Here is a 55,824-nt window from a genome sequence, read left to right as displayed (position 1 = left end):
GCCCTGCAGCCGAGGTCAGCAGGACACCGATCAGGCCGGTCTCGACCCAGACCTGCAGGAAGGCGTTATGGGGATGGCCGACATCGAGCAGCACGCGGTGCGGCTCGGAGACCGCAGCCGCGGCGGGATGCGTGCGCAAGGCTGCCGAGGTCCCGAAGCCGAAGCCGGTCAGCGGGCGCGCCCTGATCGCCTCGTCGAAGCTGAGCCAGATGTCGACGCGGTCGCGCGCATGGGCGCGGGCAAGCTGCTCGTAGACGCCAGCCGGCAGAACGCGGTCGGCAAGCGGGCCGAGCACAGGTGCGACCGCCATCATGGCGACGAAGGCGAGCGCCAAGCCGGCCAGCGCCAGACGCGGCAAGGCCAGCGCGATGAGCCAGGTTGCCGCCATCAGCATCAGCCCGAACTTGGCCGCGCCGCTCTCGCCGGCCATGATCGCGGCGGTGACGAAGACGGCCACGAGTCCGGCAAGCGCCCGGCTGCCGCGCCCTGCCCCGGGGACAGTCCAAAGGCCGTAGAGCGCCGGGGCCAGCAGGAGCAGACAGGTCAGGAGCGGCCGGTTGAAGATATAGAGCTGGCTCCGAAGCCCCAGAGCGTCGCGCAAGCCCGGCCCGAGGCGCAATTCGCCCAGGACCAGGATGCCGGTCAGTGCCAGCGACCAGCCCAGCGCTCGCCTGGCGCGTGCGGGCGCCGTCTGCGGCCAGCACAGGGCGACGATAAAGCCTGACGCCAGCGACAGGACCAGCTCGCCATACATGGCAAGCCCGGCGCGCGGGAGATGGCTCCACAGCAGCGTCACCAGGGCCCAGGCCAGGAAGCCGAGGAGCGCCAAGGCCAGCGGCTGCAGCAGGAGAGCGCGCGCCTGCATCAGCCGGGCCGGCAGCCGGCCGGCCAAAGCATTGGCAGCAAGCACCGCCAGCGCCGCAAGCGAGAGCAGCAACGGTGCGGAGCGATTGGCCGCCCACATCACCGGCGGGAGCATGATCAGAAGTGCGCTGGCTATATTCAGGGCCAAGGCAGCCTGACGCGGCAGCGCGGGCTCTTCCGGCGCGGGCTCTCGCGATGTCGGGGACAGGGTCGATCGGCTCATCGGCAAGCGATTACGCGATCATGGCTGGCCCGCCTAGAGCATTGCGCGAAAAAGTGCAGGCCGGTTTCTCGCATGAGGAGTGATCTAAGCTTCTAGAATCCGTCACGTTTTTCGCATCCGGGGCGATTCTGTCCGGACGCGCCGCGCTCCGGGCTTTGCAGCACCAATTCGACACCGATGGATGCTGCGGCGACAGGCCAATCCTCAAGCCCACACGCGATGATTAATGACAATAGATTATGCAATCACCTGCAATTGACGCTGGAAGCGTCAAAGTGTCACTGCGGAGCGTTCAAGATAAAATCTGCGGGAAACCCGCGAGCGGAGGAAACCCATGCTGAGATCCATTCTGAAGCGCAGCACCGTGACTGCCGTGGCCTTGGCTGGCCTGTCGACGGCCGCTTTCGCTCAGCTCGAACTGAAGATCATGGCTCCCGCCGCGCCCGGCGGCGGCTGGGACGGCACGGCACGTTCGATGCAGCAGGCAATGATGGCCTCGGGTATCGCCAAGAGCGTGCAGGTGACCAATGTCAACGGCGCCGGCGGCACGATCGGCCTCGCCCAGTTCGTCAACGGCTCGAAGGGCGACGGCTCGCAATTGATGGTCAACGGCTTCGTCATGGTCGGCGCCATCCTGCTGAACAAGTCGCCGGTGAACCTGTCGCAGGTCACGCCGATCGCGCGGATCACCGCCGAGGCCGAAGTCATCGTCGTGCCGACGGATTCGCCGATCAAGAACGCCAAGGACCTCGCAGACCGCGTCAAGGCCGATCCGGCCAAGGTGACCTGGGCCGGCGGTTCGGCCGGCGGCGTCGACCACATCATGGCGGCGCTCTTCGCCGGCGCGGTCGGCGCCGATGCGACCAAGATCAACTACATTCCGTTCTCGGGCGGCGGCGAGGCGCTTGCCGCCATGCTCGGTGGGCGCGTCACCGCCGGCATCTCCGGCTATGGCGAGTTCGAGGGACAGATCAAGGCCGGCAAGCTGCGCGTAATCGGCGTCAGCTCCGGCACGCGCCTGCCGAATGCGCCGGATGCGCCGACCCTGAAGGAAGGCGGCGTCAATCTCGAAGTGCTGAACTGGCGCTCCGTGGTCGCGCCTGCCGGCATCACGCCCGAGCAGCGCAAGGTTCTCTCCGACGCTGTCGAGAAGATGACCAAGAGCAAGGAATGGGCCGAGATCCTCAAGGCGCGCGGCTGGGACGACGCCTATCTCGGCGGCGCCGCATTCGAGACCTTCCTGAAGGACGAAGACGCTCGCGTCAGCAAGGTGCTCAAGGATGTCGGCCTGGTCAAGTAAAGCCAGCCTCTCGAAACGATTTGACGGAGGGGCCGCGCGAGCGGCCCCTCCCTTTACGAACGAACGTCGGATCAACCGGCGATACGGCACGGCAGGAGGGTCGAAATGAACCAGGATGTCACCACGGGCCGGGCCGACCGGCCCGCCCTTGTCGTCGCGCTGCTGCTGCTCGTCGCGGCTGCCGTCGTCGCCCGCGACGCCTATTCGCAGACCATCACCTCGAATTACGGCATAGGCCCCAACGCGATGCCCTATGTGGTCAGCGTCGTGCTGGGCGTGCTGGGTCTGGCGCATCTTTTCGTCGCCTTCCGCGGCGGCTTGCCCAAGCCGGAAGCGGTCGATCGCAACGCTATTCTCTGGCTGACGGGCGGGCTGATCGGCCTGATCGCCTGTATCGGGCTCGGCGGCGGCTTCATCATCGCCACCGCGATCGTGTTCTCCTTCACCGCCCGCTCCTTCGGACGCCAGGCGCTGGCGATCGACTTCGGCATCGGCATCGTGCTGGGCCTGGCGATCTTCCTGATGTTTTCGAAGCTGCTGCAGCTGACGCTGCCGTCCGGCCCCCTCGAACACTTGCTCTGAGGAGGGCGCGACGATGGATACCTTCAACGCCCTGATGCACGGCTTCACCGTCGCGCTCGAACCCACCAAGCTGCTCTTTGCCCTGGTCGGCGTGTTTCTCGGCACCGCCGTCGGCGTGCTGCCGGGCATCGGGCCGGCCCTGACGGTCGCGCTGCTCCTGCCCGTCACCTTCAAGCTCGACCCTGCCGGCTCGCTGATCATGTTCGCCGGCATCTATTACGGCGGCATGTATGGCGGCTCGACCACGGCGATCCTGATCAATGCGCCGGGCGAAAGCGCCTCGCTCGCAACCGCGCTCGAAGGCTCGAAGATGGCCAAGGCTGGGCGCGGCGGGCCAGCGCTTGCCACCTCGGCGATCGGCTCCTTCGTCGCGGGCACGATCGCGACGCTGGGGCTGGCGTTTCTCGCGCCCTGGCTCGTCGAGATCGCGGTGAAGTTCGGACCCTGGGACTATTTCGGCCTGATGATCCTGGCCTTCGTCACAGTCTCCGCAACCTTCGGCGATTCGCCCCTACGCGGGCTGACGAGCCTGGCTGCGGGCGTGACGCTCGGGCTGATCGGCATCGACCGTTTGACCGGCCAGGCGCGCCTGACCTTCGGTGTGCCCGAACTGCTCGACGGGGTCGAGGTGACGACGCTGGCGGTCGGCCTCTTCGCGGTCGGCGAGGCGCTCTATGTCGCCTCCAAGCGCTTCCGCGACCCCGAAGAGATCGTACCGATCAAGGGCTCGCTCTGGATGACGAAGGAAGACTGGAAGCGCTCCTGGGCGCCCTGGCTGCGCGGCACCGCCTTCGGCTTCCCGATCGGCGCGCTGCCGGCGGGCGGCGCGGAAGTGCCGACCTTCCTGAGCTATTCGACCGAGCGGAAGCTCTGCAAATATCCCGGCGAATTCGGCAATGGCGCAATCGAAGGCGTGGCGGGGCCGGAGGCGGCCAACAACGCCTCGGCCGCGGGCACGCTCGTGCCGTTGCTGACGCTGGGCCTGCCGACCTCGGCGACGGCGGCGATCATGCTGGCGGGCTTCCAGCAATATGGCCTGAACCCGGGCCCGCTGCTCTTCGCCGAGCGGCCGGACCTGGTCTGGGGGCTGATCGCCTCGCTCTTCATCGCCAACACCATGCTGGTGATCATCAACCTGCCGCTGATCGGGCTCTGGGTCCGCCTGCTGGCGATCCCGCAGCCCTGGCTCTATGCCGGCATCCTCGTCTTCGCGGCGATGGGCACGCTCGCGGTCAAGGCCTCGGTGGTCGAGCTCTCGATGCTGTTCGTCTTCGGCTTCCTCGGCTTCCTGATGCGCCGCTACGACTATCCGGTCGCGCCGATGGTGGTGGGGCTGATCCTGGGGCCGATGGCGGAAGCGCAACTCAGGCGCGCCTTGCAGATCAGCCTCGGCGATCCGATGATCCTGCTGGAGAATCCCGGCTCCGCCATCCTGCTCGGCCTGGCCTTCATCGGCCTGGTCGCGCCCTTCGTGATGAGCGGGCTGAACAGGTTCAAGGCCTCGGAGGACTGACGGCGCGCGTTTGCGTCTTGCTTCGGACCACAGCGTCATCCTGGGCGCCCCGCAGGGCGTCTCGGGATCCATCGTAGAGCGTCATTCTCGGGCTTGCGCCCCGAGAACCTCATGACCAGAGCGCTCTGGTTTACGAGATGGTCGGGGCAAGCTCGACCATGATGCGCTTCGGATTCCGGGCCTCCGCGGAGCTTATCCTTGGGCTGATCGAAGATCGGACCCCAGTGCTACGCCCAGGATGACGGCGCAGGTTCCAACCTGCGCGAGGACGCCGAGGCTCCGAACAAAAAGAAACCCGCCTGCGGTCTCCGCAGGCGGGTTTCTTGATGTCGGAAGCAGGCCTTTGGCCTTACATCTGGTGGCCGCGCTTGCGCATTTCCTGGGTGAAGCGGTCGAACAGGAAATTGCTGGTGTTGATGCTCCAGGGCTCCAGCACCACGTAAATCTCGTCGATCGCGCTGGTGCGTGCCGCGTTGTAGCGCTGGCCGACCGGCGATTTGAAGAAGGTGACGACCTCCTTGAGATCGGCTTCGTTGATCTTCCGGGCGAAGATCTCCGAGGCCGTGACCATGATCTCGGCCCGCTTGGCGTCCGCCTCCGGCTTCAGCGCGTCGATGACGGCGTCCATGTCCTTCTTGAGCTCGGGGCGGGTCGTGCCGACGAGTTGCTTCGTGCGCGTGCTGAACTCGGTGTAGATCGACTCCAGCGATGCCGAGATGCCGGTGAGCTCGGCGGCTTCGCGCGCCAGTTGGAGGTGGCTGGGCGTGATGGGCGCCAGAGCCGCCGTCTGCGCGAAAGCCGGCGCCGACAGGATCAAGGCGAGCCCAAGAGCCGCGCTGGCGAGAGAGTGACGGATCATGCAGTGGTCCTTCGTCATGCGGCCGGACAACGGCCCGGTGCGCCGTCGGCCACGGCGGGCCGTTTCGGGTTCGGGCGATCATTAGAGCATTGCGCGAAAAAGTGGATACCGGTTTTTCGCAAGAGCAATGCTCTCAACTCCTGGAATCGATCACGTTCTTCGCATTCGGACGGAAATGTCCGAATGCGACGTGATCTAGCGTGGTTTGCACCGATTGGGAATCACCCGGTCGCACCGAGCAGGCGCAAGCCGTCGGCCCCCGCAAGGATGGCGCCCGTGGCCAGGCCGATGAAGAGCCCGTGCTCGACGACGCCGGGAACCTGGCCGAGCGCCAGCGCCAGAGCCTCGGGCTGAGCGATCGCGCCCAGATGAGCGTCCAGGATGTAGTTGCCGTTGTCGGTGACCACAGTTGTGCCATCGGGCCGCTTGCGCAGCACGAGCTCTCCGGCAGAGCCGCAGCCGGCGATGGCCGCAGCCACGGCGCGGCGCGTCGCCGCCAGCCCGAAGGGCACGACCTCGATCGGCAGCGGAAAGCGCCCGAGCCGCTCAACCAGCTTGCTGTCATCGGCGATGACGATCATCCGGGCCGAGGCCGCTGCGACGATCTTCTCACGCAGATGCGCCGCGCCACCGCCCTTGATCAGGCGCAATTGCGGATCGATCTCGTCGGCCCCGTCGACCGTGAGATCGAGTTCCGGCGTCTCGTCCAGCGTCGACATCGGAATGGCGAGCGCAAGCGCCTGCGCCTGCGTCGCCTCCGAGGTCGCGACGCAGATCACCTCGAGCCCCGCAGCGACGCGCTGGCCGAGCAGGTCGACGAAATGCTTCGCCGTCGAGCCCGTGCCCAGGCCGAGCCGCATGCCGGGGCGCACGAGCTCGAGCGCCCGTGCCGCCGCCAGCTTCTTCAGGTCATCGGCAGTCAAACGCCCAGCCCACCCATCAGCATGTATTTGATCTCGACGAACTCATCCATGCCATGGAGCGAGCCCTCGCGGCCGAGCCCGGATTCCTTGACGCCGCCGAAGGGGGCGACCTCGGTGCCGAGCATGGCCGAGTTGATGCCGACCATGCCGTATTCCAGCTCCTCGGCGACGCGGAAGGCGCGGCCGAGATCCCTGGAATAGAAATAGGCGGCCAGGCCAAACGGCGTATCGTTCGCCATCGCCACGACCTCATCCTCGGTCTTGAAGCGATAAACCGGGGCGACCGGGCCGAACGTCTCCTCATTGGTCACCAGCATCTTGGTGGTGACGCCCGAAAGCACGGTCGGCTCGTAGAAGGTGCGGCCAAGCGCATGGCGCTTGCCACCGACGACGACCTTGGCGCCATGGGCGACGGCGTCGGCGACGTGGCGCTCGACCTTCTCGACCGCGCGCTCATTGATCAGCGGACCCTGCACGACGCCGACCTCGACGCCGTTGCCGACCTTCATCTTGGCGACCTCGCCGGCGAATTTCGCGACGAACTCGTCATGGACGCCGTCCTGGACGAAGAGGCGGTTGGTGCAGACGCAGGTCTGGCCCATGTTGCGGTATTTGGCGGCGATCGCGCCCTGCACGGCGGCGTCGATATCGGCATCGTCGAAGACGATGAAGGGTGCATTGCCGCCCAGTTCCAGCCCGACCTTCTTCACCGTCGAGGCGGCCTGCTGCATCAGGAGCTTGCCGACAGGCGTCGAGCCGGTGAAGCCGATGAAGCGCACGGCGGGGTGCGAGGTCATGACGCCGCCGATCTCCTTGGCATCGCCGGTGACGATGTTGAGCACGCCGGCGGGAATGCCGGCACGCTGCGCCAGCTCCGCCAAGGCGAGTGCGGTCAGCGGCGTATCGGGCGCGGGCTTGACCACGAAGGTGCAGCCTGCGGCAAGGCCAGGCGAGCATTTGCGCGTGATCATCGCGGCCGGGAAGTTCCAGGGCGTGATCGCGGCGCAGACGCCAACGGGCTGCTTCTGGATGATGATGCGCGAATTCGGGAAGGGCGAGGGAATGGTCTCGCCATAGATGCGCTTGGCCTCTTCCGCATAGAATTCGACGAAGGAGGCGGCATAGGCGACCTCGCCGCGGGCTTCCGTGATCGGCTTGCCCTGCTCGGCGGTCATGATCTGGGCGAGGTCTTCCTGGTTCGCCATGATCAGCTCGAACCATTTGCGCAGGATGACGGAACGCTCCTTGGCGGTCTTCTTGGCCCAGGGTTTGAAGGCGCGCGAGGCGGCCTCGACGGCAGCCGTCGTCTCGGTCGCGCCAAAGCGCGGCACCTTGGCCAGCACCACGCCCGTCGCCGGGTTGTCGACCGCGTCGACGCCCTCGCCGATCCAGGCGCCATCGACATAGCACTGCGACTTCAGGAGCGACGGGTCGTTGAGCTTGAGCATGACAAATCTCGAGGGAAGATCACGGGAGCCGTTGGTTTAGCATGGCGCGACGGCACATGCCGACGGTCAATGCCGCATGGCGCCGATATCATCGGCTCAATACAGGCCGGAAAATAGCGGGTTATTTCGCCTGGGACAGATGACTTAGCCTGGGGCGGTTATTTCGCCTGGGGGGTGCAGACCACCTTGTCGTCGAAGACGTAGCAGATGCTCATCTCGCCGGTGCGGATGTTGACGCGGAAGATGCCGCCCTCGCGCTCGTGCCGCGACGGCACGAGCTGGTAGTCGCTGGGCGCCTGCGGCCCGGCCCCCTCGCCCGCCGCAAAGCAGATCGTCATGCCGACGCCGCCTTCCTTGAGCTGGAACTGGCAGGCCCCGACCTCGCCTGTCGCCTTGTCGATACGGTAGACGCGGTTGAGATCGGTCTGCGGCGCCGGCGCGAATTCGAAGGGGGCGGCGACAGCCGGGCCGACCGCCGCGATGCACAGGCTCGAGGCCGCCACGAGGCGCACCAGCTTTTCCAGGGAGTTCGACACCGCAGCATTCCTTCCAGCGAATCGGCGAGACGATATCACCATCGATGCAGCTTTTGCCGACAGAGCGGCAGCAGTGCGGCGCGCAGCCTTTCCGAAGCAGCCCTAAGCGGGCTAAGAGGCTTTACACCCCCCCGCGCTAGCTCGCGCCCGGAGAGGCTTACCATGAGAGAGACTTGCCCATGAGTCTGCCCGCCATCGTCGTGTTCGATCTCGACGGCACGCTCGCCGAGACCGCGCCCGACATCATGCGCACGCTCAACCTCATTCTGGTGCGCGAGGGCCTGCCTGCCCTGCCGCTCGATCGCGCCCGCGAGCTGGTCGGCGCCGGCGCCCGGGCCCTGATCGAGCGCGGCTTCCGTGTTTCCGGCCGTCCGCTCGCTGAGGCGACGCTGGAGCGCCTGTTCGAGGATTTCCTGCTGATCTATGCGCAGGACGCGGCCTCCAGCAGCCATCTCTTCGACGGTGTGCTGGACGCGATGGATACGCTTGCCTCTGAGGGCTATGCGCTTGCAGTCTGCACCAACAAGCCGATCCTGCATACGCGGTTGATCCTCGACCATTTCGGCATCACCGGGCGTTTCGCCGCCATCGCCGGGCGCGACAGCTTTCCCTTCCACAAGCCCGATCCACGCCATCTGACCCTGACGATCGAGGCAGCCGGGGCCGATCCGGCGCGCGCCGTGATGATCGGCGATTCGCGCACCGACATCGCCACGGCAAAGGCCGCCGGCATTCCCTGCATCTGCGTGCCCTTCGGCTATACCGACGTCGCCATCGAGACGCTGGCGCCCGATCTCGTGATCCAGCATTTCGACGCCCTGCCCGACGCCGTGCGCCAGGTCTTCGGCCAGCAAGCGCTTGGCCGCGTGCCCATGCATTCTTGACGCCATGCATTCGTAACGCCAGGCATTCTTGACGCCGAGCATTCTTGACGCCACTCATTCTTGACGCCACCGCCCGCGCCGACTAGGAGAAGCGCCGGTGCGGGCGACTAGCTCAGCGGTAGAGCACTCCCTTCACACGGGAGTGGTCACAGGTTCGATCCCTGTGTCGCCCACCATTTTCCTTCAGTCATTCCGGACACGCCCCCGACCGCCGCCAAGGCGTCACCAGTGGTGGTTCGTGACCGGCGCGTTGGCCTAGCCCCGCTGGGCCGTGCGGGCGCCGGGCGGAGGCCATCGCCAGCCCCTGGCAGATGCCTGACAGGCGCGCAGGAGGTAGGGTCTCCCACCTTCAAGGAGATTCGCCTGTGCCTATGCCTGCCCCATCACTCGCCTGGTCCCATCTCGCCGGCCGCGAGGTTTCGACATCGTCCGAGGAATGGCGGCTCGAATGCGAGGTCGCCTATCTGCTCAGCCTGCCGCTGCCTGCGCGCAACGCGATGCTGGACGGCGTGACCGGCTCGACCGATCGCGATGCGCGCGGCATCAAGGGCATTCGCGGCGAGGCGGCGGTCGTAGCGCTGCGGGCGCAGATCCAGCGGCTGGCTGAGATCAGGAAAAGGGGCTGAACGAAAAGGCCCGGCTCGCCGAAGCGAAACCGGGCATGCCGGCATCCCTCCGGAGCCATTTCCGATCCGATTGGATCGTTCAATAGCCCCAGGCCCTTGCTTTGACGCGTTGTCTTCACGCGAACCGCTGTCCCCTTCGCTCGAAAACGCCTTGAAGGGCATCAACGGCAAGCGCCTCACCTATCGGCGGACTGGTGAAGCCGTGTTCGCTTAAGCAGAAAGCGACGCGAATCCTACGCGAACGTGCGCTAGGAAAAACACGAGTCTGAACAAAGCTTTAAGGGCGCTTGACCTAGCGTTCGATTCCTGCGGGAATAGAAAGGCGTGCCGAATCGGCACGCGGAAAGACCGGGGCCTAGGAACCCCGGCTTTCCTTCAACCGCAGGGCCTGGAAAGGTTGCGGCGAGTCATTTGGTGTGACGGGTTACAATTTGCTCGTTCAAGACTCGCTGTCAAGTTTTTCGGGTTCTTTTTTTAAGGAACTTTGAAAATGGCACTTTTCACCGTGAGCTACGATCTCCGAAAAAAATCTGAGTTCGACTACCAAAAACTGTGGGACGAATTTGGCAGGCTCGACTCTGTCAAATTTCAGGAGTCAGAATATTTTCTGTCTTCCGACAACACAGCGACAGAGGTGAAGGACCATTTCGCGGGGCTCATACACGCCGACGATTTGCTGATGGTCATAAAGTTTGAAAAACGGCCGAGCTTCCACAAAGCGCTGAAAGGCACAACTGCGTGGATTGAAGCTCACTTCCCGTAATCGACGGCGCGGTTATCGTCCGCGCCAAACGGGATTCCATCAATCTTGATGGCGAGTCCGAGAGCTCTTGCCATCAAGTGCAACATTTTCTTCTCAGGTTCATCGCGGCCCCTCTTCTCAGCCTTGCCGTCATGCGGCTTCGGCGGCGTCGCCAGCATCCGCTTCAACACCTCATCGCGGCGCTTTTCGTCATCGGGATCGCTCATGACATCACAAACCACATTTCATTTCACACCAGATGGCTATTCCCCAAATCTAGCCCTAGCAACGGGGTACGTCATGATGGAATGGGCTATGATTGAGGAAAGTGTGACCGGTCTACTACGCAGCTTCCTTAATCTGAGCAGCGACGACCCCTCCCAATTCCCATATGTCTTTGAGCGACAAGCTCCCAAATTAACCGAATATGTTAAGGCGCTCTATGCCAACTATCCAGCCGAGTTCGCGGAATACGAACGGCTCCTAAGCGAAGTTCTGGCCGTAAAGGCCAAAAGAGATTGCATCGCGCACGGCATCCCAGGAAAGTTCACACGTTTCAACAAGACCAAAGAGGTGCTTTGGCTCCCAAACTGGCTGCGGCTCGATAAGCAGCCTGAATACGTTCCGGCAACCTACCTTTCAATCCGGCAACTCGCAGAGCGGGCCGGCCGCCTCAAACAAGAATGGTATTGGGCGGCAAGGACAATAGGTTCAGTTCTTTTTGTGGCCCATCAGGCAAAGCGCGTTGCGTCAGGGCTTGATGCAGCTCCGCAACCACCGATCGATAGCTTGCTGTTAAATCCGCTTCGGAATCCCAAGCCCGTAAAGCAGCCACAGCCCGCTGGATCTGCCCTTCGGTGGGCTCCTGATGACGCGCTCTGGCAAAGCGCATCGCTTCCAGAAGCCCCAAAAGGCGCTGTTCTCCAAGTTGTTCGGGCTGAAATCCTTGGGCCAATAGAGATTGGCGCCGCGCCTGAACCATCTCGGGCGTAACCTCGATATCGCGTAGCTCGGTACCGGCCTGTCGCCCCGATTGGCGAGGCTTATCGGATGAGCGCGGGAACCGCATCGCTGCGAAGCCGAAACAGGTTGATCTGGCTTCGCAGGAACCTGACCTCGGCGGGCCCCCTGATGGCAGTGATGCTGCGGTGGCTCCCCCTGCGCCCGAAACCGGTCAGGATATCCTCCAGGCAAGCGGGCGAAAGCGAGCAGAGAAACTCCACTTCGCGCTCGTGGCGAAATTCCTCAGATACGCTCGAGATCAGTTCACCGGTCAAAACAGATGTGATCGATTCTGATCCTGCGGGAACAAGGCGAGTTCTATTGGAAAACATGATGACGCTCCTGATGGGCAACCTTTCCAGCTCGATTACGTTCCCCGGAGCGCGAAATCAGGCTCCGCTAGGGGAGAGCCTGGGGCCCCGGCCCGATCTCAGACCAGCCGTCCTGGGCGCGCTGAATGGCGCCCTGGCTCGTGCGCGCCCAGGGCGCCCTCGCGGCGCGCCCAAAACGGCGAGCCGGAACGCGCCGAGGCGGCGGATGGGAAGCGTGGGACATCTGGAAGCCCGGGCGGGGAGCGGACAGGCAGAGCGCCGCAGCGAAGGCGCAAACCGGCCGCACCGAGGACAGCGCCGTCGCCGGATTTTGATCTGAATCAAGGAGATTGCGTCAAGAGCGCCTTATCGAACCGGGCAATGGGGCGCAGTTCGAAACTATCATTTGCGTTGCGGCGTTCGCAGCTCAGGCGGGCGAAAGCGCCGCGCCCGAAGCTGCGCCTGGTGATCACCGACGCAGACCCTGTGAGCGGCATAGATACCGCGGCGCCCACCATGCCTCCGCAAGCCTTGACCCCGGTGGCCGACGGGCCAATGGCGAGCCGGGAGATTTCGCCTTTGCCCGTCTGCCTGCCCCCCAGCGTTCCCTGCGCCTCGGCCGGCGACAGCGCGGCCCACGACGTCACCGACAGCGCCTGAACGCGGCGGATTTCTGCAAGAACCTGCCGAAAACCCTGCGGGAGAGCGGCCGCCACATGCTCATCATCGGCCTGGACCTGCCTTGAACGAGCTCTCCACAGCACCGGCCCTGCAGCACGGCAATCCGCGTGCGCTCCATTGCATCTTCGCCCCGCCTTGACAAACACAGCCCATAAGCTGCGGTGAAATGGGCGGCTCTTAAGCGAAACGGCGGTTTGGAATAATCGCTGCGCTCGATCTTATAGGCGAACGCAACCTGCTGTGACCCACCTCCCCGATCCATCGTTATACCAAGCACGCAGCCGCAAGCGACGCTTCACAATCAGGAGCGGGATCTTCGTGGCGATCGCGTGAGGCGCGATCGCCAGCATCGCTATGATGTGGGCTCGCCGTCTTTCTCGGATGCCCTACCCTTCGATATGATCACGAACCATTCTTATGATGAGAAATCCGCATCCGGCTAAAAATAACGCCCAGGCAAAACCATAGGATGGGCTGCTATAGGTCATCACGCCTGGCCCAAAAAAGCCCGCTCTAATTGTCTCGAATGCATGAGGGAACGGAACATAGAGTAGAGCTTCACGCGATGAATCAGGAAGCCAGCTCAACATAAAAAAACACCCCGAGAAAGGAAGCATTAGGTATTGAAATGCTGGAATAAACTTCTCTACGACTTCATTTGCCTCGGTGATTCCAGCCATTAGCGCCCCACCCCCAAAACCAAGCGCTCCCATGATCAGCCACCCCAGGATAACCCTAGACCAATCATAAACATCTGGCAGAATTCCAAATGTATTAAGTACAATATATACAAACAGCGCAGCGCCTGATGTGCTAAAAAACTCGATAAACAGTCGCGCAAGAATAACGTCATATTGCGATATCATGCGGTAATTCATAAGAAATTTACTAGACCTCATCACATGACCCATCGAATTTGTCATGTGCCTCCAGAGAGTAAGTGGCATGTATCCAGTGAAGACGACCGCCGTAAGCTGTACACCGTGTTCCACGCCACCTTTCGTAAGCGACCATATCGCCATAACTCCGACGCATAGCAGCATTGGCTCAATGAATGTCCACAAGAAACCGATATTTCCTCGACCGTATCGCCCCATAATGTGCCGCAGTATAAGCGCATTGTAGACGCGATCCTTCTCTTCGAGTGCTCGACGAAGAGTTGAAGGTTCAATCACGTGGCTGCTCCGAAACTTCGACGCCGTTGGAGGCGCGGCCAATAGTATACAACGTCAGCGCCGAACCATGTTCGCATTGACACGAAGCCGCAACGGGCGGCATGCGCCCTAAGCCTGGCAAAAAAGCCGACGGTCATATAGTGCGCATGCACCTTATTATACTCTTCCGATTCAACGCGTTCGATCGTAGCTCTTTCTTTGCCAAAGTCCTCAAACTCTCAACGGCCAAAGGCGCGAGAAACAAATGATATCCCGGCGCTCAAAGTTTTCGAGCATCCTCGGCTCGACCTTAATTTTTGCCGGGCGCAACTCTCAAGGGAAGGCTGACACCGCGCGGGACGCGGGGGATTGGCGTCGAGCCGCATTTTTCTACGCGCGCGCCGCTGATGAGCAACCCAAGCGCGCTGCTTCGTTTTGGGTACAAGCTGGAAACTGCGCCAAGGAATCCCATCAGTTTGCCAAGGCATTGGAGTTCTATAGCTACGCTGAACAAGCTCTTCATTTAACCCCAGAAGCGCATCGCAGCGAAGCGTGGCGGAATGAGCGCGCGGACCTATTTGTGCAGTTCGGCCACTTGCTCAAGCTGTCGGGGAACTTTAGTGCGTGCGCTAATGCCTACCGCGGTGCTGCAGAGATGGGGAGTCCAGACGGCCCCCGAGAGCTTCAGGCATTGGGTCATCTCAACGCCGCCGTGGTGAAATTTAGCCAAGCTACCGAAGGCGATGTCTCGGCAGTGTCCCTGCTCGCCGTCTGCTCATGCGAACTGCGCCCGCTCGATGCAGAGACTTTGCGAGAGGCTGCACGCGCTCTCAGCGAACGTCCAGCCAACAACGATCTGGCATGCTCGTTCGCTGGCCTCGCGTATCTTTCTGACCGCTCCGCCCACGCAGTGAAGAACCACTTGGATTTCGTTGCGCGGTATGGGCTGCGAGGCGTTGTCGCTTCCACCGCGGCCGGGCCAGGAAAGGAACGAGCTCCAAACGCACGGAAGCTCGTTCGAAATGCTGCGCTCCAGTTGGCAAATGAGACGGCAAACGAGATCTCCGTCGCCTTCGAACCGCAGCACGGCGCTGTGCAGCAGCTATCATTGAATCAAGGCCTGCTCTCTAACGAGGCCGAAAAAGAGGCCCTTGCGCGCGCCCTGACATTGAGTATCGAGGCCGTGTTTGCCACTGCGTGGGCGCATCCCGACGATTTCTCGTTACGCTTGAACGTTGCCTTTGACCGGATGGAAGCTGCATCCAAACCGCTAGACTCACTGGTGGTCTTTTGTGAAACTAGGACCGCGAAGGCCTTGCGAGCAGTCGCAATTCGCGCGCTCAATAATGCGGTACAAGCGTGGCTTGCGACGCATAAACTTGGCGCTGGCATGGCCGCTCTGGACCGCTTGGCAGTTGGTGTGCGCTTCGAATATGGCGACGCGCTACGACGGCGACGCACAGAGCTGGGCTCAGGCCTCAAGCTGTTTTCTGAGATCGATTCTCTGCTCTACGGCGCAACCAAAGACCCTGGCGGCCGGGATCGCGCCACTGCCGTGCTTCTTGCGGCGATTTCTGACAGCCTTACGTTGGAAGAAGCGGTGGATCTGCTGCAAATCGATACGTTTGGTCCTATCTCCGTAAAAGCGGCGATCGCGGTCGCTCACCAAAACGCATGCACGCCGCATGAGAGCATCTATCTCGCCCAGAAGCTAAAGGAGCACGGCCGTCTCGCCGAATCTTTGATGATCCTCGACGCGTTCGATGAAAAATATGCCCCAATGCCACTGCTCATTGAGAAGGCGTTGATCTCCAAATCTCTCGGAAAGTTTCGGGTCGCCGCGGAGTTACTTGAATCGTGCTATAGGACCGAACCTACCGAATTCGTCCGCAACGAACTGGCTATGCTCTTGCCGGAGGTCGAGTCGATCCCTTCGATCCTGCATCGCTATGCAGGTGACGCGGCATTCTTCCAGTTGGCACATCGACATGCCGCTTTCAACATCGCATCGATGCAGCACCATCGAGCAACCCAGGATGCTGGCAGCGCGCCGTTGGTGCCCGAACTCATACCTAAGGTAGCCGATCAGCGCTCCTACGAACTGGCGATCGAAGTGCTGGGCTTAGGCGGCGGCACGCAAGAAACACAATATGGGCGCCTCCGGGTTCTGCGGCCCGTCGATTTCGCGCGCGTTCGCACGTCATCACGCATTGGGTACGAGACCATGCGGGTGCGCCTCAATGGCCGGACCATCGCGGAGTGCGCCGGCTCGGCATTGACCCAAGGGTTCGAACAGTCGCCGTATGTCCACCAGATCTTCAATGCCTGGTTCGAAGTTGGCCCGCTTCAGCCTGGCCCGCACTCCTTGCAACTCCATTTCCAAGAGAGCAACGGCGGTTACGCCGGGCACGATCTCACGGTCTGGGTGGACGAAAGGGACTGGAAACGGCTTAGCCTGACCTCTTCGGCGATCGTGCTTCCGTCGCCATCTGACGACATGATCGAAACTCGAATAGCGAGCCTGCCATCTCAGCGCTTTGACGCTGATCGAACCTATTTCGATGGAGAATTGTCACGCATTCTGGTGGTACGCGCCGACCAACTTGGGGACACCGTTTTATCATTTCCTGCAGTGGCTGCACTTAGGCGACACTTCCCCGCCTCGCGCGTTGACGCCCTGGTGTCCCCTGGCCAGTTTGAATTAGCGCGCGGTTCTGGGCTGTTTGACGCGGTGTTCTCCGTAGCGTTCCCATACAATCAGGCCACGCGTCATCGCGTTTTAAGTGTTCAGGATCAGCATCAATTGGGCGAAATGTTGTCGGGCCGCAACTATGACCTGGCGATAGATCTAGCTCCAGGCTCGTTGACTAGACCGCTGCTTAAGCTCGCCAAGGCCCGTTATACCGCCGGCTTCAAGCCGGACGAATTTCCTTGGCTCGACATCGCCTTCGATCTGCGGGTGCGCGACGCCGGCAACCGTCACGAGGCGGTTTCTCACGCGCGTGCGCCAGAGGCGCTGATCGCAGCCATCGCTGTTGCAGCGCTAGGGCGTGCTACACAGCTACCGAAGACCCCGCTGGATTCTCATTTCCGCGAACAACTTGGCCTGAAAGCGGGTCAGCGTTACGCCGTCTTTCATAGCGGGGCACGAACTTTAAGCCGGAAATGGCCGCTCGATCGCTATCTTGAAGTTGCACGCCGCACCATTCAAGCGCACCATATTCCTGTTGTGCTTCTACTTGACGACCCAAGCGAGCTACCCGAGAAGCCCGCCGACCTTTCGCACGATCTGATCGTGCTGCGGGGGCACCCTACCTTCGCGCAGTTTGATGGTCTCTTGTCGAATTGCGCTGTCTTCCTGGGCAATGACAGCGGCCCAAAGCACCTTGCCGCGCTACGCGGAGCGCCGGTGGTCAGTATCCACATGGGAGCGGTCAACTGGCGCGAGTGGGGGCAAGACGGCATCGGAGTGGTGGTTACCCGCGACACCCCATGTTACGGCTGCGGCATCGAACTCGCCGAGGAATGCGGCAAAGGCCTTCCGTGCCTAACCGATATCCGCCCCGCCGAAGTGGCCAACGCCATTACAGACCTTCTCTCGAAACACCCCTCTGCTCTGCGGGAAAGCCAATGACCGTTTCAAGTTGCAAGTGCAAAATCTGCGGCTCGATCTCGAATTTGAAATTTGGCCTGCCATCGTCGAAAAAGAGCGGCCATCCAATTCCTGAGGCCCCGGATGACGCCTTTTTCTTCGAGTGCACGAGCTGCGGTTTCCTCTTTACGACGGCGTTGGACAGCGACGACCACACCGAGATTTACGACGAAGAATACTGGACTCTCCAAGACCCCGATCTGTATGGCCGCGTGGGTGAAACTCTTCGCTTGGTCATGCTCGCCAATGAGCTCGTCGGCAAAAAGACTGAGGATCTTGAGATTCTCGACTTTGGCTGCGGTGGAGGCGCCTTCATCGAAGTTTGCCACCGGAACCTGCAAATGAACGTCTGGGGGACAGACATCATCCAACCAAAGTTCGGAAAAGACTGGTTCCTTCCGTCACTCGATGGCCGATCATTCGATGTCATCGTGGCGTGCGAGGTCATTGAACACCTACCTGACCCTCTGGGTTCTTTGGAGCACATGAAGAGGCATCTCAAGCCCGGAGGCGTGATCGCATTTCAGACCGCCTACTGGGACTCCAATTGCCTCGACAGAACTTGGTGGTATCTGGGACCGGGGAACGGCCATATCTCTCACTATGCTGCGGCCACGTTCGACTTCCTCACTCGGCACCTTGGCGTGAGCCGGCGCCGGATCTATCGGGACTATCCCGGCTTGCAGGCTTGGCAGTTCACTTGAGACGCACGAGCTATCAAAGGGCGACAGGCGTGACGCGTAAGACGTTCTATCTGCATATTCCGAAGACTGGCGGGCAATCCTTGGCGCAGCGGATAGCTGCACTTTATCCGCTAGGCCGGAGCGAGACACTCACAACCGATTACGGCGACGGAGATTCCGAGAAGCTTCGCAGTGCGTTTGGCAGATTTGATTTCATCGAATCGCACGCGAAGGGCGGCGTTCTTGCGGACTTTTCCGATATCGGAATAATGGCATCGATCAGAAACCCGATCGATCAGATCATCTCGCATTACAGGCATCTATTTCAGCCGAATATGCGGCTTTGGCAGAGAGCCGTGAGAGCTCTTGAGCCCGGAGCCTTATTTGACACGTTTTCAGATTTCTTCGCGAATTTTCAATCACGCTGTATCGTCGAGGCGTTCTACGATTATGAATCTCTTTCTCGTGAAATCGGGCCTATTGAAGCGCTGATGCGCTACCTTCCCTCTTGCCTTGAAAGAATAAACTGGTTCGTCCCAAGCGAAAAGATCGATGAATTCCCGGAACTTTGGGCTCTTGAAAACAAAATTCCCATGTTCCCGAGAAAATTAATTAGAGTAAATACCTCCCAGAACGATGGGATCGATAAGAACAAGATTCGACATGCGATAATGTCAAGACCGAATATGTACGATTTTGATATGATTGTATACAATCATTTCCTTAGAAAATACTCAGAATTTCGCGATAGAATCATTTTAAAACCCAACACCGGCGCAATAAATGATTCGTTTCTAGCCTACAACTCAGATAATGAGCATGTTTGGCTTGCCGAGAACTGGTACGTGCCAGAACCAAAGGCGATCACCGGAGGGGAATACTCTTGGTGGGCAGGGCCACAGGCGCGAAGCAAATTGCATTGCAGATTGAAAGAACTAGGTGGAACTCTCAAATTTAAAGCAAGAGTGTTCGCCGGCATATCGCCTCAAGACGTTATATTTCGTGACGAACAACGCGCCTCCCTACCAGTTAAGCTCGACATGATGAACGATCAAATCGAATACTCTATCGACGTCGAGCATCTTGTAGGCGACATCAAAATCATTATCGATGTACCATATTGTTATGCTCCAATCCAATTAACTCTGACGGATGATAGTTGTGTTCGAAGATCGATCTTGACATCGAACTGGCGAATTACACGGTAGGTGCTGAAGAGATAGTGAGAAAGATTTTCTTTGAGTATACAAAATGGGTTTCGTCACAAGATTATAGGCCCTACATCTCAGAAATGTGTGATACGCCAAGCGCATAGTAGAAATTGAAATTTTTCTAGCACAACTCAAATTATCCAATGCTGAATTTCAGTTTCTATTCTGTTTTCGGCGAACAATTTTGGCCGCGAGATTTTGTAGTAAACATCAAGGACGCGGGTGCGGAAACAGTATTCTCGCAGTACTTAAGCAACATTCGCACGATCGCAGAACGGGTGGAAACTCAAAGGAAGATCGCTCGACAGCATGATAAGTTGATCGATCAGGATGACCACCTCGCGAGCCTCAAGATCGCGGACTAACCGGCTTCGGAGCTGGATATGCATGAGACAATTTATGGTATTTATCCTAGATTTTGATCATCGGATTCTCAGGAATAAGCAGAAAATCGCAGAGCGACGATGTGTTGGCCCGAAGAATGCTACCTGCAGTGCGTTCGTGTTATATCTATCGCCGTTCTCAATTTGTCTAAGACTGCTTGATCCCCTGCTTGTGCTGATGATAATTCTAGGCAGAAGACTACTGATCTGCTCGTACGCGTTCCGTCGCGGTTAAATCAAAAAAATCCGCCTGCCCCAGGGGACGGGCGGGCTGAGCTACAGCCTGGGCATAAACCGAAGGCTCAGGAGCTCTCCTATCCTGCAGGAGCAGGCTCTATCTGGGCCATGGGATGATGGCCCCGAGCTTTGACGCAATGAACCCGCCGACGCCGGCCATCAGCACGATGATCCAGCGCACGCCTCGCGCCTGCATCAGGAGGTCATGCATGGCCGCGACCTTGTCGGCCATGTCGGCCACCTGCTCCGTCAAGTGCTTTACATCGCGCTCCAGAGCGATGACCCGGTCTCTGGTGTCCGTCATGTCGCTCACGATCGCCTCCAGCACCCGGCCGCCACACCGCGTTCAAAATGAATGTCGATGCGGCGTGTATCGACAGGCGTCGCACCGCGCACCGACAGCAGGCTGTCGGTGATGACGCCGCAGGGCCTATCGACCGGCGCCGTCGTCTGGCAGGCAGAAGCCGCGAGCGCGGTCCCAAGCGCCCATGCAATTCTCAACCGTGCGGCTCGCATCATCGGCGCGCTTCCTTGCCTTGTCGTTGGAGTGTTGGATTGCAGAGCGGGCAGCATCGCCGCCTGCCTCGAAACGGCTCCAGCCGTAGAGGCCGAGAGCGAGCCCGAGCGCCGCCACGGCCCAGGCCTGCCAAGGCACGCGGCGCAGCGCCGCCAGTGCGGCGAGCGCCGCCGTCACGCCGGCACCGCGAGATCGAGCGCGTCAGCCTGGGCTGCCGCCCGGCGCTGGGCGACGAAGCGATAGCCGAGGCCGCCGATCGTGATGACCGCGCCCGCGACAACGAGCGCGGCGACGATGTTGCCGATAATCGTGCTGTTGCCGGCCAGGGGGCTAAGCGCATCCTGTGCCTGCTGCAGCACACCGCCGAGGCCGCCAGTCGCCATGCCGCCGCCGATCGCCGCATCTCCGCCCGCCATGGCCGGCAGCGGCCGGGCCTGATCGAGCGTCGCCTTGGCGCTGCCGCCCGCGGCATGCACCGGCGCCGGCCCGACGCTGCCCGAAGCCCAGGCCCAGCCGATGGTGCGTACGCCGGAGACCCGCGCCGTCCAGCCCTTGCCGAAGGTCGGCCAGATGCTCAGCGCCTTGAGGAACGCCATGCGGCGCTGGCAGATGGCGGCGATCAGCGCGTCATGATCGGGATGCGTGGCGACGGCCGCCAGCGTCGCCTCGCCGAGCGCGCCATCGACCTTCACGCCGCCGAGCGCGCGCTGCAGCCACTTCACCGATTGCGCCGGCCCGGAATTCACCGCCCCGTCGAAGACGACATAATCGACGCCGGCCGGCAGATCGTCAGCGCGCACGGCATCCCAATATTGCGCGCGATAGATCTCGTCGCGCTCGGCCGACTCCATCAGATAGACGTCGCGCTTCGGCCTGCCCTTGCGGGCGCGATAGCCGTCATAGACGCGCTGGATCACGCCCTGATTGGTTCGGCCGCCCGGATCCTTGGGATGATCGACCTTGCCGCCCTCATGGACGAGGACGACCTTCAGGGCCTTGGCGAAGGTGAAGCTGGACATACGACTCTCCGGCATGGGTTATGTGAAGGGTTTGAAGAGATTCAGCCCTGCCCGGCAGGGCGACACGCCACCGCGGCCCGCAGCGCTAGAATCGTGTCGAGCGTCAGCGCGCCGGTGGCGGCAAGGCCGTGACCGCGCTGGAAGGTCTGGAGCAGGATCCGGATATCGGCATCGATCACGCCGCTCCGCACCAGCGCATAGCCAAGCGCCGCCAACGCCGCCTGCACGGCGAGCGTGTCCATGAGGATCCATTATTAGGAGACGGCGTCGGCTGGGCGGGCGAATGGCCCGGGCGTCCGAAGCTCTAGTTCGCTAGATTGTTTCTCAAGATAACGTTATGTAACGGATACTACCTAGTCGTGAATGTGGACGCTAGAAGCCAAATATTAGGTCTGGGGAATTAAATGTGGAATCCGCTTAAGTGGCGTCGCGCCACTGAACATCGAATTGCCGCACTTGAAGAACGTCTCGCCAAGCAGATAGAGCCCGGCTTAAAATTTACCGGAGCCAGCGTTGCTGAAACTGCAGAGCGGCTCACCGCTGCCGAACTGCGGTTCATAGAGGAAATCACTGCCGCCGAGCAGCGGCTCTCAGATAACCTTACGGCAGCCGAGCAGCGGTTCTCAGGCAACGACATCGAGGCGCGGCTTACCGATCTTAGGCGGATTGTGAACCCACACAGTCAGCCGAACATCAACGCCTTGTGGGACGTGGCGAAGGACATCACACCCGCGCATTTGATACTAAAATCACTTGGTCAGGATCTCGCCGAGCGCCTGCGCTCGGCGCTTCCGGTCAGGACGGGACTGCAGCCGCAGCACATCGGAATAAAAAGCAAGGCGACAACACAGGCCGATCTCGAATCGGAATGGGCCGCGTACTGGTTGTCGGAATACAAGATACCTCTCATTTTCCACCGTAAGCTCTGGGAAATTTGCTTTTTAAACCAAGCACTATACGCGCACGGAATGATGAAGCCGGGCCGCCGCGGGCTTGGCTTCGGCTGCGGCGTCGAGAGCTTCCCGTCCTATTTCGCATCGAGGGGTGTGCATGTCGTCGCCACCGACGCGCCACCGGATCACGCTCAGACGGCCGGATGGACGAAAGGCTCACAATACGCCAGCAACCTCGATTCGATGCACAAGCCCGAGCTCGTCTCCCGCGATGAATTCAACAAGCGCGTGACCCACCAGTTTGTCGATATGAACACGATCCCGCCCGATCTGCGCGACTTCGATTTTTGCTGGTCCATCTGCGCTCTCGAACATTTGGGCTCGATCGCTAAGGGGCTAGATTTCATCGAAAACTCACTGGAAACGCTTCGGCCTGGAGGCGTCGCAGTCCACACCACTGAGTTCAACTTCCTCGACGATGAAAACACGATTGATAACTGGGTCACGGTCTATTACCAGCGCAAGCATTTTGTGGAGTTGAGAGACCGACTTGAAGCAAAGGGGCACAAGGTCGCGCCGCTTGATTTCGATGTAGGCAATGCGCTCCTCGACAAGTTCATAGATCTCCCGCCATTCAGGCAGAACGCCAATACAGAGACAGGACGAGCTTGGATAAGAAACGAACCACATCTTAAGGTTTCGTCGGATGGGTTTGTCGTGACATGCTTCGGCCTAATAATCACCAAGGGCGATGAGAAATTCTGCGCTGATCGCCCTCAATGCATACCCGCTGCGATCGTCAGTGCAACCGAATAGGTGAAGACCATCGCCTTGTTTCGCGAAGTGAGCAGCGCAATCAAGGTCACCGCAGCAGCTTGCGGGCTATGCCCAGCCCGACATGGCTTCGTGAGCCGCCGCGCCCGAGACGAGCGTCAGCGGCGCCGGCCCGAGAGCCGCGCTGCACAGCATGAGTATGCTCCAGAATGAAAGCCGCCCGGAGGTGGCGGACGAGCAGGCGCTAACGGTCGTCTTGTTTGGCCGGCGATCAGCGCACTCGACGACAATCCATAGCCCCGAAAGTGGCGAGGGTGCTGACGGTGAAATTAGCGTAGGCGTTCGCGTAGATCGTCGTCGTTGACGCAAGACTGAACCGCGCCTTGACTATAGATGGCTGGATAAGAGCAACCCCGGGCACTGCCCCTGAAGACGACGGCGAGATCCAGCTCGATTTGAAGCCGACCGTATTGTTGAACGTCGTCGCAACGGTGTTCAGAGAGAGCAGCGCCTGGGTGATGTTGGTGGTTGCGCCGGGCAGGAAATAACCCGCCAGGGTCACCTCCCAATCACCAGCCGTGAGTGACTGAGAGAGGAAGTCGGCAGCCGTCGCCGTGGCCAGCGCAACTGCAGAGCCTTGCAGCAGTTGTTGGTGCTGGAATTCACCCGCCTTCCCTGCAGCAGCGTTGTCATTCGTCACTGTCGCAGGAATCTGCCCGGCGGACGCCACGGCTAGTAAAGCCCGCCCCGCGGCCGTCGTCGCCAGCGTAGCAAAGACATCGGGGCCGGTCGCATAGATCATGTCGTCGGCAACCGGTGACAGCGCGGCGAGCGTCGGATCGATTATATTGGCCCATGCGCCGTTCAGATAAGCCCGGAGTTGGTTGGTCGCAGTGTTATAATAGATTTGCCCATTGACCGGTGCAGGTGTGGTGGGGTCGGCGGCGATGCGGGGAACCACAAGGCCTCCCGAGCCATTCGAAAACACCCGGCCCGCCGCCTTCGGCGTCATATTGTAATCTGCGTTAGTCTGCGCACTCTCGACGATGACGTTCGTTACACCGATGCCCGGGCGCACCAAGACATTGGTGTCGCCGTTGCCGTTGAAATCATCGACGCGGAAGATCTTCTTACCGTTGGCGCGCAGCGATATAGCGCCAGCTCCTTTCGAGGCCAAGAATGCTTCGATGTTCGCGTCCGTGCCGATCGCGTTGAAGCCGACATCGCCGCCGGCGGCTCCTGCGATACCCCGGATTTCATTGACCGCACCGGCTGACACGTTCTGTTGAACGCCGGCTCCAACCGTCGTTCCGGTCTGCGAAAGTTTGGCGCCGTTGCCGTCGAGGATGACCGGCGTCTGGCTGAAGCGCACAACCGATGCGGCCCCGCCGACCCGAACGCAGCCGCTGCCGTCGTTGTCTTGGTTCGGGAACCTGAGGATCGCCGTGCCGATATCGATCGTGCAGCCGGTTCCAGGGACATCGATAGCCCATTTAGCGTGGCGTTCCGACGCAAGCGCTCCGATCTGGATACGCGTGTAGTCGCCATTGCACTGCAACACGCTACCGCCAACAGTCGGTACGCCTCCGCCAGCGTAACTCTCGCCCTGCCCATAGATCGATCCAAAGCGGCCGGTGAACTGGAAACTATTGATCAGAAGAACGTGCTTCGACGCATCTGCCACGATCGTGCCGCCGGTGACATGATTGGCGTCACCGTAAGCGCTCGTCTCGAACCGGAAGGTCGAATGGTGCCCGTAGGTGAAAACCCGATCCGCGAAGGGGGCATCGACGCGCTTCATCAGGAAGGCGTCGCAGTTTTCCTGGATCCATTTCTGGACATATTGATCGGAGGTCCAATAGGTCCAGAGATGGATGTCCTCGATGCGCTGGCAGTCATAGCCGCGTTCCGAGCTCCAGAGGTGCTTGAACGTCTGAGCCTTAACGTTCCGGACGCGAATGCGCCCGGCAAGGTCGCTGTCGAGCAGGTGATAGACCTTCGGGCAGAACACGTCATAGAGGTCGAATTCGCCGTAGGTGGCGTCGATCTTGACCACCGGCTGATAAACGATCGGAGCCCAATTCGTCGGCCCTGTGCCGGGGTGTAGCTGGTCGATCGCAATGCCGACTATCTTGGAGCCGCGCGTTTCAAAGCCCGCATAGGTCAACGGCACGATGCTGGGCTCGGCGATCTTGAACATCGAGCCGCCGCCCTGCGGGCCGCAGAGATAGCCGCCGCCCTCGATCGTCAGAGCCACATCCGAGAAGACACTAGGGCTGTCGAGCAGATAGCCGACATCGGCCGGCGGGACGAACAGCCTGGCGGCCTTCATGCCGGCATTGGCGAACTCGTCATGGGCCTTTCGTAGTGCAACGGCAGCATCAAGCGAGCCATTGCCGATGCTTCGCGTCGTGGCGAAGTCCATGATCGACATATGCTCGCTGAGCTTGGTTTTCAGAATGCCGGGGATAGGCAAGTTGAAATCGGAGGTGAAATCCGCGTTCTCTGCCCGCACCTTGATCGCGGCCGCGGTTTCCGCAGAGCCGAGATAGCCGGGTCCGGATCCTGCAACGGCATCCTCGATGGAAGCACGGCTCGGCCCAGCCAGTCCCAGCTTGAACTTCATCCGCAGCGAGGACGGCCCTCGCGCGACAATGCTGACATCGGGCATCAGAAATTCCCCTCGGTAACAGTGACGGTGCCGTCGAAGACCTGAATCGTCTTGCCGGTGTCAATTTGGGTGATCCGGCAGCCATGCCGGTAAACGCCTGGGCACAGGCGCGTCGTCATCGGCGGCTGAACCGTGATCTTGTTGTTTTCGGCTGTGATCAGGAGCCCGTCGCCGCCGGTGAGCGCCAAGACCAGGCGGCGGTCACGCTTCAGCTCATAGGCGTAGGCGTAGTCCGCCCATGGGAAATCGGAGCCGTCCGCGAGCGTCCACTCGCAGGTGAACTCGAAGGTTTCATCATCGGTCGCAGAAACATTGACCTGATAGGCAGCGCCGGCCATGGCGGCTCCTCATGAAAAAAGCCGCCCGGTCACGGGCGGCTTGGGGAAGGTTGGGATTGGCTGAGACAGCCGGAAAATTGCCAAGGTTTGATATGGACTTTGCGCCCTACCCTACGGCAGGATCAACAACCTGAGGGACTGCTTGCGGGCGACGACACATGAAGAACCTGCTTCTCTGGTATCTGCCGCAGGCGGGCCTTTTCTGCGGAACGGTGTGGCTTGTCTACGTCGATACAATAGCGAGGGGTCAGCAGCCAAATGTAGGTGGCATGCTCATCGCCGGGGCGGTGATCGCCGGCGTCTACACTGCTGCGGTCATAGCCGTGCGGGATGCCCCTTTGCATTTGCGGGGCATCGGGCGCTGGGGGCGCCGGGTTTTTGCGAGCCTGCTCTTGGCTATCCTCGTTGTTGCCTTCGGCCCCGGCTTGCCGAGGATATTCCAGACAGGAGACGTCCGCTCGTACTTGTACGGTTCATTTATTGTATTCGGGCTCCTTGGACTAATCTGGGCCACTGCCTTGGCGTTGTGGCACAGCTTCACCGTTCGGAAGTCAAACGCATCTGCTGAGCCAGAACCAGACGTCGAGTGGATCGCGAAAAGCCCCCGGCCCTCGCCCCCTGGCTCCCTCACGCATTTGCGGCAGGATCGCTGAATGAGCGATGAGGGCATTTTGGATCCGCCTGGCTCGCTCTGGCGACCCGGATCACCCTGGGTTGGGCGCGTGCGAAGATCAAAGGCGTCGCGATCGACAGCCCTGCAGCCTGCACCGGCGCGATCATCTCGTCGTGAGCCTATTTGCGTGGTTGCGCGGCCGCAATGGCCTGCGCGGTCATGGCAGCCAGCCGGATGGCGAGAGCCTGAGCCTGGCTGGAACCAGGCGCGGCCTTGGCCAGCCGCCTGAACGTCTCGATTCCCGCAGGGTCGGTGATGAGCCGGGCGATCTCTTCCGTATTCTGCCCCAACTGCCACCGCTCATAGGTTTCCGTGGCCTTCTTCGGCCATTTGATGCGGCCCTCTACCAGCATCCCGGCAGTGTCTGCGGCCATCCCGCCGCCCCCGCCCTTCAAGGCATCCTCCGCCTGCTTGTTGAAGGGGGCTTGCGAGCCGGGGTGCAGGCGCTGGCCGGTCGCGCTCAGAATATTCAGGAACTCGTCGAAGCCCTGCAGGAGTTCCGGGCCGCCGACGCCCTGGATCGCAGCCGCGAGGTTTTCCGCCTGCTGCGAGTTTCCCTTCAGTGCGGAGACGAAGTCCGCCCCTCCGAACTGGTTCGGCTTGGCTTGAATCGTCCGGGTCGCACTATTGAACAGGCTCTCGACACGGGCGCGGACAAGCTGGCGCGCGGCCATGGGGCTTCGCCGCGTCAGGGCTCCGATGGTATCCGTGATTTCCCGAGCGCTCACCGCCACAGGGTCCGTCGGGAACAGAACCTCGATCGCCTCGCGCGTCTCGATGTCGCGCTTGGCGATCTTCCCAAGCGGGCCAGCCATCAGCGGCTCGAGATAGTGCTGGCGCAAGGCCTCCTGCTGAGCCCGGGCCGCTTCATATGAGCCGATCTGCGCAGGCTGCGTGGCGGTAGCCGCCCGCGAGCCTGTGGCCCTATCCGCAGCGGCTATCGGCACGGTGCGGGCGTCGGAATGGGCGGAGGCGGTCATATTGCGCGCACTTGCCTGCCCCGGAACGGCTGCATGCTCACCCATGCGGCGCTGAACCACGTCGATCACGCCGACCGCGTCGTCCGGCAGAGTGGCGATTGTCCGGTTCAAGGCCGGGGTGCCGCGTACCTCCTGGAACACCTGCGCATAAAGGGGGTCGGACATCAGCACATCATGCACTTGCGGGCCGACACGTTGCGCTTTTGCCGCCTGATAGGCCGGGCTCGTCGCGCGATCTATGATTCCAGTCGCCTCTTTAATCGTATCATCGGCCGCGCGGCCGATGGTGGGACCGAGGGTCGCGGGAGCCTGGGATTGCGGGGCGAGGGCATCAAACGTCTGCCGGCCCGCCGCCTCGACCTGCCCAGGGCGCTGGGCCATGAAATTACCCATGATATCGCCCCCACCGACGGAGTCCTCGGTGAAGCGCTGAAGGTTCACGAGACCTCTGCTGCCGCCATTGGATACGTGCGCGATGGCTTCCGGCCACGCCAAGGCGATGCCGCGCGCTTGAGCCGCCTGCATGAGCTGCTCGGCCGCGACAAGGGTCGCCTCGTCAACGCCACGCAGATGGGCGGAAAGGGTCGTCGCTGTGGCGGGGCGAGTTGTGAGAGCAGCAAGACCCCCAGTCGCCACTGCCGCGCCTGCGCGAGCAAATGGTTCAAGAGGCGTTCCCTCCGTCGCCTGCCCCGCCCGCTCAGTCGCGATACCTGGAGCGACAGCATAGCGCAGCTGATTGGCGAGGGAGCGTCCGGCGCCGGGGATGAACTCGCCCACCGTCTGCGCATATTTGCCGGCGGTGGTCTGCGGCTCGTAGAGCTTGCCCGTCAGGTTCTCGAAATACTGGGTTAACCGAGCGGGGGAGACCGATTGTGCAGGTGTGTTCTCCCGGATTTTCTGAGCGACGGGCTCGCCAGTAAGGTACTCGGCAACGCCGTCTGCGCCTTTCCCGAGCCAATCAGCCGCTACGCCAGGCAAACCAGCGATCCCAATCGCGCCCTTAATGATGCCGGTTGGCAGCGCCTGCCCCACATCGGCCAGCGTCGTTTTCACGCTGTCCCACGTCGAAGGAGCGGGCGCGGGCGCATTGGTGGGCGTGAACCCTTCCGGCGGTGCGGGGATGTCGCGCTGCCGGCGATTGGGCGCCACCGTGATGACAAGCGGCCCGCTGCCGGTTTCAACAGGGAGGTCGTCGATGAGCGTAGCGCCGCGAGGAAGCTCAGCCATTATGGTACCCACTGATTGTTCTGCAGAGTGATGATTGTGCCGTCCGGCATGCGAGCGCGTGAGCCTTCACGGGCCTGCGTCAGTGGGAGGCCCATCGATCAGGACAGCGCCGGGAGGTAGCTCTGGCGCCATGGGCGAGGCCTTCGCATCGTCTGAGCCGGCAAGAACCGCACCGCCGGCAGCAAGACCAGCGGCAGGCGCCGCGATCGAGTTGAACTGGATCGTCCGGTTGAGCTTGGGATTGGGGTTGACGTATTCGCGGATACGGGCGGCCGTCTTTGGCGCGACAGTCTTGAGGTAATTTGGATCGGCCATGTAGGCGCGGATGGCTTCAGCCATATACTCGCGCGGAATATCATCGCCCTTGTAGCCGTTATGCTGCGGCAGGAACGGCTTGGCGTTGGCGCGGGCATCCGTTCCCGCCGCATTCCGGTGGCCGTTGTTCAGGCTGTTATAGACGCCCCTCACTTCGTCGCTGAGGCCGACGGTCGGGATGGTCCCGGCCAACTCGTCAATGCCATGCCCGATCTCATGTGCAAGGACGCGGGAGTACCTGTCGGGAGCGAGGTTCTTGTCTACGTAGGTATCGCGGGCGACAATCTTACCGGAGCGCCGGTCCCTTGTTACCACATACCGTCCCGCATCCCCTCCGATCTCGCGCGACGTAACCGCCTGAGGGAATCGGCCCGTTCCTTCCTTTCCGATGGCGTCATATGCAGACGCTGGAATGCCGGTATCGCCCTCGCCAACGTAATTTCGGCCGGCGACATATCTTGCGGTAAGCGGCCTTCCGTCCAGATCTTGCGTGAGTTTTCCGCTTGCATCGGTGGGCGCTCCGGCAGGGTAATCGGCCTCGAAAGGACGGAGTGTCTTAGTCGGAGGATTATAGATCGAAGTACTTCTGGATGCTAGGCTTTTCGCTCCTTTTCCGATCCCCGAAAGTGCCGACGTGGCGCCCATAACGGCGCCAAGACCGTTCAGCGCAGCGCCTGTGTAATTCCCCTCCTGGTAGTCCCGGTATGCCTCATTGGCGGAGAGCGGCGCAGCCAGCGGCGTCAGGTCGATAAGCGACATGCCGGTCTGCCCGAGAGCCGGATGATGTCAGATGGGATCACCGAGTGATCCCATCTGACATCTGAATCCGTCTCTCATCTAAAAGTGAGAGCAGGATCGATGCGAAAAACCGGATCCCACTTTTTCGCATCCTGCTCTAGCCCGTCGAGCCGAGCAGGCCCGTGACGAAGCGGCGGCGCTCGGGCGAGGCCCGCCCATCGCCCATGAGCAATTGGCCAAGCCGGTCGCGCCAGCTCGGCTCGTAAGGACGAAGCTCGGCCATTATTCCGGCCTCCACTGACCGTTGCGCAGAGTGATGATCGTGCCGTCCGGCATGCGGGCGCGTGAGCCCTCACGAGCCTGCGGCTGGGCGTGGGCCCCCTGCTCCTGCCCCTGCTCGACTTGTGCGCCACCCAGGCGCCCGTTCACCGCGGACTGGATCATGTCGGAGGGATACCGAGCGCCGGCCGCGCCATGCTCCTGCGCGATCAGCGCCTGCAGAAAGGCCTGCGCCCGCTGCGGATCGGCCAGTTGCAGATCCTGATCCGGGGCAAGGCCCATCGCGCGCGCGATGTTGATCGCCGCGGCGCGGTTGCCCGGCGTCCAGCCGTTGCGGCCGGCGATCAGAGCATCGGCTGTGCGCTTGCCGCCCTGGTATTTGCGCAGGGCCAGGCCGTGAGCGGCGGCCATGCCGGCCTCGGGCGAGTTGAACACGCTTTGCGGGTCGCCCTGGTCGGTATTTTGGGACGGCCCGAGGACGCCGGGAAAGGCCGTGTTGCCGGCATATTTGAGATTGCCGGGATTGTTGTTGCGCATGCCGGCCGGCAAAGCGGGGTTGCCATAGCCAAACCCATTGCGCTGCTCCATCTCGGTTTCGAGCCGCTGCACATCTGCTTCAGTCTCGGCCACTTGCACCGGGCGATTGAATGCGCGCTGCGCCGGGACTGAGGGCGTGGACGGCGCAAACGCGGCCTGCGGTTCATCCGCCGACGACGCGCCCGGCGCCATGAGATTGCGCGCCTCGGCATCGCCCGCCTGCCCGCGCGCCCTCGCCTTCTCGCTGAGCGCAAGGATGCTCGCCGCGCCCCTGGCGTCGCCCGCCGCGAGCAGGCCCTGGGCGACCTTCAGATAGCCCTCGGGCGAGCCATCGAGCCTCTGGCCGATCTCGGCAAGGCTCTGGCGCTTGCGCGCTTGGTCATAGGCGTTGTTGTAGCTTTCCCCCAATTTCGAGAGCGGGGCGAAATCGACGACGGGAGGTCCGAGATTCCAGGGTTGCGCCATCTCAAGCCACCTTCTTTGCGCCCATGGCGCTGCCGAACAGGGATGCCCCGAGATTGGCGAGCCCCATCCCGAAATTGAGCCGGTTCTGGGCCGCGGTCTGGCCCGCCATCAGCGCACCGGTGCCGGCACCGATGATGGTCTGGCCGAGATTGCCCAGCGCGCTCGCATTCGAGTTGGCATAGCCGGTATAGATCCCGGCCTCCTGGCCGGCGGCGTTCGTGTAAACATTCGACTGGTCGCGGCCCTGCTGGGCGTAGAGATTGCCGAGACCCTGCTGGATGCCGGCCTGCTGGCCTGTCGCCTGCAGGCCGGTATTCGACAGGCCGTTGAGCCGGTCCTGCCAGCCGCCATATTCCTGGTTGGCGAGGTTCGCGGCGCGGTCGGTGATCGCCTGCATGGTGTTGCCGGAGCCGAGCGCGCCGAGCGCGGAGGCCTTGCGCGCGACCGCATCCGTCGCCTGATCGACCTGATACTGGTAGCCGGGCGAGGCTTGGAACTGTGCGACCGCCGCCGCATTGCCCTCAGTGCCGTTCTGCCCAAGGCTGTTCTGATAGGTCGTCAGCGCGCTCTTGCCGGCCTCAGTCCAGGGGTTGAAGCGGTCGATCGCCGCCTGGTACTCGGGGACGGCGGCGCCATAGCCCTGGCCCAGCGCCGCCAGGCTCGATGTCCGCCCGGAATCGATCGCCGAGAGCGAGTTGTCGCGCCCCTCGGCAAGCGTGCCCTGCTGCTGGTTGTAGTTGTTCTGGGCCTGGTCGGCCGCCCATATGCCCGCCAGTCGCCCGGCGCGGCCTGAAAAAACTGAAGCCATGATGGTTTCCTTATGCCAACGGCCTTTGGGACCGGCTTGTGACTGAAGCTCAGCCGTCATTCCGGGGCGATCCGAAGGATCGAGCCCGGAACCCAGAACCGATGCCGCAGCTTGGGAGGGGGTACCGGCGCGCTTCACGAGGGCGCGCATCGGTTCTGGGTTCCGGGCCCATGGCTGCGCCATGTCCCGGAATGACGGCGCGGGGGATGACGGGCGAGAATAACGCCAGCGCTCGGCGCTGAAGGGGATCAGGTTGCCTTGCGTTCCGATATCTTGGGTTCCGACGCTTCGGATTCCACCGGATCCGGCTTCGGATAGCGCGCTTTGACGGCCCGGCAGGCGTCGAGATAGGCGCGCAGCTTCGCACCGTCTCCGGCCTGCTGGTGGACCAGGGCGTCGGCCAGCTCGGTCAGGGCCGGATAATCGGCAGCCCTGCGGGCGCGGTAATCGTCGCGATGCACGATCTTCACGGGGTCACCTCGAATGTCTTGCACTCGAATGTCCTGGTGAGGTGGCGCAGCGACCGGACCTCGACCGCGTAGGGTCCCGGCAGCGGGAATTCGAGCTCGACGACCGGGTCGGTGACCGCATAGGCCGTGCGCCCGATCATCACGGTTGCCGGTACGGGCACGTCGCGCAGCGTCATGCCGTCGAGCCAGGCCGGATTGTCCTGCTTGGGCCGGGCCTCGCTTGTCTCGAGATCGACATAGAAATCCGGGCCGCCACCGCCGGCGATGATCCGCGCGCCGGCCTGCCTCTGCCGCTCGATGACGCCCAGCGCCATGCGGCCCCATTCCGTCACCGCCCCGGTCTCGTCATAGCGCACGAAGGCGACAGCAGGCCCCACCGTCATCGCGCCAACTCCTGAACGAGGATGGCGACGCCGCCGACGCCGGCCCCGTTGCCGGAATGGACGATGTAATCATGGTAGCCGCCGCCGGGGCTGTCCTGGCAGAGAACGGTGGTCTGGAGGAAGGAAATGCCGGCTGAAGAGCCGGAGCCCGAGGCCTCGAAATTCGTCGCCACGGAACCGATCAGGACGCCGTCGCGCTCGACATAGACAGTGCCCGGCGATGCCGAGAGCGGGAAATAGGAGCCGGCCAAGCCGTTGAACGAGGCGGTGATCGCCACGGTGGCGCCGGCCCGCACGGTGATGCCGACACCGGTATTGATGCCGCCGCTGGCCGAGAAAGCGACCTGGCTGATGGCGTGGCTGGCGACCGCGACCGTCTCGACCGTGCCGGTGACAAGCAGGTTGCCGTTGATGACGACATCGCTGGTGATCTCCAGCAGATAGGAGGCGCCGCCACCGAGCTTCTGAATGCCGGTCAGGACAAAGCCGCCGGTGACGCCGTTGATCGTGCCCGTGACGGCGTATTTGACGGCGATGCCATCGATGGAGGCGCTGAGGATATCGAGTTCGGCCGTGTTGTCGCCGACCGTCGTCTCAAGCGTGGTGAGCTCGGCCGCCAGCGCGGAATCGCCTGCCGCGCGCGCGATGGCCTCCGTCGCGACGGCCGCATAAGCGCCGTCGACCTCGTCGGAGACCAGGTTCAGCCGCGTGTTGGTGTTGGCGACGTTCGACTTCATCCAGGCTTGCAGCGCCTGCTCGTAATCGAGCAGCGCCTGCCTGGGAAAGCCTTGCTCATTGGTGCGCCTGACCGTCACCGGCATGATAGCGGGCACGGTCAGCGGGTCGAAATAGGCCATCAGGCGGCCCTCGCATCGATCCGGTCGGCTGTCGCGCCGAGAAAGGAGAAATCGGCCGAACCCTCCCAGCGGAAGCGGAGGATGAGGCCGGCATGGCTGGAAAGCCCGAGATTGGCGACGCTGACCGGCCATGTGTCCGCATCAGCAAGCGAGCGCTGAAGCTCGCTGCTCCAGCTCTTGCCGCCATCATGCGACCAGGAGACATAGATCGTGATCTGAGCTTGCGTGAAATCGGCGGAGAGCCCGGCCGCGACGCGGGCCGGGAAGTCCTTCAGCGGGCCGGACTGGATGAGGCCACTGAGCGCAGCCCCGTTCTCCGTCAGCGTGCCCGACAGCGTCAGGAGATCGCCCGACAGCGTATCCCCGAACAGCCATTGCCCATTCGAATAGATCGAGCGCGTCGCGCGCCAGCGGGCGGCCCCGATACTCAGGCGCTCATGCCAGGAGCGCTCGACGGTGTCGTAGATCCAGCTCCCGCTCTCGCTGGAGACAGTGACGAACTGCCGGCCCTGCCAGGCAAAGACATCGACCGCAACCGTGGCTGCGCTGGAGGCCGCGATGAAGCGGTCGACATCCGGGGTGGAGATCGTCGCCGTCTCATAGCCCGACAGCGCCTTGACCGTCCTGTCCGAGGCGACGAAATAAAGCGGGCCGTTCCAGGTCTCCTGAAACCCGGCGACCGCCATGGTGGTCAGGATGCCGACAGGGGGCACGGTCGCCGCCCTTTGCAGCGGAAATGGCAATGTCCCGACATTCTGGTAGGGCTCGATGGTGGAGCCGCCGAAGCCATAGGCCAGCGAGCCCTGGACCGCGACCCTGCGCAAACCATCCGAGCGGCTTTCCGCCGTGGTGAAGCTCAGCGCGTTGATCTGCGTCGCATTGAGCTCCGAGGCGAAGAGCCGGCCATCGGGAATCGAAAACAGGAAATAGCCGCCGAGAAAATCGACGCTGTTGACCGTCGCCGGCAGGTCCGCATCGGGATAGGCGGCAACCGCCGTCCCGCTCAGGAGATAGGCGCCGCCACCCTCGCGCACGGCGACGATGTCGGGCGTCGAGACGCCATCGGTGACCTTGTTGTTGCGCGCCAGCGTGACGCCGTCGGAGCCCGGAATTGCGCCCGTCAGCGTCGTGACAGTGCCGTCAGCGGCAACCGTGACGACAGCGCCGGTGAACACGACATAGCTGACGCCGTTGACATCGAGCAGGCCGCGAACGCCGGTCTTCCCCGTCGCCACGCTGCGGGTCAGTCCGGCGACACGGCGCACATAGGAGCGATCCCCCTCCTGCACCGGATAGCAATTGACATAGCGGCCCTCGCCCTCGCCCGGCCGCACGCCCGGCGTCGAGGATTTCGGGAAAGGAAGCGGCGGCATCAGAAGATGCTCCGATAGTGGCGGCGGGACACAAGCGCGCGGTCGATGCGCAGCATCCGGCCGGTTCCGCTGCCGATGCGCTGGACCGTGCGCAGCTCATCCTCCGCCATCTGCTTGGCTGCAAGGTCGCGCGACCGGCCGAATTTCGGGCCGCAGATCTGCGCGAGATAAGCCACGAGCGCGTCAAAGACCTCGTCCTCGATCTCCTCGGCATCGGGGATATAGATGACGTTGCGCTTGGCGAGCGCCGCCAGCGTCGGGTCGATGCGCTGCTCGACGAAGGCGGTATCCTCAGCGCTGGGCACCTGCCCCGAGGCCAGCGAAAACAGCTCTCCGAGCACCTCGCGAACGAGATCGGCTTTGGTCTGGCTCATGGTTTGTCTCGTGAATGAAAGGGGGCGGGTTTAAGGGACCGTTTGGAAACGTGAGCCCTCATCCTGAGCAGATGCGGAGCGGCGTCTCGAAGGATGAGGGCTGCGCTTCCTGTGCTGCAATTCCTGGGCTTCGGCACGGCCACCCCGTCATTGCGAGGAGCGTCAGCGACGAAGCAATCCAGGGGCCGTCGAGCGAGACCTTCTGGATTGCTTCGCTTCGCTCGCAATGACGGCTCATGCTCGCAATTGACGGTTCGGGCAGCGTGGAATGCCCGAAGGCCGTCAGGATCACGCCCCGCCAACGCAAAGGGGCGGCCCGAAGACCGCCCCTCCTGTTGCCGGCCATCAGCCCGCTCAGCTGCCCGACAGGCGGACCGCGAGACGCGGATCGACCGTCTTGACACCGTAGAGGATATCGAGACGCCAGGCCGATTTGTCGTTGGTGCCGTCATAGACCGGGATCACGCGCGCATTGATGTTCTTGTAGGTCTCGCGCGAGACATCGACGGCGCCCGGCGGCTTCACCAGCGGCACCACGACCAGGGCGAACGCATTCTTGTGGAAGACGAGATTCTGGGCGTAACCAGTTCCGGCAGCGCCGAAAAATGTCATCGCGGCATTGTCCGCGGGCACAGCCGAGACCGTCTGGAAGGCGCCCGACGTGATGATCGGCGGCGAGATCGTCAGCGTCGCGTTGCCCGAGGCATCCGAGGACGCGTCCGCCTTGACGACGAACATCTTCAGATGCGGCAGGGTCGCCTTGGTCACCGGGTTCACGTCGAAGACACCAGCGATGGTGAAGACGTCGCCGGCCTTGACGCGGGCGGCAGCCGCAGCCGTCCAGCCATCGGTGATCAGGGACTGGATGCCGGTGTCCTTGACCGCGGCATAGGTCACGCCCTGCGCCCCGCCATTGACCAGCGGCGTGCCGCCGAGCGGGCCGACAATATGCGTCGGCACATTCTGCGACATATAGGTGTCGATGCCGCCGATCTCGCCGATACGGCCTTTGCGATAGGCGCCTTGCGCGACGTTCTGCATGTAGAGCGCCGTCTGCGAGCCGGCCATCGCCCAGTAATCGGTCGGGCTCAGCACGCCGGAGCGCATGTCCTGCGGCACGGCGCCGAGATCCATCCGCGTCGGCGCCTTGGCGAAGTCGGCAAAAGCATCCACGGTCTGGCCGGGCGTGCCGACCCAGTTGGGGATGTTCTTGTATTCCGCCATCACGTCGAGATCGATCTGGTTGGCGAGCTGGACCATGGCGGGCTTGATGACGCGCTCGGCGAGCTCGTCGATGTTCAGCGTCAGCTCTTTCGAGGTGAAGGCGAAATCGACGCCCTTCTGCTTGTCGACCGTGATCGTGGTCCGCCCTTCCGTGACGTCCTGGCTCGCCATCACGGCGCCGTCACGCACGGTGAAATCCGTGGGTTTCCGGATCGTGATGGTGTCGCCGGCAGAGTAGCCGTTCACCTTCTTGTCGAACTCGTCCTCATAGCCGCGATAGACCATGCCGGCCATGACGAGCTCGTTTTCGAGAATGCGCACCGCCGTTTTGGCGACGATGGAGGGGGTCAGCGTGGTGTTTGCCATGTTGGCTGTTCCTGAAAGTTATGCCCGGTCGCCGTATTGCCGCTTGAGATACGCCTCCATGCGGGCCTCCTGGCTCGATGGGCTGGCGCCGCCCTTGGGAGCGGTTACGGGCGGTGGGGCTCTGGTTGCGGTGGTGGGCTTGGCCAGGGACAGGCGAGCCTCGATCTTGCCGATTTCACGGGCGGCGCCGAGCGGCGACAATCCGTTGAGGCGGCGCAGATCGGCGGGATTCCTGGCGAAGTGGTATTGCAGCAGCGCCCCCTTCTCGCTTTCGAGAATGAGCTGCCCGACGATGGGGGAGACGGGATGCGTCCTGTCATTCGTCTTGCCGACGACATCGAGGAAGTCGGGGATCACCTTGACCGCGTCAGCGACGCGATCATTGAAATCCTCGACAAGATCGCTCATCCGCTCGGCGGAGTGAGAGGCAACCTGGCTCGCCAGCGCCTTCACCTCACGGGTGACGATCCTACGTTCCGCCTCATAGGCGGTCATGGCCCGCTCGTAAGCGAACCAATCACCCCTGAACGCGTCTTCGCTGGGCGGGTCGCCGATTTCCCTTCGCACAAGGCTGTCGATCGCCGCGCCATCGTCGACCACCGGGGTGCGACTGCGCAGAAGCTCGACCTCATCGCGAAGCGCATCGCGCTCCCGCTTCAGCCGTTCGACGCCGGAGCGCCGCTTCTTCGGCTTGTCCTGCTCTTCCTCTTCGCCGGCGCCGTCAGCCTGCTGGCCTTCAGCGCCGTCATGCTCGCCAGTCCCTGTTCCGGACGCTTCCGCGGCTTTTACCGTGGCCTCGTCCTCAGACTGTTCTCCGTCGGCTGGCGCGCTTGCGCTCGCCTGCCCGTTGGTCAGGTCGTCATCCCAATCGTTCATGGTGCATCCAAAGAAAAAGCCGCCCGGAAAGGCGGCTTGCTCATCATCGCGGCCTGCGCCTCATGCGCTGGCCTGGCGTGAAGTCCTGTTTCGTGTCCTGACCATCTGCACGCCGTCATCCCGGGCGTAGCGAAGCGCAGACCCGGGATCCATTCCTGAGCCTGACCAGGCAACGCTCCGGCATGGATCCCGGATCGGCGCCGCTGCGCGGCTTGTCCGGGATGACGGCGCGGGGGATATCAAAGACCGTCAGTGTCGGCGGCCAAGGCCTGCGGTTGCGCGGCAAAAACCTGCGCTTCGCGCAAAGCAGCATCGTGCTGCGCCATCGCCACATCGGATTCCGCCTCGGCTTCCGCACTGCCAGCGCGGCACCCGAGCGCACCGATCTGCGCCAAGGCGAGAGTTCGCCTCGCCTCGATCAGCGCGATTTCCGCCTCGGCCTTGCGCGACCTGTCCGAAGCCTCCCGCGCCGCGATCGCTCTCGCACTCTCCGCGTCGACGAGGTCGCTCTGCGCCCTGGCGAGGTCGATCCGGCGCTGCTGCTCCTCGGTTGCGATCTGCGACTGCGTCTTGGCGCCGTCCATCTGGATGCGCGCGCCCTGCGCTTGCGCCTGCTGCTGCGCCGCGATCGCCTCCGGCGAGGGCTGCTGCGGCGGCTGCGGTGGCGGCTGTTCGCCCGATCCTTGAGCCTCCATCTGCTGGATGGCGGGCGGCAGGCCCATTTTCAGGCGCTTGGCGATCTGGTCCTTCATCGGCCAGTCCTGCGCCTGGACATAGAGATCGCCGATCAGCCCAAAGGTGCTGGGCACGGCCTGGACGAGGGTGGCCATGCCGTCCTTGGCCTCTTCGCGCTTGGTCGAGTAGGACGGCCCCTGCTCGATCACCACGTCATAGGCACCCACAGACAGGTCGTTGAGTTTTTGGGCGGTGGCCGCCTCGCCATCATCGCCCTCTCCGCCGACGACCATGCCGACCGCCTGGTTGACGCGCAGCGGCGTCATCCTGCCGTCCTCGCCGACGATGCGGATGGTGCGTTCGGTGTCGTAGATATGCGGGATCAGGTCGAGCAGGATCACGCCGGTGTGGCGCACCGCGCGGGCGAAATTGTCGAGATAGACGAAGGTGCCGACATCGCCCTCGCGCTGGCGGGCGAGGATCGCCCGGCCGCTCTTCTCGTTCGAGGCCTCGCCAAGCCCGGCCTGGTGGATGCCGATCACCGCCATCATGTTCTCGGCCGCAAGCTGGAGCCCTTCCGAGACACCCTGCGACGACACCGGCGGCTGCACGCGCTGCGGGGCGGCATTGCCGTTCGACGGATCAGGCGTGTAGCGCAGATAGGGCCTGGACTCGGTGTTGGCGTTCTCCCACTCGTCCTCGTACTCCTCGAAATTCCGCTCGGTGCCGAGCCACGGCGCCTTGGGCTGGAGCGCGATGACCTCGGCCTGTTTCGAGGCGAAATAGTTGAACATCCGCTGCGGGTCGCGGGCAAAGCGCACGATGCCGTGGCGGATGACGCGCGGGCCGATCCTGATCTCCTCGCCGAGCAAGGGCACGATCGGGATATAGCGGCCGGGCCAGAGCGCCGGCTTTTCCAGGATGCGGCCTTGCGTGATCAGGCAGCGATAGACCTTGAAGCTGTCGCGCTCCTCAATGCGGGCGCCTTGCTGCGCAAGCGCGGCCAGCTCCTCGGCCGGTGCCTCGGTGACGTCGCGGATCGCGCCGTCTGCGGTCAAGGCGAGCGTGATCCTGGCCGGCTTCTTGTAGAAATACTCGGCGACGCGCACCGTGCTGGTGGTGATCCAGCCCTCGAAATGCCCCTCGCTTTCCGGGCTGAAATCGGTGACCGGCGCGTCCGGGTATTTCTCCTTGTAGGCATCGATCGCGATGTCGACGGGTACGAAGCACCACATCGCGTCCTTCCGGGTCAGGTCGACGGCGTCCGGGTCCCAAACGACCGAAACGCCATCCTGCACGAGCTGGATGCCGATCTCCTGGTTGAAGGTGGTCTGCGAGGCATATTCGGTGATGACGCGCCAATGGCCGATGCCGCTATTGACCTGGCTGTCGGCGGCGGAAAAGTAGGTGCCGGGCGCATCGCAGCGGTTTTCGATATAGCGGATGATGCCGGCTCGGAGCTCGGCCGCCGCCTCATCGCCGCCATCGTCGACCGGGACCACCTTGATCGCGGGCCGGCCCTGGCGGATGTCGCCCGTGACCTGGCGCACGAATTGCGGAATGCGATTGATCGTCAGGCACGGGGCCTGGTCGGCCTCGCGCTGGGCGATCGCCTCCTTCGGCCACTGGTCCCCGGCGCGGAAGCGCAGATCCTCATAGGCCTGGCTGATGTTCTCGCGCTCGGCCTCGTAGCCGGCAGCCCAGCGCTTGGCCGCCTGGACCAACAGGTCCTCGGTCGCAGAGGCAGGAGCCTTCGCATGATCGGAAGTCTTCGCGTTATCATCGTCTTGAGCGATCATGTTCGGTCCTATCCGCCCATCCAGGCGCCGCGTCCGCGCGGGTTTCGCGGGCGGCGCTCCCGGGGCTGCCGATCCCTGACAGGTTCGGCGAAGGTCAATGCGATGGCGTCCCAGTCATCGGGCGATCTGATCCCGCGCGCCCGCATATGCTCCTTGCTTTCCAGCAGCAGGCGCTGGTTCGCGTCGTAATGGTAGGACGGGCCGCAGGCATCGGCCTGCAAACCGTCCTGGTCTGGAATGTCGGCGCCGCCGGGCTCGTCGAGCCAGTCGCGCGAGCGCTTCCACATCTCGGCCCGGCGGTTGCGCGGGCCCGGCTTCTTCGTGCCATCAGGCAGCAATTCGACCGGCTCCTGCGGCTCGGAGCCGAAATTCACGGGCACGACGATATCGTCATAAGGCGCGCCCCAGGAGTGCAGGATGTCGACGACGCCGGCGCCGACGCCGCCGACATCGACAAAGACGCGGGCGGGCTTGTCCAAGTCGATCACCTGCCTGATCCAGTTCGCGCCCGCCACCACATCGATCTTCGCCTTGCTCTCGGTCTTGCTGACCTGCCGCCCCTTGCGCCAGGCCAGCGAAAAGCGGTCATCGCCGAAGCGCGCGGGATCGGCGCCGATGACCAGCGGCCCGATGCCCTCGCAGCGCGCCTTGCGGGCGCGCAGCACGGCGTCCGATGTGATGAAGCTGTCATGGCCGGTGAGCTGAAAGGCTTCGGCGGCAGTTGCCGGATATTCCTGCTTGAACAGCAATTCATCCTTCAATTCGGCGATCTTGGCGCGGCGCCAAGCCATCTGCTCCAGCATCAGGCCGTGCGCCTCGGCGTAAATCCGCTCGTCCGCATCGAGCGCAAAACCGTCGGGAACCGGCCGGCGATACTCGTCTTGCCAGAACCAGGGGATGAAGATCGCCTCATAATCGCCGATGCCGGCCTCGGCCTGCTGCCAGCGCCCATGGAACTCGCCGCCGACGCCGTTGGCCGTGCTTTCCAGGACGATCTCGGTTCCCGGCAGATCGGGAATGGCCTGGACGACCCCGGCGAAATGCGTCGCGGCATTGGGCCAGAACGCGACCTCGGAGCCATGGAAGAGCTGCACCGTCTGCGAGCGCCCGACCGCCCTGGCCCCGGCCGTGCCGACCGCATAGCCGCTCTCCAGCCGCGAAAACGAAAGCTCCCTCGCATTGGCTGCGCCGGTCTGCGGCTTCAGAAGCCGCGGGCAGTGCTGGTGGTAGCGCTCGACCATGCCGAACAGGTTGTTCGTCGCCTCGCGCTCATGCGTCAGGATGAACACCCGGATGCCGCGCGCGTGACTGGCGCGCCAGTAATAGCGCCCGCCGATATAGGTCGAGATGCCCTGCTGGCGGCCCTTGAGCACGAGCGCGCGGACCTTGCCGGTGCGCGCCCGCTGCGCCTCGAGGCGGCCGTGAAGATATCGCTGTGCCTGGTTGAGCTGGAGCGGCGCGATCGCGCCGGTCTTGGTGCGGATCCGCAGCGCCTTCTCCGCATAAAGCTCGAACTCAGCCCGCAGCCTGCGGCGGATCACCCTCTCCTTCGGGCTCATTGTCTCGGGATTCATCGTCTTGGGGCTCATCGTCGAGTTCGGCGAGCGCGTCTTCATGGCTGAGCGCGATGCCGCCGCTATGCTCGACCGTGGCAAGCTTGGCATGGACATAAGGGGCAGCTGCCTTGGCGATCTCGAACCGAGCCTTGGGCTCGAGGCTCTCGTCGCGAAGCATGGTGAGCATATAGTCGAGCGGCGTCAGGCCGCCTTCAACGACCGGCGCCGCCTCAGCCCGGCGCGTCGTTGCGCCGGCCTTGCGGCCCGTCCTTGCAGCGCCTCTGGCCATGTCTGGATCTTTGAACTGAAGGCTTCGCTTGCGTCCGGCCTGAAACGAAAACGCCCGCGAGCGATTGGCTCCGGGCGGCAGGCACAGATATTCACAGTGCGATTAAGACATTAGACCCATCATAGGATTGCTGTCAACAGGCCTTTGAAAAAAATCTTATCTAAAGCGGGAGGCGCGAGCTGGCATATGAACAATCGCTCCAATCCTGGGGCCAACCTGTCGAGATCGAAGAGAAAGCTCTGAAGACGATAATCCGGCACGTCTATAAATGCGATCAGATTGGCGTCAGGCGCTTTGCCCGGCGTGTCACCCTCGACAACGACCGAGTGACGGGATGGGAGCGATCGTTTCAATAGCGCGCGCGCGGCCCAGTGGACGGGCTGGCTTTCTGGCTCTGGCCTTGTTGTGGGCCCTCCCCGTGCCGCCTGCGCTCGCCAAGGGCTGCGTCATCGATGACACTCCATGTTCCGGATGTGGCTGCAAGGGCGGTCCTGGATACCGGCATGTGGCTTCGAATAGCTGCGTCGGCTTTCGTGACATGGCCAGGAAGTGCGGTGATCCGCCGGGATCTGCCTGTGTTTTCGAGAACGCGCCCGGCACAGGCGCCAATCGCGAATGCGCTTTGGGTCCTCGAGGCCTCAAAAAGCCGCTGGAATAGGCGATAGACGGGCAACGGAAGCCGAAGGACGGGACTGCGCGGATCCCGCGCGGGCCGAGCCCCCTCCCAGCTCCATCTAGACGGGGAACCGGAGCGCGAACAACGACGACGCAAGGTCGGCAGCGACGCTGCGTAACCTATTGACACCGCACCCGGGTCGAGCCCGTATTAACCTCCCAGATCCCTGAGACAATTGGAGACATCATGAAGCTCATCCTTGGGGTTCTGGTTGCTTCACTGCCTGCTCTTCTGACCGGGCCCAGTGCTCATGCAGCGCAGGTCACGAAATCAGGCGCGACCGTGACGGTGCGTGGTCTGATCGGGCCGGGCGATGATGCCGCGTTTGAGAACGTCGCGCCGCAGGGCAGCTATCGCACCGTTGTCCTGTCGAGCCCCGGCGCCGGCGAAGGCGGGCTCAATGCTGCTGTCGCGATGGCCCGCAACATCAAGGCGACCGGCGCAACCACGCTGGTGAATGCCGGCAGTCTTTGCGGCAGCGCCTGCACCTTGCTTTTCGTCGCCGGATCGCAGCGCGTCTATAGCCGTGGCGACAAGATCGTCGAGGGCGTGAGAAGCAAAGGCCAGACGGGCCTGGGATTTCACCAGGCCCGCTCCCCGCGCGGGACATCGCTCATGGCATCGGTTTATTCGGAGCTCGGCGTTTCCGCCGGCGCGGATCTATCCAGCCGCTCCCCGTTCGAAACATTTTATTATGTATCGGGAGCGACCGCGCTCTCGACCGGGGTCGCAACAAGCCTGAAGTGAGCGGAGGCAGGCTGGCATCAACGGTCGCGCTGGCCCGGCTGCGCTGACAGCCGGCGACCTTCGGGAGATCTCGGAGGGCACGGCCAGGATCAACCTGAAGGGCGAGCGCCTGCCCGAGGCGGCGCTGAAGATGACCGGGCGCTGAATCCAAGGCCGGCGGGCCTCGATCTGGGAACGCGAGCCCTCATCCTGAGAAGCCGCACACAAGCGGCCCTCGGGTCCGGCCTTCCGCCGGCCCAAGCACGCAAGCTCCGCCGCGCCAATCGCGGTGTCCATGAAACCGGCAGCGGCGATGCGCTCCCGCTTGTCAGCGTCACCTGGCCTTCATCGTCTCCACCCGCGCGGTCATCTCCGCAATCTCGGCCTTCTGAGCCTTGATGATGCCTTCGGCCATGGTCTTGGACGCGGCATCCCGGCCGAACTTGAGTTCGATCGTCGCCATGTCGATCGCGCCCTGATGGTGCACGATCATGCCGCAGTTGAAGGCGAGGTCGGGGTCCTTGATCCGGTGCGTCGCCATCATCGGCATGCTCATCTTCATCATCGCCTGCATGGATGCCTTCTGGGCCTCGGTCATCGGCATCTGATCCATGCCGGGCATGCCTGCGCCGCCCATCATCTTCGACATGTCCATAGCGTCCGCCATCTTGCCGTCCATCATCTTGCCTTCCCCCATCTTGGGCATGGCCATGTCCTTCATCAGGGCCTCACGACAGGGTTGAGGCAGCACCGACATCTCAGCGCCCATGGTCATCTTGTCCTGGGCGGCGGCGCCGGTTGCGGCAAGGCCGAGGGCGACGAATGAAAGTGTGAGAAGCCGACGCATGATGTCCTCCGGTGTTGGGGGCCGTTTTGGAAAGGCCGGCCCGGGCCTTGGTGATGTTGGTCTTGGTGACGTGGGTCTTGGTGACGCGGGTCTTGCCTTGGCGACGTGGATAAGGCGGTTCGCCCGGCTATGGTGCGGGCTGGATCGTCACAAAGCGCAGGCGCAATGCATTCGCGATCACGCTGACGGATGAGAGCGCCATGGCCGCCGCCGCCAGGATCGGCGACAGCAGCAGGCCGGTGAACGGATAGAGCAGGCCGGCGGCGACAGGGATGCCCGCCGCGTTGTAGGCGAAGGCGAAGAACAGATTCTGCCTGATGTTGCTCATGGTCGCCTGGCTGAGCTTGCGGGCGTGGACGATGCCCGCCAGATCGCCGCGCAGGAGGGTGACGCCTGCGCTCTCCATGGCGACATCCGTCCCGGTTCCCATGGCGATGCCGACATCGGCGGCGGCGAGCGCGGGCGCGTCGTTGACGCCGTCTCCGGCCATGGCGACGACACGCCCCTGCGCCCTGAACTCCGCGACGATCCTGCCCTTGTCCTCGGGCAGCACCTGCGCCCTCACCTCATCGATGCCGAGCCTGGCGGCGACAGCCTGCGCCGTCGTCAGGTTATCGCCGGTCAGCATGACCACCCGGATACCGGCCTCGCGCAGGGCGGCGATCGCGCTTGGAGTGGTCTGCTTGATGGGGTCGGCAATCGCGATCACGCCGGCAGCCTTGCCGTCGATCGCGACGAGCAGCGCCGTGGCGCCGTCCCTGCGCAAGGCGTCGGCTTCCGTTTCGAGCGCTGCGACATCGATGCCGATCCCGCCGAGGTAGCCGGCATTGCCGAGCACGACGGCGCGTCCTGCCACCTTGCCGATGACACCCCGGCCCGTCGGGGAGTCGAAATCCTCGACCTTGTCGAGCCCGAGCCCACGCTCGCCAGCTGCCGCCACGATCGCGGCCGCGAGCGGGTGTTCGCTCGCCTGCTCAAGGCTGGCGCTAAGGCGCAGCAATTCGTCTTCCTGTAGCCCGGCCACCGGCCGGATCGCCGTCACGCGCGGCTTGCCCTCGGTCAGCGTGCCGGTCTTGTCGACGACGAGCAGGTCGACCTTCTCCATGCGCTCCAGCGCCTCGGCGTTCTTGATCAGGACGCCCATGCGCGCGCCACGGCCGACGCCGACCATGATCGACATCGGCGTGGCGAGGCCGAGCGCGCAGGGACAGGCGATGATCAGGACGCTGACGGCGGCGATCAGCCCGTAGACCATCGCCGGCTGCGGTCCCCAAAGCGCCCAGGCGACGAAGGCCGCGACCGCGATCGCGACCACGGCGGGCACGAACCAGGCGGCGACGAGATCGGCCAGCCGCTGGATCGGCGCGCGCGAGCGCTGCGCCTTGGCGACCATCTGCACGATCTGCGCGAGCATGGTGTCGTGACCGACCTTGTCGGCGCGCATCACGAAGGCGCCCTGGCCGTTGAGCGTGCCGCCGATGACGCTGGCGCCCGCCGCCTTCGCGACGGGGAGAGGCTCGCCCGTGACCATCGACTCGTCGATATTGGAGCGCCCTTCGAGGATCGCACCATCGAGCGGAACCCTGTCGCCCGGGCGCACGCGCAGATGGTCCCCGACCTTGACCTGGTCGAGCGCGACCTCCTCGTCGCCGCCATCGGCGCGCAGCCGGCGCGCGATCGTCGGCGCAAGCTCCAGCAGGGCCTTGATGGCGCCAGAGGTCTGCTCGCGGGCGCGCAACTCCAGAACCTGGCCGAGCAGCACGAGCACGGTGATGACGGCGGCCGCTTCAAAATAGACGGCGACCGCGCCGCCATGGCCGCGAAACGTCGGCGGGAACGCGCCCGGCGCCACCGTCGCGACGACGCTGTAGCTCCAGGCGACCCCGGTGCCGAGCGCGATCAGCGTGAACATGTTGAGCGAACGGTTCACTAGGGAGGCCCAGCCCCGCGTAAAAAACGGCCATCCCGCCCAGAGCACGACGGGCGTCGCGATCAGCAGCTGTGCCCAGTTCGACATGGCCGGGCTGACGAAGCGGCCGAGATCGAGGAGATGGCCACCCATTTCGAGGATGACGACGGGGATCGACAGGACGAGCCCGATCCAGAAGCGCCGGGTCATGTCCCGCAGCTCGTCGCTCAGGCCTTCCTGGCTCGGGCCTTCCTGGCCCGTCACGAGCTCCGGCTCGAGCGTCATGCCGCAGATCGGGCAGTTTCCGGGCGCGGGTTGGCGGATCTGCGGATGCATGGGGCAGGTATAGATCGTGGCGGAGGCATAGATCGTGGGGGAGCTATGGCTCGTGCCCGGCGGCACGGCCGGGCGCGGCGCCGCCACAGGCTCGCCGCTGAGGCTGGCCGAGGCCCCATGCGGGGGCGGGCCGCCGCCATGGTCGTGGTGAGGCGGGTGGCCGGCATGATCATGGTCAAGCTTCATCGGCATGCTCGGCTCCCTGCATGTTGTCATAAGGCCAGGCCGAGGCCTCCAATGCTGGAAGCCGCAGATCAACCAACGGCTCACCGGCTGGTGGTCCGTCCCGATCCGCGCCCGACAGCCGCATGATGCACCAACGCGGAACTCCCCCCGGTGATCCATGCGGTGACGAGATTGGCCATGACGATATTCGCGGGGATGGCGCAGAGCATGGCGGAGATCGCCAAAGGCAGCCCCATCGCAAGGACGCCCGCGACGGCCCAGCCGAACAGCCCGTGCGCAACGAGAGACGATAGCGTCATCGGCGAGTTCCTCGGGAGGCGGCGTATCACGCTGGCCGCAGCGTTCACGCTCATCTCTCAATCTACGCCGGCTGGACCAAGCGCCGTGTTGATCAAGATCAAAGCCGCCACGGGAGCCGCCCTCCCCGTCCACGGTTGAAACGCGCCGGTCGCGGAGATTGATGAGGGTTGCCGCGCGGTTCTCGCGGCTCAGTTCTTACGGCCCGGATCTTGCGGCCCGGATCTTGCGGCCCAGTCAGGGCGTCGCGTCCCCGCCCGGCGGGAGCAAGGCCTCGCTGCGCGCCAGCGCCGTGTCGACCGCACGGCCGCGCTCGGTCAGGGCATATTCGACATGGCGCACACGCTCGCTCAGATCGTGGCGCTCGACATAGCCGGCCGCCTCGAGCGCCTTCAGCCGCGCCGACAGGACGCGGGCGGAGATGCCCGGCGGCATCTGGCGGCGCAGGGCGCCGAAGCGCAGCGTGCCGTGGCGGGCGAGCGTAAAGACGACATGGCTCATCCATTCCTGCGCGAAGAATTTGATAAGCGGGTCAACAAGACAATAATCGTCTTGCGTTACTTGATGTATTACTTTGTCATTCATGGCTCTAGGTAGTATCCCGCCCGTAACTAATGGCCACCGCCGCGATGCGGCCCTAACGTCCCGGCGATTCCAACCGGAGACCCCATCCTTGTCCCACGCCATAGCAGCCCCCGGCAAACTCCTGCTCACGCCGCAGGATCACACGCTGATCCTGATCGACTTCCAGTCGCAAATGGCCTTCGCGACCAAGTCGATCGATGCCGTCGCCCTGCGCAACAACGCCGCGCTGATCTCGCACGCCGCCGCCGGCTTCGGCGTGCCGACCATCCTGACCACCGTCGCCGAGAAGAGCTTTTCCGGCCCGATGTTCAGCGAGATCACCGAGGCCTTTCCCGGCCAGGCGCTGCTCGACCGGACCTCGATGAACACCTGGGAGGACGCGGCCGTGATCGCCCGCGTCAACGCTATCGGCAAGCCGCGCATCGTGCTGGCCGGGCTCTGGACCGGCGTCTGCATCGTCGGCCCCGCCCTGTCGGCACTCGATCAGGGTTTCGAGGTCTATGTCATCGCCGATGCCTGCGGCGACGTCTCCGAGGAGGCGCATGAGCGCGCCATGCAGCGGATGATCCAGGCGGGCGCCCGCCCGATGACCGCCGTGCAATATCTGCTCGAGCTGCAGCGCGACTGGGCCCGCACCGGAACCTATGAGCTGACCACCGGCATCGCTCGGCGGTTCGGCGGCGCCTACGGCCTGGGCATCACCTACGCCAAGACCATGTTCGGCGCTCAGGAAGGGCACTGAGCCATGCCGATGATCACCACCAGGGACGGCGTCGCGATCTTCTTCAAGGACTGGGGTCCGAGGGAGGCGCAGCCGATCATGTTCCATCACGGCTGGCCGCTCTCCTCGGATGACTGGGACGCGCAGATGCTGTTCTTCCTGTCGCAGGGCTACCGCGTCATCGCCCATGATCGCCGCGGCCATGGCCGCTCGGCGCAGGTGAGCGGCGGCCACGACATGGACCATTACGCCGCCGATGCCGCGGCGGTGGTCGAGCATCTCGACCTGCGCGAGGCGGTCCATATCGGCCACTCCACCGGCGGCGGCGAGGTCGCCCGCTATGTCGCCAGGCATGGCGAGCCGCAGGGCCGCGTCGCCAAGGCAGTGCTGGTCAGCGCCGTGCCGCCGCTGATGCTCAAGACCGAAAGCCACCCCAGCGGCCTGCCGCTGGAAGTCTTCGACGGCCTGCGCCGGGCGCTTGCCGACAACCGCGCCCAGTTCTTCCTCGATCTGCCGGCCGGCCCCTTCTACGGCTTCAATCGGCCGAACGCGAAGGTCTCGCAGGGCGTAGTCCAGAACTGGTGGCGCCAGAGCATGGCCGGCAGCGCGCAGGCGCATTACGAGGGCATCAAGGCCTTCTCGGAGACTGACCAGAGCGACGATCTGAAGGCGATCACGGTTCCCACCCTCGTGCTGCACGGCGAGGACGACCAGATCGTGCCGATCGACGCCTCCGGCCGCCTCTCGGTCAAGCTGCTCAAGCACGGCATGCTCAAGACTTATCCGGGCTACCCGCACGGCATGCTGACCACCCATGCCGATGTGATCAATCCCGACCTGCTCGCCTTCATCAAGGGCTGACCCCGGCGCGGTGCGGCGCAGCCGCACCGCGCTTGCGCCAAGACATCTCACACCACGACCGGGAGACCCCATGAAGCTTTACCTCGCCTCGCTGGGCGCCGGCCTGCTCGTCGGCGTGATCTACAGCCTGCTCGACCTGCGCTCGCCGGCGCCGCCAGTGGTGGCGCTGGTCGGCCTGCTCGGCATCCTGGCCGGCGAGCAGATCGTGCCGATCACCAAGCGCGTCATCGCCGGCGAACGGCTCAGCCTCGGCTGGCTGCAGCGCGAATGCGGCGAGCACGTCTTCGGCACCTTGCCGGCGCGGGCCGCAGCCAAGGACGGCGGCAGCGAGCCCGGCGCAGGCAGCCCCTCATGAGCCCGACACGCAGACAGGCCGCCATCGGCGGCGCGGCCGGCGCCTTGTCGGCCCTTCTCGGCGGATCCGCCACAGCCCAGACCTCCGGCTCGGGAGCCAGCTCCATGATCGCAGACCTCATCCTGGTGAACGGCCGCTTCACCACGCTCGACCAGACCAACCCGAACCCGCAGGCGGTGGCGATCGCGGGCGGGCGCTTCATCGGCGCCGGCTCCGAGCACGAGATGCGCGCGCTCGCCGGGCCAGACACCGGGATCATCGATCTCGGCGGCCGGCGCGCCGTGCCCGGGCTGATCGACAGCCACATGCACATCATCCGCGGCGGGCTGAACTACAATATGGAGCTGCGCTGGGACGGGGTGCGCTCGCTCGGTCAGGCTCTGGAAATGCTGAAGCGCCAGGTCGCCGTGACGCCGCCGCCGCAATGGGTGCGCGTCGTCGGCGGCTTCACCGAGCATCAATTCGCCGAAAAGCGCCTGCCGACGCTGGATGAGATCAACGCGATCGCCCCCGACACGCCGGTCTTCATCCTGCACCTCTACGACCGCGCCTTGCTCAACGGAGCCGCCTTGCGCGCCGCCGGCTACACCAAGGACACGCCCAATCCGCCGGGCGGCGAGATCCAGCGCGACGCCGCGGGCAACCCGACCGGGCTCCTGCTCGCCAAACCCAACGCCACCATCCTCTACTCCACCCTGGCCAAGGGGCCGAAGCTGCCGCCGGAATACCAGCTCAACTCGACCCGGCATTTCATGCGCGAGCTGAACCGGCTCGGCGTCACTACCGTGATCGATGCCGGCGGCGGCTTCCAGAACTATCCCGAGGACTACGCCGTCATCGAGAAGCTCCACGCCGATGGCGAGCTCAGCCTGCGCATCGCCTACAACCTCTTCACCCAGAAGCCGAAAGAGGAACTGGCGGATTTCGAGAGCTGGTCGAAGCAGGTCAAGCCCGGCCAGGGCGACGATCTCTACCGCCATAACGGTGCCGGCGAGATGCTGGTCTATTCCGCCGCCGATTTCGAGGACTTCCGGGTCGAGCGGCCGGAGATGCCGCCGTCCATGGAGGGTGATCTCGAGCCCGTCGTGCGCCTGCTCGCCGAGAACCGCTGGCCCTGGCGCCTGCACGCCACCTATGACGAGACCATCACGCGGGCGCTCGACGTCTTCGAGAAGGTCGATCGCGACGTGCCGCTCAAGGGCCTGCACTGGTTCTTCGACCATTGCGAGACGATCAGCGACCGCAATATCGACCGCATCGCCGCGCTTGGCGGCGGCATCGCCGTGCAGCATCGCATGAGCTTCCAGGGCGAGTATTTCGTCGAGCGCTACGGTGCCAAGGCGGCCGAGCGCACCCCGCCGATCGCGCGCATGCTGGAGGCCGGCGTGCCGGTCGGCGCCGGCACGGATGCGACCCGCGTCGCCAGCTACAACCCCTGGGTCTCGCTGGCCTGGCTCGTCACCGGCCGGACGCTGGGCGGCCTCAAGCTCTACCCGCAGCGCAACCTGCTCGACCGCGAGAGCGCGCTCAGGCTCTGGACCCAGGCCAATAGCTGGTTCTCGACCGAGGAGGGCAAGAAGGGCCAGATCAAGGCCGGGCAGCTCGCCGATCTCGTGGTGCTCGACCGCGACTACATGGCGGTGCCGGAAGACGAGATCCAGGATATCGAGAGCGTGCTGACCCTGCTCGGCGGCAAGCCGGTCTATGGCGCGGGCGACTATGCCGGCCTTGCGCCCCCCTTGCCGCCGGCAATGCCGGGCTGGTCGCCGGTCAGGAGTTTCGGCGGCTACCAGAAGCGCGCGGCGCTGGACGAGCGCAAATATGCCTTCGCCGCCGCCTGCGGCTGCGCCAGCGCCTGCGGCGTCCATGGCCATGCCCATGCCGGCGCGCTGGCGGCCGCCACGCCCGCCCGGGACGAGGGCGCCTTCTGGGGCGCGCTCGGCTGCTCCTGCTGGGCCTTTTGAGCCTGAACGCCAGAGCATTTTCGAGCGAAGTGGACACCGGTTCGCGTGAAGAAAATGCGATAAAACAAACGGTTAGAGTATTTTCGCGATTCGGAGAAACGCGGAAATGCTCTAGAGATCATCGAAGGATTTGCGCCATGTCGGCCTCGCCGCTCCCTGCCGTCCAGCCGGCCGTCGAAACCTTGCTCGGCCGGTCCTGGCTGGCGCTTCTCGCCCGGATCGCGGTCGCCCTGCCCTTCCTGCTCAGCGGCCTCGCCAAGCTCGCCGATTTCGGCGGCGCGACGGCCGAGGTCCGCGGCCTGACCGGGTTCGAGCCGGCCGCGCTCTTCGCCGTGCTGGTCATCGCGACCCAGCTCGGCGGTTCGGCGCTGCTGATCGCGGACGGCCGCCACGCCTGGATCGGCGCGGCCGCGCTCGCCGGCTTCACCGCGGTCGCGACGCTCTTCGCCCATGCCTTCTGGCTGAAGCCGGCAGCTGAGCGCGTGCTGCACCAGAACATCTTCTTCGAGCATGTCTCGATCATCGGCGGCCTCGCGCTGCTGGCGATCCTGGCGGCGCGCTCCACCGGCGAGGCGCGACCATGATGGCCGAGGTCCCGAACACGGCCCCGCAGGCGCCGACGCCGCAAGCCCCGACACCCTCGGCGTTCTCGCCGCTGCGCCGGCCCGTCTTCGCCGTGCTCTGGGCGGCGACGATCCTGGGCAATATCGGCAGCTTCATGCGCGACGTCGCCAGCGCCTGGCTGGTGACCGACCTCTCCGGCTCGCCCTCGGCCGTGGCGATGATCCAAGTCGCCGGCACCTTGCCGATTTTTCTGCTGGCGATCCCGGCCGGCGTGCTCTCCGACATCGTCGACCGCCGCAAGCTTCTGATCGGCGTGCAGATCCTGCTCGGGCTGATCAGCACCGCGCTGCTCACCTTGGCGCTCGCCGACAGGCTGACCGTCGCGATCCTGGTCGGGCTGACTTTCCTCGGCGGCGTCGGCGCGGCGCTGATGGGGCCGGCCTGGCAGTCGATCGTGCCCGAGCTCGTGCCGAAGCCGGACCTGCGCAACGCGGTGGCGCTCAACTCGCTCGGCTTCAACATCGCCCGCTCGATCGGCCCGGCGCTCGGCGGCGCGCTGCTCGTCGCTTTCGGGGCGGCCGCGACCTATGGCGCGGATGTGCTGAGCTATGTCTTCGTCGTCGCCGCTTTGGTCTGGTGGCGGCGCCCGACCGGGGCCGATGACGCGCTGCGCGAGCATTTCGGCGGCGCCTTCCGGGCCGGGCTGCGCTATGCCCGCGCCAGCCGCGAGTTGCATCGCGTCCTGCTGCGCGCCACGCTGTTCTTCATCTGCGCCAGCGCGGTCTGGGCGCTGCTGCCGCTGGTGGCGCGCCGGCTGCTCGAAGGCGGCGCCGGCTTCTACGGCCTGCTGCTCGGGGCGGTCGGCGCCGGGGCGATCTGCGGCGCGGTCCTGCTGCCGCACATCCGGGCGCGAACGGGCGTCGACGGCCTCATGCTCGGCGCCGCCCTCGTCACCGCTGCGATCATCGCGGCGCTGGCGGCCGTGCCGCCGCAATGGCTCGCGGTGATCCTGCTCTTCATCCTCGGCGGGGCCTGGATCGCCGCGCTGACCACGCTGAACGGCACCATCCAGGCGATTCTGCCGAACTGGGTGCGCGGTCGCGGCCTGGCGCTCTACCTGACGGTGTTCAACGGCGCCTCGGCCGCCGGCAGCCTGCTCTGGGGCCTCGTCGCGGAGGCGATCGGCCTTCACGGCACGCTCATCGCAGCGGCGCTGGCGCTCAGCGTGGTCGCCTTCGCCGCCCTGCGCCTGCCGCTGCCGGCGGGCGAGGCCGATCTGACACCGTCCTCGCATTGGCCCGAGCCCGCCATCGTGGAACCGGTCGAGCATGATCGCGGCCCGGTGACGATCACGATCGAATACCGCATCGCCCGCGAGAACCGCGCCGGCTTCCTGGCGGCCATCACCCGGCTCGCGCCGGAGCGGCGCCGCGACGGCGCCTTCGCCTGGGGCGTCGCGGAGGATGCCGCCGATCCCGAGCGCATCGTCGAATGGTTCATGGTCGAGTCCTGGGCCGAGCATCTGCGCCAGCACAAGCGCGTCTCGCAGGCCGATGCCGATATTCAGGCCGAGGCGGCGCGCTTCCATGCCGGGCCGGAGGCGCCCGTCATCCGGCACCTGCTCGGGCTTTCGGCGCAGCGCGAGGATCGCGCGGCCCCGGCGGAGCGCGGAGCATGAGCGCCACACGGTCGGGATCTTGCCCGGCATTCCGGCGGGGTCGCCGCCTGCGGCGCCTCGCCGGCCCGGCGCTCGCCGCGCTGCTCGGGCTTTGGACGACGGTGGCGCCGGCCCAGACCTCCGCCGGCCGCCCCTCCTATGAAAGCCTCCGCTTCAACGAGGATTGGTCGCCGCTGCGCGACCCGGCCTTGCGGACCGACCCGTTCGATCCGCTGAAATGGATCCCTCTGAACGGCGAGGGCTCGGCCTATCTGACCCTGGGCGGCGAATTCAGGGCGCGCTACGAAACCGCGCGCGACCCGGTCTTCGGCCTCAGCGCGCCCCGGCGCAACGACTATGCGCTGCTGCGCTCCTTCCTGTTCGCCGACCTGCATCTGGGCCCCCATGCGCGGGCTTTCCTCGAACTGGCCAGTGGTTTCGCGCCGGGCTGGGCCGGCACGCCGCCGCCGACGCAGAAGGATGAGCTCGATATCCTGCAGGCCTTCGGCGAGCTGACGCTGCCCACGGCTGATGGCAAGGTCATGCTGCGCGGCGGCCGGCAGGAGATCAGCCTGGGCTCCTCGCGCCTGGTCTCGGTCCGCGACAGCCCCAATATCCGCCGCGCCTTCGACGGCTTCCGCGCCGCCTGGATCGGCACCGGCGATACCCGCATCGACGCCTTCCTGCTGCGTCCGGTCGCGCCGCGGCCCGGGACCTTCGATGACGGGCGCGACCCGGCCCAGCTGTTCTGGGGCGCCTATGCGACGGCGGCGGTCCCGGCCGTGCCCGGTCTCAAGGCCGATCTCTACTATCTCGGGCTGGAGCGCGACGAGGCCCGCTTTGCGCAAGGCGTGGCGAACGAGCGTCGGCACACGATCGGGGCAAGGCTCTTCGGCAAGCGCGGCGGCTTCGACTGGAATGTCGAGGCGGCCTATCAGTTCGGCAGCTTCGGCACCGCCGATATCCGCGCCTGGACCGTCTCGGCCAATCTCGGCTACAGCTTTGCCAACCTGCCCTTCTCGCCGCGCCTGGGCCTGAACGCCGACGCGATCAGCGGCGACAGGAACCCGCATGACAACCGGCTGGGCACCTTCAATCCGCTGTTTCCGAAACTGCCCTATTTCTCCGAGGCCAATCTCGCCGCGCCGGCCAACCTGCTCGATCTCCAGCCGAACCTGACGCTGGCACTGACCCCCAAGCTGACTCTCACGCTCGGCTGGAACCCGCTCTGGAAACAGGCGGAGGCGGACGCCTTCTATGCGCCACCGCTCAGCCCGGTCCGGGGCAGCGCTGGCGGAACCGGCCGCTTCATCGGCCAGCAGACCAGCCTGGCCCTGACCTGGAGCGCGACCGAGCACCTCACCATCGGCGGAACCTATGTCCACTACACGCCCGGTGAGCGGCTGAAGCAGGCCGGGGCCGGCAGCGGCGAGTTTCTCGCCGGCTGGGCGCAATTCATCTTCTAGAACTGAGGGCGGCAGCCTCGTGTGCTTCCAATTGGACGGGATGGGCGCCTGGACGGGATGGGTGGACGGCAGCCTGACCGTTTCCAGCGATCGGAAGGGACAGGCCGCCGTCGCAGGTCGCTATTTCAGCGGCAGAAACAGCTCGGCGACGGCCTCATGCTCCGGCACCTCCGGGAAGAGACTCAGCCGCTGGCAATAGATCGGGAAGTCGCGGGCTTCCTCGCCGCTGGCTGGGAGCCAATCGCGATAAAGGTAGAGCGCGGCGGGCTCCAGATTATGGGTGTTGCCGACGACGCGCAGCACCGCGCAGCGTCCGCCTGGGATCTCGCCGGCCTTGATCTGCTCGCCATGCGCCTCGATCGGCCGGTCGGTCCCGACACAAAG

The 55,824-nt window shown here is 64.1% G+C and carries 55 protein-coding genes and 1 tRNA gene (1 of these 56 only partly in view); 21 read left to right on the top strand and 35 right to left on the bottom strand.

Going from position 1 to position 55,824, the window contains the following annotated elements:
- On the bottom strand, positions 1 to 1,012 hold the 5' portion of the coding sequence (locus tag BMZ97_RS24185) for an O-antigen ligase family protein (RefSeq protein WP_175525714.1). 221 nt of this gene lie to the left of the window's left edge; the window shows 1,012 of its 1,233 coding nt (coding positions 1-1,012); the start codon lies at positions 1,010 to 1,012; its stop codon lies beyond the left edge, outside the window.
- A 409-nt stretch (positions 1,013 to 1,421) separates the two neighbouring features.
- Between BMZ97_RS24185 and BMZ97_RS24180 the strand changes: the two genes are divergently transcribed.
- The 3 genes from BMZ97_RS24180 (at position 1,422) to BMZ97_RS24170 (ending at position 4,482) form a co-directional block, all read left to right on the top strand.
- Positions 1,422 to 2,387 (top strand): Bug family tripartite tricarboxylate transporter substrate binding protein, encoded by a 966-nt coding sequence (locus BMZ97_RS24180; protein WP_092175837.1) that lies wholly within the window; start codon positions 1,422 to 1,424, stop codon positions 2,385 to 2,387.
- Positions 2,388 to 2,492: 105 nt separating this feature from the next.
- The gene (locus tag BMZ97_RS24175) at positions 2,493 to 2,969 is read left to right on the top strand and encodes a tripartite tricarboxylate transporter TctB family protein (RefSeq protein WP_092175834.1); all 477 of its coding nucleotides are present in this window, start codon (positions 2,493 to 2,495) and stop codon (positions 2,967 to 2,969) included.
- Positions 2,970 to 2,982: 13 nt separating this feature from the next.
- Positions 2,983 to 4,482 carry a tripartite tricarboxylate transporter permease gene (locus tag BMZ97_RS24170; RefSeq protein ID WP_092175831.1) on the top strand — a complete coding sequence of 500 codons (1,500 nt, stop codon included), beginning with the start codon at positions 2,983 to 2,985 and terminating at the stop codon, positions 4,480 to 4,482.
- A gap of 349 nt (positions 4,483 to 4,831) precedes the next feature.
- On the opposite strand, the gene BMZ97_RS24165 is transcribed toward BMZ97_RS24170, so the two are convergent.
- From BMZ97_RS24165 to BMZ97_RS24150, 4 genes are all read right to left on the bottom strand, one after another.
- The gene (locus BMZ97_RS24165; RefSeq protein WP_175525713.1) at positions 4,832 to 5,341 is read right to left on the bottom strand and encodes a DUF2059 domain-containing protein; all 510 of its coding nucleotides are present in this window, start codon (positions 5,339 to 5,341) and stop codon (positions 4,832 to 4,834) included.
- 221 nt (positions 5,342 to 5,562) lie between these two features.
- Positions 5,563 to 6,264 carry a ribose-5-phosphate isomerase RpiA gene (gene rpiA / locus BMZ97_RS24160; RefSeq protein ID WP_092175826.1) on the bottom strand — a complete coding sequence of 234 codons (702 nt, stop codon included), beginning with the start codon at positions 6,262 to 6,264 and terminating at the stop codon, positions 5,563 to 5,565.
- The gene (locus BMZ97_RS24155; RefSeq protein WP_092175822.1) at positions 6,261 to 7,712 is read right to left on the bottom strand and encodes an NAD-dependent succinate-semialdehyde dehydrogenase; all 1,452 of its coding nucleotides are present in this window, start codon (positions 7,710 to 7,712) and stop codon (positions 6,261 to 6,263) included. Before BMZ97_RS24155 ends, rpiA begins: the two co-directional genes overlap by 4 nt.
- A gap of 158 nt (positions 7,713 to 7,870) precedes the next feature.
- Positions 7,871 to 8,224, bottom strand: a complete 354-nt coding sequence (locus BMZ97_RS24150) for a hypothetical protein (protein ID WP_244546584.1) — start codon at positions 8,222 to 8,224, stop codon at positions 7,871 to 7,873.
- Positions 8,225 to 8,427: 203 nt separating this feature from the next.
- On the opposite strand from BMZ97_RS24150, the gene gph reads away from it, so the two are divergent.
- From gph to BMZ97_RS24130, 4 genes are all read left to right on the top strand, one after another.
- Entirely contained in the window at positions 8,428 to 9,132 is a 705-nt protein-coding gene (gene gph, locus BMZ97_RS24145; RefSeq protein WP_092175820.1) for a phosphoglycolate phosphatase, read from the top strand.
- Between the two features lie 101 nt (positions 9,133 to 9,233).
- Positions 9,234 to 9,308: transfer RNA gene (locus tag BMZ97_RS24140), tRNA-Val, on the top strand.
- Positions 9,309 to 9,497: 189 nt separating this feature from the next.
- On the top strand, positions 9,498 to 9,758 hold the full coding sequence (locus tag BMZ97_RS31380) for a DUF7696 family protein (RefSeq protein ID WP_175525712.1): 261 nt from the start codon (positions 9,498 to 9,500) through the stop codon (positions 9,756 to 9,758).
- A gap of 490 nt (positions 9,759 to 10,248) precedes the next feature.
- Entirely contained in the window at positions 10,249 to 10,521 is a 273-nt protein-coding gene (locus BMZ97_RS24130) for a hypothetical protein (RefSeq protein ID WP_092175814.1), read from the top strand.
- Here the strand turns inward: BMZ97_RS24130 and BMZ97_RS24125 are convergent.
- Positions 10,509 to 10,727 (bottom strand): hypothetical protein, encoded by a 219-nt coding sequence (locus BMZ97_RS24125; RefSeq protein WP_092175812.1) that lies wholly within the window; start codon positions 10,725 to 10,727, stop codon positions 10,509 to 10,511. The genes BMZ97_RS24130 and BMZ97_RS24125 overlap by 13 nt on opposite strands.
- On the opposite strand from BMZ97_RS24125, the gene BMZ97_RS30910 reads away from it, so the two are divergent.
- On the top strand, positions 10,726 to 11,493 hold the full coding sequence (locus BMZ97_RS30910; RefSeq protein WP_139221314.1) for a hypothetical protein: 768 nt from the start codon (positions 10,726 to 10,728) through the stop codon (positions 11,491 to 11,493). The two genes, BMZ97_RS24125 and BMZ97_RS30910, sit on opposite strands and share 2 nt — an antisense overlap.
- A gap of 50 nt (positions 11,494 to 11,543) precedes the next feature.
- Here BMZ97_RS30910 and BMZ97_RS24120 read toward each other — a convergent pair whose 3' ends face one another.
- The 3 genes from BMZ97_RS24120 to BMZ97_RS31830 form a co-directional block, all read right to left on the bottom strand.
- The gene (locus tag BMZ97_RS24120; RefSeq protein ID WP_139221313.1) at positions 11,544 to 11,834 is read right to left on the bottom strand and encodes a DUF7696 family protein; all 291 of its coding nucleotides are present in this window, start codon (positions 11,832 to 11,834) and stop codon (positions 11,544 to 11,546) included.
- 320 nt (positions 11,835 to 12,154) lie between these two features.
- On the bottom strand, positions 12,155 to 12,529 hold the full coding sequence (locus BMZ97_RS24115) for a hypothetical protein (protein WP_092175806.1): 375 nt from the start codon (positions 12,527 to 12,529) through the stop codon (positions 12,155 to 12,157).
- Positions 12,530 to 12,880: 351 nt separating this feature from the next.
- Positions 12,881 to 13,360 carry a hypothetical protein gene (locus BMZ97_RS31830; protein ID WP_348272130.1) on the bottom strand — a complete coding sequence of 160 codons (480 nt, stop codon included), beginning with the start codon at positions 13,358 to 13,360 and terminating at the stop codon, positions 12,881 to 12,883.
- 553 nt (positions 13,361 to 13,913) lie between these two features.
- On the opposite strand from BMZ97_RS31830, the gene BMZ97_RS24105 reads away from it, so the two are divergent.
- Genes BMZ97_RS24105 through BMZ97_RS30905 form a run of 3 tightly spaced genes read left to right on the top strand, consistent with a single transcriptional unit; the run spans position 13,914 to position 19,191 of the window.
- Positions 13,914 to 17,282 carry a glycosyltransferase family 9 protein gene (locus BMZ97_RS24105; RefSeq protein WP_092175801.1) on the top strand — a complete coding sequence of 1,123 codons (3,369 nt, stop codon included), beginning with the start codon at positions 13,914 to 13,916 and terminating at the stop codon, positions 17,280 to 17,282.
- Positions 17,279 to 18,004, top strand: coding sequence for a class I SAM-dependent methyltransferase (locus BMZ97_RS24100; protein WP_175525711.1), 726 nt, complete (start codon positions 17,279 to 17,281; stop codon positions 18,002 to 18,004). The genes BMZ97_RS24105 and BMZ97_RS24100 overlap by 4 nt, the downstream gene beginning before the upstream one ends.
- Before the next feature lie 29 nt (positions 18,005 to 18,033).
- Positions 18,034 to 19,191, top strand: coding sequence for a sulfotransferase family protein (locus BMZ97_RS30905; RefSeq protein WP_139221311.1), 1,158 nt, complete (start codon positions 18,034 to 18,036; stop codon positions 19,189 to 19,191).
- A gap of 720 nt (positions 19,192 to 19,911) precedes the next feature.
- On the opposite strand, the gene BMZ97_RS24090 is transcribed toward BMZ97_RS30905, so the two are convergent.
- The 4 genes from BMZ97_RS24090 to BMZ97_RS24075 form a co-directional block, all read right to left on the bottom strand.
- On the bottom strand, positions 19,912 to 20,127 hold the full coding sequence (locus BMZ97_RS24090; protein ID WP_139221310.1) for a hypothetical protein: 216 nt from the start codon (positions 20,125 to 20,127) through the stop codon (positions 19,912 to 19,914).
- A gap of 117 nt (positions 20,128 to 20,244) precedes the next feature.
- Positions 20,245 to 20,508: a hypothetical protein gene (locus BMZ97_RS24085; RefSeq protein WP_092175790.1), complete on the bottom strand. Its 264-nt coding sequence runs from the start codon at positions 20,506 to 20,508 to the stop codon at positions 20,245 to 20,247.
- Complete coding sequence (locus tag BMZ97_RS24080) at positions 20,505 to 21,350, bottom strand: glycoside hydrolase family 108 protein (RefSeq protein WP_092175788.1); 846 nt, start codon at positions 21,348 to 21,350, stop codon at positions 20,505 to 20,507. Before BMZ97_RS24080 ends, BMZ97_RS24085 begins: the two co-directional genes overlap by 4 nt.
- A 41-nt stretch (positions 21,351 to 21,391) precedes the next feature.
- Positions 21,392 to 21,592: a peptidoglycan-binding protein gene (locus tag BMZ97_RS24075; RefSeq protein ID WP_092175785.1), complete on the bottom strand. Its 201-nt coding sequence runs from the start codon at positions 21,590 to 21,592 to the stop codon at positions 21,392 to 21,394.
- A 162-nt stretch (positions 21,593 to 21,754) separates the two neighbouring features.
- Here BMZ97_RS24075 and BMZ97_RS24070 point away from each other — a divergent pair, with 162 nt between their 5' ends.
- Complete coding sequence (locus BMZ97_RS24070; RefSeq protein ID WP_175525710.1) at positions 21,755 to 23,059, top strand: SAM-dependent methyltransferase; 1,305 nt, start codon at positions 21,755 to 21,757, stop codon at positions 23,057 to 23,059.
- 229 nt (positions 23,060 to 23,288) lie between these two features.
- On the opposite strand, the gene BMZ97_RS24065 is transcribed toward BMZ97_RS24070, so the two are convergent.
- Positions 23,289 to 25,688: a hypothetical protein gene (locus BMZ97_RS24065; protein WP_092175782.1), complete on the bottom strand. Its 2,400-nt coding sequence runs from the start codon at positions 25,686 to 25,688 to the stop codon at positions 23,289 to 23,291.
- Positions 25,688 to 26,026, bottom strand: a complete 339-nt coding sequence (locus BMZ97_RS24060) for a hypothetical protein (RefSeq protein ID WP_092175780.1) — start codon at positions 26,024 to 26,026, stop codon at positions 25,688 to 25,690. Before BMZ97_RS24060 ends, BMZ97_RS24065 begins: the two co-directional genes overlap by 1 nt.
- A 158-nt stretch (positions 26,027 to 26,184) precedes the next feature.
- On the opposite strand from BMZ97_RS24060, the gene BMZ97_RS24055 reads away from it, so the two are divergent.
- Positions 26,185 to 26,679 carry a hypothetical protein gene (locus BMZ97_RS24055; RefSeq protein WP_092175777.1) on the top strand — a complete coding sequence of 165 codons (495 nt, stop codon included), beginning with the start codon at positions 26,185 to 26,187 and terminating at the stop codon, positions 26,677 to 26,679.
- Positions 26,680 to 26,818: 139 nt separating this feature from the next.
- On the opposite strand, the gene BMZ97_RS24050 is transcribed toward BMZ97_RS24055, so the two are convergent.
- The 15 genes from BMZ97_RS24050 to BMZ97_RS23985 all read right to left on the bottom strand — a co-directional run bounded on the left by BMZ97_RS24050 (position 26,819) and on the right by BMZ97_RS23985 (position 42,290).
- Complete coding sequence (locus tag BMZ97_RS24050) at positions 26,819 to 28,906, bottom strand: hypothetical protein (protein WP_092175775.1); 2,088 nt, start codon at positions 28,904 to 28,906, stop codon at positions 26,819 to 26,821.
- Positions 28,907 to 28,972: 66 nt separating this feature from the next.
- Entirely contained in the window at positions 28,973 to 29,980 is a 1,008-nt protein-coding gene (locus BMZ97_RS30900) for a hypothetical protein (protein ID WP_139221309.1), read from the bottom strand.
- Positions 29,981 to 30,116: 136 nt separating this feature from the next.
- Positions 30,117 to 30,242 (bottom strand): hypothetical protein, encoded by a 126-nt coding sequence (locus BMZ97_RS31770; RefSeq protein WP_280141779.1) that lies wholly within the window; start codon positions 30,240 to 30,242, stop codon positions 30,117 to 30,119.
- The gene (locus BMZ97_RS24040; protein WP_092175769.1) at positions 30,242 to 31,240 is read right to left on the bottom strand and encodes a hypothetical protein; all 999 of its coding nucleotides are present in this window, start codon (positions 31,238 to 31,240) and stop codon (positions 30,242 to 30,244) included. Before BMZ97_RS24040 ends, BMZ97_RS31770 begins: the two co-directional genes overlap by 1 nt.
- 1 nt (position 31,241) lies before the next feature.
- Positions 31,242 to 32,048, bottom strand: a complete 807-nt coding sequence (locus BMZ97_RS31375; protein ID WP_092175767.1) for a hypothetical protein — start codon at positions 32,046 to 32,048, stop codon at positions 31,242 to 31,244.
- 248 nt (positions 32,049 to 32,296) lie between these two features.
- Positions 32,297 to 32,518: a hypothetical protein gene (locus tag BMZ97_RS24030; protein WP_092175764.1), complete on the bottom strand. Its 222-nt coding sequence runs from the start codon at positions 32,516 to 32,518 to the stop codon at positions 32,297 to 32,299.
- Positions 32,515 to 32,901 carry a hypothetical protein gene (locus BMZ97_RS24025; RefSeq protein WP_092175761.1) on the bottom strand — a complete coding sequence of 129 codons (387 nt, stop codon included), beginning with the start codon at positions 32,899 to 32,901 and terminating at the stop codon, positions 32,515 to 32,517. The genes BMZ97_RS24030 and BMZ97_RS24025 overlap by 4 nt, the downstream gene beginning before the upstream one ends.
- Positions 32,898 to 33,758, bottom strand: coding sequence for a hypothetical protein (locus tag BMZ97_RS24020; protein ID WP_092175759.1), 861 nt, complete (start codon positions 33,756 to 33,758; stop codon positions 32,898 to 32,900). The genes BMZ97_RS24025 and BMZ97_RS24020 overlap by 4 nt, the downstream gene beginning before the upstream one ends.
- A complete protein-coding gene (locus BMZ97_RS24015) occupies positions 33,758 to 35,131 on the bottom strand; it encodes a hypothetical protein (protein WP_092175756.1) in 1,374 nt (457 codons plus the stop codon). The genes BMZ97_RS24020 and BMZ97_RS24015 overlap by 1 nt, the downstream gene beginning before the upstream one ends.
- Entirely contained in the window at positions 35,131 to 35,505 is a 375-nt protein-coding gene (locus BMZ97_RS24010; RefSeq protein WP_092175753.1) for a hypothetical protein, read from the bottom strand. Before BMZ97_RS24010 ends, BMZ97_RS24015 begins: the two co-directional genes overlap by 1 nt.
- Positions 35,506 to 35,859: 354 nt before the next feature.
- On the bottom strand, positions 35,860 to 37,095 hold the full coding sequence (locus BMZ97_RS24005) for a P22 phage major capsid protein family protein (RefSeq protein WP_092175751.1): 1,236 nt from the start codon (positions 37,093 to 37,095) through the stop codon (positions 35,860 to 35,862).
- An 18-nt stretch (positions 37,096 to 37,113) separates the two neighbouring features.
- Positions 37,114 to 37,971, bottom strand: coding sequence for a hypothetical protein (locus tag BMZ97_RS24000; RefSeq protein ID WP_092175748.1), 858 nt, complete (start codon positions 37,969 to 37,971; stop codon positions 37,114 to 37,116).
- A gap of 239 nt (positions 37,972 to 38,210) precedes the next feature.
- Positions 38,211 to 40,370, bottom strand: coding sequence for a portal protein (locus tag BMZ97_RS23995; protein WP_175525709.1), 2,160 nt, complete (start codon positions 40,368 to 40,370; stop codon positions 38,211 to 38,213).
- Between the two features lie 83 nt (positions 40,371 to 40,453).
- Positions 40,454 to 42,019 carry a hypothetical protein gene (locus BMZ97_RS23990; protein WP_244546575.1) on the bottom strand — a complete coding sequence of 522 codons (1,566 nt, stop codon included), beginning with the start codon at positions 42,017 to 42,019 and terminating at the stop codon, positions 40,454 to 40,456.
- Positions 41,961 to 42,290, bottom strand: coding sequence for a hypothetical protein (locus BMZ97_RS23985; RefSeq protein ID WP_175525708.1), 330 nt, complete (start codon positions 42,288 to 42,290; stop codon positions 41,961 to 41,963). The genes BMZ97_RS23990 and BMZ97_RS23985 overlap by 59 nt, the downstream gene beginning before the upstream one ends.
- An 862-nt stretch (positions 42,291 to 43,152) precedes the next feature.
- Between BMZ97_RS23985 and BMZ97_RS23975 the strand changes: the two genes are divergently transcribed.
- Positions 43,153 to 43,713, top strand: coding sequence for a hypothetical protein (locus BMZ97_RS23975; protein ID WP_092175740.1), 561 nt, complete (start codon positions 43,153 to 43,155; stop codon positions 43,711 to 43,713).
- Positions 43,714 to 44,026: 313 nt separating this feature from the next.
- On the opposite strand, the gene BMZ97_RS23970 is transcribed toward BMZ97_RS23975, so the two are convergent.
- The 4 genes from BMZ97_RS23970 to BMZ97_RS23955 form a co-directional block, all read right to left on the bottom strand.
- Positions 44,027 to 44,539 (bottom strand): DUF305 domain-containing protein, encoded by a 513-nt coding sequence (locus BMZ97_RS23970; RefSeq protein ID WP_092175738.1) that lies wholly within the window; start codon positions 44,537 to 44,539, stop codon positions 44,027 to 44,029.
- A gap of 127 nt (positions 44,540 to 44,666) precedes the next feature.
- A complete protein-coding gene (locus tag BMZ97_RS23965; RefSeq protein WP_244546574.1) occupies positions 44,667 to 46,976 on the bottom strand; it encodes a copper-transporting P-type ATPase in 2,310 nt (769 codons plus the stop codon).
- Between the two features lie 74 nt (positions 46,977 to 47,050).
- Positions 47,051 to 47,269, bottom strand: a complete 219-nt coding sequence (locus BMZ97_RS30875) for a hypothetical protein (RefSeq protein WP_139221307.1) — start codon at positions 47,267 to 47,269, stop codon at positions 47,051 to 47,053.
- Between the two features lie 235 nt (positions 47,270 to 47,504).
- Entirely contained in the window at positions 47,505 to 47,768 is a 264-nt protein-coding gene (locus BMZ97_RS23955; protein WP_244546573.1) for a winged helix-turn-helix transcriptional regulator, read from the bottom strand.
- Between the two features lie 172 nt (positions 47,769 to 47,940).
- Between BMZ97_RS23955 and BMZ97_RS23950 the strand changes: the two genes are divergently transcribed.
- The 7 genes from BMZ97_RS23950 to BMZ97_RS23920 all read left to right on the top strand — a co-directional run bounded on the left by BMZ97_RS23950 (position 47,941) and on the right by BMZ97_RS23920 (position 55,440).
- Complete coding sequence (locus tag BMZ97_RS23950; RefSeq protein WP_244546572.1) at positions 47,941 to 48,594, top strand: hydrolase; 654 nt, start codon at positions 47,941 to 47,943, stop codon at positions 48,592 to 48,594.
- A gap of 3 nt (positions 48,595 to 48,597) precedes the next feature.
- On the top strand, positions 48,598 to 49,434 hold the full coding sequence (locus tag BMZ97_RS23945; RefSeq protein ID WP_092175727.1) for an alpha/beta fold hydrolase: 837 nt from the start codon (positions 48,598 to 48,600) through the stop codon (positions 49,432 to 49,434).
- Between the two features lie 70 nt (positions 49,435 to 49,504).
- Positions 49,505 to 49,789, top strand: a complete 285-nt coding sequence (locus BMZ97_RS23940) for a XapX domain-containing protein (RefSeq protein ID WP_092175725.1) — start codon at positions 49,505 to 49,507, stop codon at positions 49,787 to 49,789.
- A 104-nt stretch (positions 49,790 to 49,893) separates the two neighbouring features.
- Positions 49,894 to 51,753 (top strand): amidohydrolase, encoded by a 1,860-nt coding sequence (locus BMZ97_RS23935; RefSeq protein WP_244546583.1) that lies wholly within the window; start codon positions 49,894 to 49,896, stop codon positions 51,751 to 51,753.
- Positions 51,754 to 51,890: 137 nt separating this feature from the next.
- Positions 51,891 to 52,337 (top strand): DoxX family protein, encoded by a 447-nt coding sequence (locus BMZ97_RS23930; protein ID WP_092175720.1) that lies wholly within the window; start codon positions 51,891 to 51,893, stop codon positions 52,335 to 52,337.
- Positions 52,337 to 53,995, top strand: a complete 1,659-nt coding sequence (locus tag BMZ97_RS23925; protein WP_092175717.1) for an MFS transporter — start codon at positions 52,337 to 52,339, stop codon at positions 53,993 to 53,995. Before BMZ97_RS23930 ends, BMZ97_RS23925 begins: the two co-directional genes overlap by 1 nt.
- Positions 53,992 to 55,440 carry an alginate export family protein gene (locus BMZ97_RS23920; RefSeq protein ID WP_092175714.1) on the top strand — a complete coding sequence of 483 codons (1,449 nt, stop codon included), beginning with the start codon at positions 53,992 to 53,994 and terminating at the stop codon, positions 55,438 to 55,440. The genes BMZ97_RS23925 and BMZ97_RS23920 overlap by 4 nt, the downstream gene beginning before the upstream one ends.
- 120 nt (positions 55,441 to 55,560) lie before the next feature.
- Here the strand turns inward: BMZ97_RS23920 and BMZ97_RS23915 are convergent.
- The coding region (locus BMZ97_RS23915; protein ID WP_175525707.1) for an AraC family transcriptional regulator at positions 55,561 to 55,824 on the bottom strand (264 nt) is incomplete at its 5' end.

Source organism: Allobosea sp. OK403 (assembly GCF_900113835.1).
Lineage (GTDB): Bacteria > Pseudomonadota > Alphaproteobacteria > Rhizobiales > Beijerinckiaceae > Allobosea.
This window is presented reverse-complemented; position numbering and strand designations above follow the sequence as displayed.

Bases quoted from the DNA above. Each gene is read 5' to 3' on its own strand.
- BMZ97_RS30900 (WP_139221309.1), bottom strand. From the start codon at position 29,980: ATGTCGCTTATCGACCTGACGCCGCTGGCTGCGCCGCTCTCCGCCAAT.
- BMZ97_RS24170 (WP_092175831.1), top strand. From the start codon at position 2,983: ATGGATACCTTCAACGCCCTGATGCACGGCTTCACCGTCGCGCTCGAA.
- BMZ97_RS24025 (WP_092175761.1), bottom strand. From the start codon at position 32,901: ATGACGGTGGGGCCTGCTGTCGCCTTCGTGCGCTATGACGAGACCGGG.
- BMZ97_RS24105 (WP_092175801.1), top strand. From the start codon at position 13,914: ATGATATCCCGGCGCTCAAAGTTTTCGAGCATCCTCGGCTCGACCTTA.
- BMZ97_RS30910 (WP_139221314.1), top strand. From the start codon at position 10,726: ATGACATCACAAACCACATTTCATTTCACACCAGATGGCTATTCCCCA.
- BMZ97_RS24075 (WP_092175785.1), bottom strand. From the start codon at position 21,592: ATGGACACGCTCGCCGTGCAGGCGGCGTTGGCGGCGCTTGGCTATGCG.
- BMZ97_RS23925 (WP_092175717.1), top strand. From the start codon at position 52,337: ATGGCCGAGGTCCCGAACACGGCCCCGCAGGCGCCGACGCCGCAAGCC.
- BMZ97_RS24080 (WP_092175788.1), bottom strand. From the start codon at position 21,350: ATGTCCAGCTTCACCTTCGCCAAGGCCCTGAAGGTCGTCCTCGTCCAT.
- BMZ97_RS24175 (WP_092175834.1), top strand. From the start codon at position 2,493: ATGAACCAGGATGTCACCACGGGCCGGGCCGACCGGCCCGCCCTTGTC.
- BMZ97_RS23975 (WP_092175740.1), top strand. From the start codon at position 43,153: ATGAAGCTCATCCTTGGGGTTCTGGTTGCTTCACTGCCTGCTCTTCTG.
- BMZ97_RS24010 (WP_092175753.1), bottom strand. From the start codon at position 35,505: ATGAGCCAGACCAAAGCCGATCTCGTTCGCGAGGTGCTCGGAGAGCTG.
- BMZ97_RS30875 (WP_139221307.1), bottom strand. From the start codon at position 47,269: ATGACGCTATCGTCTCTCGTTGCGCACGGGCTGTTCGGCTGGGCCGTC.
- BMZ97_RS24055 (WP_092175777.1), top strand. From the start codon at position 26,185: ATGAAGAACCTGCTTCTCTGGTATCTGCCGCAGGCGGGCCTTTTCTGC.
- BMZ97_RS24015 (WP_092175756.1), bottom strand. From the start codon at position 35,131: ATGCCGCCGCTTCCTTTCCCGAAATCCTCGACGCCGGGCGTGCGGCCG.
- BMZ97_RS24020 (WP_092175759.1), bottom strand. From the start codon at position 33,758: ATGGCCTATTTCGACCCGCTGACCGTGCCCGCTATCATGCCGGTGACG.
- gph (WP_092175820.1), top strand. From the start codon at position 8,428: ATGAGTCTGCCCGCCATCGTCGTGTTCGATCTCGACGGCACGCTCGCC.
- BMZ97_RS23985 (WP_175525708.1), bottom strand. From the start codon at position 42,290: ATGGCCAGAGGCGCTGCAAGGACGGGCCGCAAGGCCGGCGCAACGACG.
- BMZ97_RS23940 (WP_092175725.1), top strand. From the start codon at position 49,505: ATGAAGCTTTACCTCGCCTCGCTGGGCGCCGGCCTGCTCGTCGGCGTG.
- BMZ97_RS24125 (WP_092175812.1), bottom strand. From the start codon at position 10,727: ATGAGCGATCCCGATGACGAAAAGCGCCGCGATGAGGTGTTGAAGCGG.
- BMZ97_RS23935 (WP_244546583.1), top strand. From the start codon at position 49,894: ATGATCGCAGACCTCATCCTGGTGAACGGCCGCTTCACCACGCTCGAC.
- BMZ97_RS31375 (WP_092175767.1), bottom strand. From the start codon at position 32,048: ATGGCTTCAGTTTTTTCAGGCCGCGCCGGGCGACTGGCGGGCATATGG.
- BMZ97_RS24120 (WP_139221313.1), bottom strand. From the start codon at position 11,834: ATGTTTTCCAATAGAACTCGCCTTGTTCCCGCAGGATCAGAATCGATC.
- BMZ97_RS23990 (WP_244546575.1), bottom strand. From the start codon at position 42,019: ATGAATCCCGAGACAATGAGCCCGAAGGAGAGGGTGATCCGCCGCAGG.
- BMZ97_RS23945 (WP_092175727.1), top strand. From the start codon at position 48,598: ATGCCGATGATCACCACCAGGGACGGCGTCGCGATCTTCTTCAAGGAC.
- BMZ97_RS24100 (WP_175525711.1), top strand. From the start codon at position 17,279: ATGACCGTTTCAAGTTGCAAGTGCAAAATCTGCGGCTCGATCTCGAAT.
- BMZ97_RS23970 (WP_092175738.1), bottom strand. From the start codon at position 44,539: ATGCGTCGGCTTCTCACACTTTCATTCGTCGCCCTCGGCCTTGCCGCA.
- BMZ97_RS31830 (WP_348272130.1), bottom strand. From the start codon at position 13,360: ATGATATCGCAATATGACGTTATTCTTGCGCGACTGTTTATCGAGTTT.
- BMZ97_RS24000 (WP_092175748.1), bottom strand. From the start codon at position 37,971: ATGAACGATTGGGATGACGACCTGACCAACGGGCAGGCGAGCGCAAGC.
- BMZ97_RS24065 (WP_092175782.1), bottom strand. From the start codon at position 25,688: ATGCCCGATGTCAGCATTGTCGCGCGAGGGCCGTCCTCGCTGCGGATG.
- BMZ97_RS24040 (WP_092175769.1), bottom strand. From the start codon at position 31,240: ATGGCGCAACCCTGGAATCTCGGACCTCCCGTCGTCGATTTCGCCCCG.
- BMZ97_RS23955 (WP_244546573.1), bottom strand. From the start codon at position 47,768: ATGAGCCATGTCGTCTTTACGCTCGCCCGCCACGGCACGCTGCGCTTC.
- BMZ97_RS31770 (WP_280141779.1), bottom strand. From the start codon at position 30,242: ATGGCCGAGCTTCGTCCTTACGAGCCGAGCTGGCGCGACCGGCTTGGC.
- BMZ97_RS23920 (WP_092175714.1), top strand. From the start codon at position 53,992: ATGAGCGCCACACGGTCGGGATCTTGCCCGGCATTCCGGCGGGGTCGC.
- BMZ97_RS24155 (WP_092175822.1), bottom strand. From the start codon at position 7,712: ATGCTCAAGCTCAACGACCCGTCGCTCCTGAAGTCGCAGTGCTATGTC.
- BMZ97_RS24130 (WP_092175814.1), top strand. From the start codon at position 10,249: ATGGCACTTTTCACCGTGAGCTACGATCTCCGAAAAAAATCTGAGTTC.
- BMZ97_RS24005 (WP_092175751.1), bottom strand. From the start codon at position 37,095: ATGGCAAACACCACGCTGACCCCCTCCATCGTCGCCAAAACGGCGGTG.
- BMZ97_RS24050 (WP_092175775.1), bottom strand. From the start codon at position 28,906: ATGGCTGAGCTTCCTCGCGGCGCTACGCTCATCGACGACCTCCCTGTT.
- BMZ97_RS23965 (WP_244546574.1), bottom strand. From the start codon at position 46,976: ATGCCGATGAAGCTTGACCATGATCATGCCGGCCACCCGCCTCACCAC.
- BMZ97_RS24060 (WP_092175780.1), bottom strand. From the start codon at position 26,026: ATGGCCGGCGCTGCCTATCAGGTCAATGTTTCTGCGACCGATGATGAA.
- BMZ97_RS24165 (WP_175525713.1), bottom strand. From the start codon at position 5,341: ATGATCCGTCACTCTCTCGCCAGCGCGGCTCTTGGGCTCGCCTTGATC.
- BMZ97_RS24070 (WP_175525710.1), top strand. From the start codon at position 21,755: ATGTGGAATCCGCTTAAGTGGCGTCGCGCCACTGAACATCGAATTGCC.
- BMZ97_RS24180 (WP_092175837.1), top strand. From the start codon at position 1,422: ATGCTGAGATCCATTCTGAAGCGCAGCACCGTGACTGCCGTGGCCTTG.
- BMZ97_RS23930 (WP_092175720.1), top strand. From the start codon at position 51,891: ATGTCGGCCTCGCCGCTCCCTGCCGTCCAGCCGGCCGTCGAAACCTTG.